The organism is Kribbella pittospori (genome assembly GCF_004331465.1).
Lineage (GTDB): Bacteria > Actinomycetota > Actinomycetes > Propionibacteriales > Kribbellaceae > Kribbella > Kribbella pittospori.
On the sequence record NZ_SJKB01000001.1, the window covers coordinates 682,825 to 740,114 of the forward strand.

Sequence of the window (57,290 nt, forward strand, 5' to 3'; positions counted from 1 at the left end):
CTTCATTTATGTCCTTCGGACGGGCGGGTGCCTCACAACGGTGCGTGGCCTCAAAAACACACACCAGCAGCGGACATTAGCGGGGTGGGAGCTCGTCCGGAAGGCGAGCTCCCACCCGCGTTATGACTTTGTGTTGCAAACCCGAAAAACTTGTCCGAAGCCTTACTCAGCCGGCCTTGGTCAGCGGGCCGCGAAGTGCGACTGCACCTGGACCGGAGTGAGTGCGTACGGGTACACCGCGCCCTCGTCGATGCTCATCCCGACCTGGCTCGCGCCACCGCCCGGCCAGTTGGTGTTGTTGTCGTACCCGAGCCGCCACCAGCCGTAGTACAGCGACGCGGTTCCGGCACTCGCGCTTCCCGCGAGTGCACCGTCGACGAACAGCTTCATCGCGCCGTTGTCGAAGGTGCCGACGACGTGGTGCCACAGGCCGTCGTTCTTGCCCGAGGTGCTGGTCAGCGTCTTCTGGGCGCCGTCGTTCACCCCGAACACGATCGAGCCGTTGGTGCGCATGTACAGCTGCCGGTCGCCACCGGTCGCACTGGTGCCGGCCTTGGAGTTGCCGAAGCCGATGATGCGTCCGCCGCGGTTGGTGCCGCTCTGCTTCACCCAGGCCTCGACGGTGAACTGCTGCGGCATGCTGTAGCCCTTTTCGGACGTCATCCGGCCGCTGGTCAGGGTTGCCGTCATCGCGGTGTTCCCCGCGATCGCGCCCGGCTGGCCCAGGACCGCGCCACCGAAGGTGCCGTTGTTGCTCTGCCCGGACGAGTCGACCGACGTCGTCGTACCGGCCGGCTCACCGAGCCGCCAGTAGGCCTGCGGCCCGTCGGCGTTGATGATCTGGTCGTACGCCGTTGCCGGTGCACTGGCGACCGTGACCGGGTCGGAGTAGTTGCCGCGCAACGTCGTACTGCCGTCGGTCACCTCGACGCGGTAGTTCGGCGTCTCGCCCGCCACCACGTTGGTGTCGACGTAGTGCAGCCACGGTCGATCCCACGGAGTCGACGTCGCCGTCCACGTCGCGATGGTGGTGTTGCTGAAGCCCTTCAGCAGCCGGTACGTCAGCGTGCTGTCGTCGTTGTCGACCACGGTCGGGAAGTGGATCTGCACCTCACCCGGCTTCACGCTGTACGGCAGCAGCTTGGCCGGCTTGGCCGGCGCCGCACCCGGCGTCGCGTTGGTGAAGCGGGTCAGGCCCTGCTGGCCGACGCCGTTCGTGCTGAAGAAGTCACCACCGACCCAGAGGTCGTCGCCACCGGTCGCGAACGCGAGCGGTCCGACCTCGGTAGGCGGTCCGGCGTCGGTGTTCGGGTACCACGGGCCGAGCGTGCCGTCGGAGACTTTCTCCACCAGCAGGTACCGGTAGTCGAACCCCTGCGGGAAGCCGCCGGCGCCCTGGTTGGCGCAGTCGTGCGCGTGCGAACCCTTGTAGAGCCAGCCGTTGACGACCTTGACCGCCTCGGTCGCGCCGAGGCACGAGTTCTTCCACTTCAGCGCGTTGGTCGAGACGTCGACCGCCCAGGTGCCGTCGAAGCAGCCGCCACCGTCACCGCCGTTGCCGAAGTACACGGTGTCGCCGCTGGCGTCGATCGCCTTGACCCGGGTGGTGCAGGAGCCGTTCGGCGGCGGGACCGCGGACGCACCCGGGAACGGCAGTACGGCGCCGGTCGTCGGGTCGAGGCTGGTCACGGTGTTCTGGTTGGTGCCGTTGACGGCGCTGAACTGGCCGCCGGCGTACACCTTGGAGCCGTCGTCCGCCGCATCGACGGCGTACACGTCGCCGTTCACGGACGGGGCGAACGGGAGCAGAGTGCCGGTGTCGGCGCTGACCGCCGCGAGCCGGTTCCGGGTCAGGTTGTTCACCAGGCCGAAGGATCCGCCGAAGTAGACGGTGTCGCCGTGCACGGCGATCGTCTTGACCCGGAAGGAGACCGACGGCTTCCAGGTCGTCACCAGCGCGCCGGTGGCGGTGTCGAACGCGGCGATCCGGTTCCGGGTGACGCCGTTGACGGTGGTGAAGTCACCACCGACGAAGATCCGCGAGCCGTCGGCGGACGCCGCGACCGCGTAGACCTGGCCGTTGAGGACCGGGTTGAACGCGGTGACCAGAGCACCGGTGTTCTCGTCGAAAGCGGCCAGGTACGCCTGGGCGACCTCACCGGTCCCGGCCGCGGCGCCCGGTGGCCGCACGCTCGTGAATCGGCCGCCGGCGTACGCCTTGCCCGCCGCGACCGTGATGCCCTGCACGCTTCCGTTGGTCTGCCAGGTCGGGCTCGCCACTGCTGACAGCGAAGCCTCGATGCTCTGGGCGGGCGGCGCGAAAACGACCACCAGTGCCCCGGCGACGAGAGCGCCCACGAGCCCCAGACGCGTGAGCAACCATCTCTTGTTCATCCTGCGGTGTCCCCCTCGGACAGAAGGCGCGCGGAACGGCGCCGTACCAAATTCCCGGCAGCCCCCGGGAATCCCCCGGGGGTCAGAGTAGGGCATGACCGGATGCTTCGGTACGCCCGATCCCAGCTGCCTATATCCTGGGGCGCTGGCACCGAGCCTGTGGGCGATGGAAGTGGGGTAGGGGATGGAACCGGGCACCGTGGTCTGGCGGGAGACCGCTCAGTCACTGCTACGGCAGAAGTGGCTCATCATGGGCTGCATCGTCCTCGGCCTGCTCGGGGCATCCGTCTTCGCGTTGTCGCAGACGACGCGGTGGACCGCCTCGAGCCAGCTGGTGCTCGGGCCGGCGGTCCCGCCGGCCCTGGTCGGGAAGCTGCCCACCACGGACAAGACCGGCCCGCTCGGGATGGATCTGCCCGCCGAGACGCAGGCCCGGGTGATGGCAAGCCCGACGCTGCTGCACAGCGTGGCGAAGTCGCTCGGGATGGACACCACCGACGACGCGATCCAGGAGCTGGCGTCGGTGACCCGGGTCAAGGCGGTCACCGACAACGCCTACCTGGTCACCACCGACGGCCCGACCGCCGCGAAGGCGGTCGAGCGGGCCAACGCGATCTCCAGCATCTACCTGAAGCAGCGCAACGACGAGGCCAAGGCGCTGCTGACCACGCTCGCCGGGCAGGCCCAGGACCGGTCCAAGACCGCGACCCAGCAGTCGAAGAGCCTGGTCAGCCAGATCGACGAGGCGGTCCAGCGGGGCGACTCGCAGACCGCCGCCGCGCTGCGCGACCAGCGGGTCGGGCTGGCGACCGAGGCCCGGCAGGCTGCCGACGACGCGGCCGCGATGGTGAAGGCGCTGACCACGGTCGGTGCCGGTAGCGAGCTGGTCACCCCGGCCACCACGGACACCGCGACCTCCTCGCCGATGGTTGCCCGCGACATCCTGGTCGGCGGCATCCTCGGTCTGGTGCTCGGCTTCGGTCTGGCGCTGCTCCGGTCGCACCTGACGCCGTACATCGTGACTCGCGACCAGGCGGCCCGGGCGGCGAGCTCGCCGGTCATCGCCGCGTCGGAGGGCAACCGGCGCCGGTTCTGGCATCGGACGGCTCCCGAGTTGCCGCAGTACGAGATCACTGCGTTGGGTGCCGAGGCGAGCGGTGCGCTTGCTCGCCGCGAGTTGAACCCGCGCGCGTTTGCCGGTGGTGGTCCGGGCGCGATGCTTGTGGTCTCCGCATCCCCGACTCCGAACTCGGCCGGTATCGCGCTGGCGATGGCCGAAGCGAACGCGCGCGACGGCCGGGAGACGCTACTGGTCCTGGCAGACATCGAAGGTACGCCGGTTCTCTCGCACGTGACCGGCCACGAGGGGCTGACCGATCTGGTGATGGAGCCTGCGGCGACGCGGGCGATCCGGGCGCGGAAGCTGTTCCGCCCGGGCACGGTCGCCGATCTGTACGTGCTTCCGCCTGGCCTCAACCACGAGGAGACCGCCGCGGCCGTTGGTCCGTCGCTGGTGCCGGGCATCGTGGCGGACCTGCCGCCTGGGTACTCCGTTGTCATTCACGGACCGGCGTCTGTTGGCCGGCACGGGATCACGCCGCTGGCTGCGGCCGTGGACGCGTCGGTGCTGGTGGTGCAGGTCGGGCACGACAAGGAGATGGACGTTGCCCGGCTGACCGGTGCATTGCAGTTCGCGGGTGCGCCGGTGCTGGGCGTCGTACTGATCGGTGCCTCGCCGCACGACGAGACGCTGGGCATTCCGTTGAACTACAAGCCGCTCGACACCGCCGCACCGCTGCGCTGAACGTGGTGTCATGATTCGATCCGCGACCGCCTACCGTTCCGGTGGGGCCCGTCTGGCGCCACCGGTGCCGGGCACGGTCGACGGCGAGATCCAGAAGCCGGCGTGGTTCTGGCTGGTGTTGTGGTGTCTGTTCGTGCTCGGTGTGCAGCCGTGGTCGTCGCGAGTCGCGGCGCCGCAGGGGACCACCGGGTCGACGAACAGTGTGATGAAGGGTTTGTTGCTCGGGGCGATCTTCCTGATCGCGATGGCTGCGACCAAGCCCGGGTTCCGGACTCGGGTGAATCCGGCGAGCAGTATGTACCTGCTGTACGTGATGTTTGCCGTCGCCACGGCGTTCTTGCTGGCGGAGCCGCTCGGGCCGCTGACGCGGTTGGCGCGGTTCATGATCGGGCTGATCCTGGTGTTCCTGCTCTGGCGGCCGCTGGTGCAGGTGCCGGAGCGGTTGGTGCGGGCGCATCTATGGGCGCATGTGTTGCTGGCGGCAACAGTCGTGGCGAGTCTCGCGTACGCGCCCAGTCAGGCGTGGCGGCCGCTGAGCTCGCTCGGCACCGGGTATCGCCTGCAGGGTGTCATCATCCCGATGCTGCCGCCGCGGGTCGGTGAGGTCGGCGCGATCCTGTTCGGGCTGGCGCTGCTCGGACTGTTGTGCCGGAAGCTGTCGATGATCCCGTCGGTTGGCCTGATGGGGCTCGGCGTCGTACTGGTGGCGGCGAGCCGGACCCGTACGTCGGCGGCGGCGATCGCGCTCGGACTGGTGATCGCGTTGATCATCACCCGGAAGACGTGGGCCGGGCGGATCGCGAGTCTGGCCGTGCCGGGGTTGATCGGGATCGCGTTCCTGACCATCGGCTCGCTGCATACGTGGGTGTTGCGTGGGCAGGGGACGCAGCAAATCAGTTCGCTCAGTGGGCGTACGACGAGTTGGCAGGCGGTGCTGGACGAGAAGGTGTCGATCCAGACCGCGATCATCGGTCACGGCCTCGGCAACAAGCGGGTGCTGCTGCGGCGCGGTGAAGGCGACATCGACGTGATGGCGATCGACAACAGCTGGCTCGGCCTCTACTGGGAGACCGGTCTGCTCGCGGTCACGATCGTCGCAATCGCTCTCATCCTGGCCTGGGTCTCGGTTCTCCGGGCGCCCACGCCGTACATCCGGGCCTGCGGAGCCCTCCTCCTCGGCTACGTCACCGCCGCCTCCCTCAACGAAAGCGGCCTGTCAGACCTCAGCTCCATGACAGTCCACCTGCTGGTAGCCGCCGCCATCTGCGACGCCGACCGAATCCGCCAAAGATCCCGAACCCAAGCCAGAGCTCTAACCCGCTAACACCACGGCCCACTGGCGGGTTGTTTCACCGCTAGCGTGCTAACAACCCGCCAGCCGGCACACAACCCGCTACCCGCACTAGCTGCTGACTGAGTCCTGGTCGAAGCCGGCCTCTTGCCATTGGGGCCAGGTGAGGGTCTTTCCTTGGTGGGCGAAGGGGGTGGGGCCGGTGAACTGGTAGCTGTTGTGGTGGAAGGTGACCGAGCCGGCGCGGGTGGGGGAGCCTTTGTTCTCGACGACGCCGGTGCTGGAGGTCGCGTCCTGCATGACCACGAGGTTGCCTTCGATGGTGACGTCGCGGAGGACGTACGTACCGCGCGGCCCGTCACCCCGGGTGCGGGACTGGATCGAGATCCCGTTGCGGTTGTCCTTGACCAGGTTGCCGCGGACCTGCACCCCGGCGGACGTGTTCACGTTGATCCCACCGCCGTCCCACAGGCTCCCACCGGACCCGCGCCCGGTCCCGTACCCGTTGCCCTCGACAACGTTCTGCTCGATCACGGCCTGGTAGCTGATCTCGTACCGGATCCCGTCCGCCGCGTTCCCACGGATCCGGTTCCCGCTGATCGTCCGGTCGTACTCCGCGATGTCGCTCCACATCCCGATGCCCCGGTTGTCGACGATGTCGTTGCCCGACACCTGGCCCGACGACCGGGTCGACTTGATCCCACCGGACTCCCAGTCGGCGATCCAGAACCCGTCGGTGTTGTTCCGGGTCACCAGGTTCGCGGTGATCCGGACGCCCTCGGACTTGTACTGCCCGATCCCGAGCTGCCCGTTGTCCGCGACCGTGTTCCGGCTCAGCTCGGCCCGGTCGCCCTCGATCACCATGATCCCGACCGCGTGATTCCAGCGAACCTCGTTCGAGACCACCTTCCACCCGGGCCCGACCTGCAGCGCACCGCCCTGCGGCAGGCTCGCGAAGTGCTCGATCGTCAACCCGGTCACGGTGACGTCGTCCGCCGACTTCTCGATCGCAGTCGGCGTCCGCGACAGCTCGACCGCGCGGCCGTCCGGATCGTCACCGACGTACACAGCGTTCGAGGCGTAGTCCCCGAAGAACGTCCCCGGCTTCAACTCCCCGAGACTCATCACCCGCGTCAGATGCTTCCCGTCGACGAACACCTGCTCGCCCCGCTGGCACGGCTTCGTCTTGTTGTCCTCACACTGCCCCTTCAGCGGGTACGCCGCCGGCAGCACCCCACGCACCACCCACCGATCGCCGTCCCGCTGCCACCCACTCAGCGCGACAGACCCAGTCAGTACGACGCCCTTCCCACCGGCCAGCGTGTCACCGGCCCGCGGCCGGATCGCCCGGCTGATCCGATGCACACCCTTCGCGAAGCAGAACGCCGTACCTTCCGGCGCCGCGTCGATCACCTGCTGCGGATCCGCCCCCACCGCGATCGCGGTCCCCACACAAGCCTTCGCCGTACCAGGTCCCGTCGGCCCAAGCGCAACGGCCGCAGCCGCCGGCGGGGCAGTAGGCACCGTCACCGCAGGCGTCACCACAGAGGGCTTGGCCGAGTCCCCATCACCCGCAGAACACCCGGCCAGCAGCAGCACCAGTACGGCGCCACCCGCCACAACACCACGACGCCTCATCAGGTCCCTCTCACCTCACCGCCGGCGGACAGATCTGGTGGAGACTACAGGCGGACCTGTACCACTCACCAAGCAGGCAGGCTGCAGTCAGATCCCGCTCAGCCCCGCGGCCGCCGACCCCTCGACAACTGGTTGGTGAGTGGCACAGGTCCGGCCCTTCAGGTGAGGTAGGTATCCCGCGCGAGGTTGTAGGCGAGGTCCTTGGCGACCTGGAAGGCGTCGTCCTCGTCGAGGCGGTGCTGTACGACGAGGTTCGCCAGATAACCGGCGTCGATCCGCCGGGCCAGGTCGTGCCGGGCCGGGATCGACAGGAACGCCCGGGTGTCGTCGACGAACCCGGACATGTTGTAGAACCCGGCCGTCTCCGTCACCAACTCGCGGAACCGCCGCATCCCGTCCGGGCTGTCCAGGAACCACCACGGCGCCCCGAGCCGCACCGCCGGGTACACGCCGGCCAGCGGCGCAAGCTCCCGTGAGTACACAGTCTCGTCAACGGTGAACAACACCAACCGGAAGCCCGGCGCGTGTCCGAACCGCTCGAGCAATGGCCGCAGCGACCGGGTGAATTCGGTCGCCACCGGAATGTCGTGCCCCTGGTCCGGCCCGTAGGCCGCGTGGATCGCTGGATCGTGGTCACGCAGTACGCCCGGGTGCAACTGCATCACCAGCCCGTCCTCGGCCGACATGACCGCCGACTGGTACAGCATGTGGCCGGCGAACGCACTCGCGTCCTCCGCCGACACATCACCCTTCAACGCACTCGTGTAGATCCGCGCCGCCTCGGCATCGGTCAGCGGGATCGCTGCCGCGCTGTAGTGCCCGTGGTCGGTCGCCCGCGCACCCGCCTCGACGAACGCCTGCCGCCGCTGCCGGATCGCCGCCAGGAACCCGTCGTACGTCGCAGTGTCGACGTCGGCCAACTCCCCGAGCCGGGCAGCGAGGAAGCTCCAGCCGGGCCGGTCGACGTGGACGAGGGCGTCGGGCCGGAAGGTCGGGACGACCCGGCCGGGCAGGTCCGCGGCGAGCTTCGCGTGCTGGGCGAGGTCGTCGGTCGCGGCGTCGGTGGTCGAGATCAGTTCGATCCCGAACCGGTCGAGCAGGGCCCGCGGCCGGAACTCGGGCTCGGCGATCCGGGCGGAGATCTGGTCATACAGCTCGTCCGCGGTCTCGGCCGACGGGTGCGTGGTCACGCCGAGGACCTCGGCGAACTCGTGCTCCAGCCAGTACCGGCTCGGCGTACCGAGGAAGAGGTGCCAGTTCGCGCAGAACTCCCGCCAGACGTCGCGCGGGTCGGCGGGCGCGGTGCCGTCGCGGCGGGGGAGGCCGAGGCGGTCGGGGGAGATGCCCTGGGAGATCAGCATCCGGGTGACGTAGTGGTCCGGGACGACCAGCAGCTCGGCCGGGTTGCCGAACGGCGCGTCGGTCGCGAACAGCCCGATGTCGACGTGCCCATGCAGGCACAGCAGCGGCAGGTCCTTCGTCGACGCGTGGATCCGCCGGGCGATGTCGCGTGCCTCGCCGGCGGGCAGGGCGCGGTCCGGATGAGGCTGCAGGGCCTTCGGCATGGGTCCTCCGGGATGTGGGCTGAAACGGGTACTGCAAAGGATTGCAGTGCGCACGAGCCCACACAAGTCCTTGTCCACAAGGCGAATCCCACTGGCCTTCGATCGACCGTGAACGAACTCTTGACACAAGTGTGAAACCGATTGCAGACTGCGACGGCGGGGGCCGACCTGAGGAGGTGACCATGCCTGCGACGATCCGTGACGTGGCGCGGCTGGCAGGCGTGTCGCCGTCCACTGTGTCCCGGGCGCTGTCGATGCCGGAGATGGTCAACGCCGCGACCCGGGCCCGAGTCGCAGCCGCGGTCGAGCAGCTCGGCTACCAGCCCAACCGTGCCGCCCGCGGTCTGATCACCGGCCGCACCGGCAACATCGGCCTGGTCGTGCCCGATCTGGCGAACCCGTTCTTCGCCAGTGTCACCAAGGGTGTGCAGGCGCGCGCCCGCCGGTCCGACACCGCTGTGTTCGTCGCGGACACCGACGAGGACGTGACCGCGGAGGTCGGCCTGGTCCGGGCGCTGTCCAAGCAGGTCGACGGGCTGATCCTGTGTTCGCCACGGTCCGGTGACGCCGACCTGTGCGCGATCGCCCAGGACACGAACGTCGTCCTGGTCAACCGCACGGCCGCGGGCATCCCCGGCATCACCTACGACAACGAGGAAGGGATGCGGCAGGCCGTCGCCCACCTCGTTGCCCTCGGCCACCGCCGGCTCGCCTGGGTCGGTGGACCGGTCACGTCGTGGTCGACCCAGCACCGCGGCATCGGCCTCGAGAACGCCGTCGCCGACCACGGTGTCGAGCTGAGCCGGGTCGGTCACTTCGGGCCGACGTACGAAGGTGGCATGGCGGCGGCGGACCAGGTCGTTGCCTCCGGCGCCACCGCAGTCATCACCTACAACGACCTGGTCGCGATCGGGCTGCTGGCCCGGTTGCACGCACGGGGGATCTCGGTTCCGGGCGACCTGAGTGTTGTCGGCGTCGACGACATCGCGATGTCCCGGATGGCCCGACCGGCGCTGACCACGGTCCGGCTGCCCAAACAGGAGGCCGGCCGGATCGCGGTCGAGCTCCTGCTGGCCCTGCTCGACGACCCGGACAGCACCGTCGACACCCGCGGCACCCTGCACGGCGAGCTGATCGTCCGTGACTCCACGGGTCCCGCGGCAAGCCCCTGATCTGCCGCCCGAGCCGATCAATCCCGGCACCATGCCAGGCCCGCCTTTGATCCAGAGGAGATAGACCCGATGCCCCTGCAGCGCAGAACCGGCCGTCGCGTCCGCCGCACAACCGTCGTCGGCCTGCTCGCCGTACTGGCCGCGTGCGGAGCCCCGACAAGCCCCAACCAGTCGTCCGGCGACAGTTCCGGCGACGCGCCGGACAAGCCGTCGAAGGCGGTGACGCTGAACATTCTCGACGTGGCCGGGAACCTGCAGCTGACCCAGCCGATGATCGACGACTTCGTCAAGCAGCACTCCGACGTGATCTCCAAGGTCACCTACTCCAAGGGCCCGGCGCCCGAGCTGTCCGGCAAGATCAAGGCCCAGCAGGACGCAGGCCGGGTCGACATCGACCTGGTGCTGACCGGCACCGACGGCCTGGCGGCCGGCGCGGAGCAGGGCCTGTGGATGGACCTGTTGCCGAAGTACGCCGATCGGCTGCCCGGCATGAAGGACTACCTCGAGCCGGCCGCGAAGATGCAGGGGCTGGCCGGCAACGTCGGCGTCACCGTCACCTACTACCCGTCCGGCCCGCTGCTGGAGTACCTGCCGGCCAAGGTCCCGACGCCGCCGAAGTCCGCCGAGGAGCTGCTGGCCTTCGCGAAGGCCAACAAGGGCAAGGTCATGTACGCGCGCCCGGCCAACTCCGGCCCCGGCCGGACCTTCCTGATGGGCCTGCCGTACATCCTCGGTGACAAGGACCCGAAGGACCCGGTCAACGGCTGGGACAAGACCTGGGCGTACCTCAAGGAGCTCAACCAGTACGTCGACTTCTACCCGTCCGGTACGGCGGACACGATGAAGGCGCTGGCCAACGGCTCGGCCAGCATCATCGCCAGTACGACGGGCTGGGACATCAACCCGCGCGTCCTCGGCGCCGTGCCGAAGGAGGCCGCGATCACACCCCTGAAGGGCTTCCACTGGGTCACCGACGCGCACTATGCCGTCGTCCCGAAGGGAGTCTCGACCGACAAGCAGGCCGCGATCCTGCAGCTGCTGCAGTTCATGCTGACGCCGGAGCAGCAGGCGAAGGCGTACGACAAGGGCTACTTCTACCCGGGTCCGGCGATCAAGGGTGTCGACCTGTCGAAGGCACCGCAGGAGAGTCAGGACGCGATCACCGAGTTCGGCCGGCCGGAGTACGACAAGTTGATTGCCGACAATCCGAACGAGGTGCCGCTGGACGCGAAGGCCCTGGTCGCTGCGTTCGACAAGTGGGACCGGGAGGTCGGCGGCAGCAAGGTGAAGAAGTCGTGAGTGGATTCGGCCAACTCCGGCTCGAGGGCGTCGGCCGCCGGTTCGGGACGGCGGACGCGCTGGCCGGGCTGGACCTGACGATCGAGCGGGGCGAGTTCATCGCCCTGCTCGGCCCGTCCGGTTGTGGCAAGTCGACCGCGCTGAACTGTCTGGCCGGGTTGCTGCCACTGACTGCCGGCAGCATCTGGCAGGACGACCAGCGGATCGACACGCTGCCTCCGGAGAAGCGCGGGTTCGGCATGGTCTTCCAGAACTACGCGCTCTTCCCGCACCTGACCGTCCGCGACAACATCGCGTTCGGCCTGCGGATGCGCCGGCTGCCGAAGGACGAGGTACGGCGCCGGACCACCGCGGCGATCGAGATGGTCCGGCTCGAGGAACACGCGAGCAAGCTGCCTGGGCAACTGTCCGGGGGTCAGCAGCAGCGCGTCGCGATCGCCCGGGCGACTGTGCTCGAGCCATCGCTGGTGCTGATGGATGAACCGCTCAGCAATCTGGACGCGAAGCTCCGGCTGGAGATGCGGACCGAGATCCGTCGACTGCACCAGTCGCTCGGCCTGACCACGGTCTATGTCACGCACGACCAGGAGGAGGCGCTCAGCATGGCCGACCGCCTGGTCGTGATGCGGGAGGGCCGGGTGCAACAGATCGGCACGCCCGAGGAGGTCCACACGACGCCGACCACCTGGCACGTCGCCGACTTCATGGGCTACCGCAACCTGCTGCCGCTCGCGGCGCAAAGTGTGGCCGGTGAGGTCGTGACGGTCCCGATCGGCGGTACGACGATCGACGGCGTGGCGCAAGGTACGGTCGCCGCCGGCGAGGACGTGGTCGTCGCGGTGCGGCCCGAGGACGTGAAGCTCGGTAACGAAGGTCTGAAGGGTCTCGTCGAGGTGGTCGAGTACCAGGGCCGCGAGCTCGCGGTGGAGGTCGTGCTGGAGGACGGCACGCGTCTGCACGCCCGGACCGAACGCAAGGTCCAGGCCGGTGAGTCGGTGTCGGTCGCGATCGACCCGAGCCGGCTGCTGGTGTACGCGTCCGACCGTCCTGCGGCGGAGCTGGTGACTGCGGGGCTCGCGGTATGAGCCAGACCGCGAGCTGGCAGCATCGCCTCGCCGAGCGCGGCGTGGACCGGCGGCTCTGGTTGTTGCTGCCGGCCACCGTCTTCGTGCTGCTGCTCTTCATCTACCCGTTCCTGTACGGGCTGAGCCTGTCGTTCCAGCCGCTCAAGGGCGGCGGGGCGCTGGCCAACTATCAGAAGTTCTTCAACGACGCCTATCAGCGCGACACGATCGCGACGACGCTGAAGATCGCGCTGCCCGCGGCACTGCTGAACGTGCTCGCCGCGGTGCCGATCGCGTTCCGGATGCGTGGCCGGTTCCGCGGCAAACGACTGCTCACGACCGTGCTCGTCGTGCCGATCACACTCGGCACGGTGCTGACGGCGCAGGGCCTGCTGAACTACCTCGGCCCGACCGGCTGGTTCAACCGGATCCTGATGGCCGTCCATCTGATCGACGATCCGATCCGGCTGACCAACAACTACTGGGGTGTGTTCTTCTCGCTCATCATCACCGGGTTCCCGTTCGCGTTCCTGCTGGTGCTGTCGTACCTGAGCGGGATCGACCCCACCCTCGAGCGGGCCGCTGCGACACTCGGCGCATCCCGGGCGCAGCGGTTCCGCCGGATCACACTGCCGCTGCTGGCTCCCGGGCTGGCGACGACGTTCCTGCTCACGTTCGTGCTTGCGTTCTCGGTCTTCCCGTCGGCGGTGCTGGTCGGTAACCCGGCCGGATCGACCCGGGTGATCTCGCTGGCGGCGTACCAGGCGGCGTACGAGCAGTACGACTACGCCTACGCCTCGGCGATCGCGATGATCATGGGCGTGGTCGAGCTGGTCGTGGTGGCGATCGTGCTGCTGTGGCGGTCGCGGCTCTACACCGGATCGACAGGAGGCAAGGGATGAGCACGCGAGCCCTCAAGGCGACGCCGACCGCCTGGCTCATCTGGGCCGTGGTGGTGTTCTTCTTCGTCAACCTGGCCGGTGTGGTCGGGTCGGTGCTGGTCAGCTCGTTCGGCCGGCGCTGGTTCGACACCTGGGTCCCGGACGGTTTCACCACCCAGTGGTACGGCGACGCGTGGCACGAGTTCGGGTTGTTGCAGGTCATCTCCGTGACCCTGATCGCGTCGGGGCTGGTCGTCGTACTGTCGGTCCTGGTCGGGGCGCCCGCGGCGTACGTGCTGGCCCGGCAGAATTTCCCGGGCAAGCGGCTGGTGTACCTGACCTTCCTGTTGCCGATCCTGATGCCACCGATCACGTACGGCATCCCGCTCGCGACCGTGCTGTACAAGTTCGGTTTCGCGGGTCACCTGTCCGGCGTGGTGCTGGCCAACCTCGTGCCGTCGGTGCCGTTCGTGATCCTGACCATGACGCCGTTCATCGAGCAGGTGGATCCGAAGATCGAGAGCGCGGCCCGGATGCTCGGCGCGAACACCCGCGCGGTGTTCCTGCGGATCCTCGCGCCGCTGCTCGTGCCGGGCCTGCTGGCCTCGGCGATCCTGGTGCTGGTCCGTACCGTGGGGATGTTCGAGCTGACGTTCCTCACTGCCGGTCCGGACTCGCAGACATTGGTGGTCGCGCTGTACTACTCGATGTCCGCTGCCGGGATCCGCGCCCAGCAGTCGGTCGACGCGATGGCGGTCATGTACACGGCGATGATGCTGGTGCTGCTCGTGGTCGCGCTGCGTTTCGTCAACCCCACGCAGCTGGTCGCTCGCGTGAAGGAAGAACCCGAATGAAAGCTGAGGTGCACGCTTGAGCAGGCTGAGTCTCACCAACCTCCCCGTCGCCCCCGCGGTCGATCCAAGGGCACTGTCGATCGGCATCGTCCATCTCGGACTGGGAGCGTTCCATCGCGCCCACCAGGCCGTGGTCACCGAGCGGGCCGCCGTCGCCAGTGCCGACACGCGGTGGGGGATCACCGGGGTGAGCCAGCGCTCGGGCAAGGTCCGCGACCAGCTGGCACCGCAGGACGGTCTGTACTCCGTGCTGGAGCGTGGACTGGGCGATCCGTCGGTGCAGGTGATCGGCAGCATCCGTGAGGTCCTGACCGCCCCGGAGGATCCGGACGCTGTGGTGACACGGATCGCGGATCCCGCGGTGTCCGTGGTCACGCTGACGGTGACCGAGAAGGGGTACCGCGCGGCCGGTCACGGCCTCGACCTGGGTGATCCCGAGATCCAGGCCGACCTGACCGGCCGTCCGCCGCGCACGGTGGTCGGGCAGCTCGCGGCCGGGATGGCGCGCCGGGACGAGCCGTTGACGATCGTGTCGTGCGACAACCTGGTCGCCAACGGTCCTTTCCTGCGGAAGCTGGTGACGGACTACTTCGAAGCCCTGGGCAAGGTCCCGGAGGTGTTCGAGGCGACCCGGTTCCCGGCCAGCATGGTCGACCGGATCGTGCCGGCGACCACCGACGCGGACCGTGACGAGGCGGCCCGGCTGCTCGGCGTACGGGACGAGGCAGTCGTGGTCGCGGAGCCGTTCCTGCAGTGGGTGATCGAGGACGACTTCGCGGGGGACCGGCCGGCGTGGGAGCGCGGTGGTGCTGTCCTCACCGGCGACGTGGCGCCGTGGGAGCAGGCCAAGTTGCGGATGCTCAACGCCACGCACTCGATGCTTGCCTACCTCGGTGCTCTGCGCGGCTACGAGACCATCGCTGAGGCGGTGCGGGACGACGAGTTGTCCGCGCTGGCACGTCAGCTCATGGCGGAGGACGTCGTACCGACGCTGAAGGCACCGGATGGATTGGACCTGACCGAGTACGGCGCGTCCGTGCTCGAGCGGTTCGCCAATCCGGCGTTGAAGCATCGGACCACGCAGGTCGCGATGGACGGGTCGGTGAAGCTACCGGTCCGGATGCTGGGGACGGTCCGCGATCGTCTGGCTGCCGGTGCCGAGCCTCGGGTGGTCTCGCTGGCCGTCGCTGCGTGGATGGTCTACGTGCTGAAGACGCCGATTGTCGACGATCCACAATCCGATCGGTTGAAGGCTGCGCTGGCGGGAATCTCCGAGCCGGCCGCTGTGGTCGATGCGTTGCTCGGTGTCGATTCGGTGTTCACTCCCGACCTGCGCGACTCGACGGTCTTCCGCGAACTGCTGGTCGAGCACGTCAGTTCGCTGACCGCCGGGTCGAGCACGTCGGTTGGCTGACCCCAGGTCGGGCACCTCAGTTTGTTGACCGCCGGGTCGTGAAGGTGCTCGTGGTGTCCTGACCGGTCTTGCGCCACTCCTGGGCGCTGTACCACTCGCCGGTCTTCTGGAACCGGTCGGCGGTCAGGCTGTCCAGGACGTAGGTGTTCTTGTCCAGCGTCACCTCGCCCAGCGGGATGGCCGCGCCGGCGTTCTGCACCATGCCGGTCGCGGTCGTCCCGCCGCGCATCGTCACCTGGTTGCCGGAGACGACGATGTCGCGGAGCACGTTCAGCCCCCAGGGACCGGAGCCGCGGGTGCGGGACTGGATCGAGATGCCGTTCACGTTGTCGGCGACCACGTTGTCGCGGACCTGGACATTCGACGACGTGTTGACGTTGATCCCGCCGCCGTCCCACAGCGACGTACCGGAACCGCGGCCGGTGCCGAGTCCGTTGCCGCTGATCGCGTTCTTCTCGATCACGCCGTTGCGGCCGATCTCGTACCGGATCCCGTCCGCCGCATTGTCGACAATCTGATTGGCGTTGAAGGTCCGGCCGTCGTCGTACGCGTCGCTCCACAGCCCGACGCCGCGGTTCAGCTTGATCAGGTTGCCGGTGACCCAGCCGCCGCTGGACCAGGTGGTCTTGATCCCGCCCGACTCCCAGTCCGCGATCCAGAAGCCGTCGGTGTTGTTGTAGCTCACCTCGTTGGCCGAGATGGTGCCCTTGAGCGTGCTGTACTGCCCGATGCCGAGCTGGCCGTTGGAGTGGATGAAGTTCTTCTCCAGGACCGCGCCGTCGGCGTTCACCAGCATCACCCCGACCGCGTGGTTCCAGCGGATGTCGTTGGCGATCACCCTCCAGCCCAGTCCGAGCACGACCGCGCCACCCTGCGGCGGCGTCGCGAAGTGCTCGATTGTCAGCCCGCGCACGATCACGCCACCGGCTGTCGACTGGATCGCGGTCTCGGTCTTCGACATCTCGACCGACCGGCCGCTCGGGTTGTCGCCGAGGTAGACGGCGTTGGCCGCGTAGTCGGCGTAGAAGGTGCCGGGAGCAACCTTGTCTCGGGAGGCCACGCGGGTCAGGTGTTTGCTGTTGAGGAAGACCTGCTCACGCAGGTAGCAGATGTTCGCGACGTTGTCCTCGCACTGCCCGGTCTGCGAGTACGCCGGCGGCAGGACTCCGGTGGTCACCCAGTCGCCGTTCGACGCGGTCCACTTGGTCAGTGGCACCGACCCGGTCAGTACGGCGCCCTGATCGCTGGCCAGCACCTGGTCGGCCTTCGGGTGGATGGTCTGCGTGATCCGGTGCCAGCCGGCCGTGAAGCAGAACGTCGTACCGGTCGGTGCTTCGTCGACGATCTTCGCGGCATCCTGCCCGGGCTTGATCGTGACGCCGCTGCACTTCGGTGCTTGCGATGGGCCGGAGGGGAACGCCGCATCTGCGGAGGGCGGCGTCGTCGGCAAACCCGGTGGGGGAGGCGTCGGTTGCACTCCGGGCAGGTGCAGCGGATCATCAGACGGCGCCGCAGGCAACAGGCTGTCCGAGGATGCCGCGGGCAACAGGCTGTCCGAGGGGGCCGCGGGCAACAGAGTCTGCGGCGCCAGGCTGAACTCGCCTTGCACCAAGACGTTGTCGCCGGGCTCGCTGTGCGCGGGCAGGGCTGTCGTGGCGGCGAAGGTGCCGACTGCAACGATCGCCACAACTGCGGTAGCTGTCTTCATTGCGGAGCCTCCGGGGGCACAGGTGGATCCTGAGCGCACCCTCCATGGCGCGGCTTCGAGACAGCAGACTACTACGTCAGGTAGTTATTGCAACACATTCCGCAGCACATTCTGTTGCACCCAGCCACAATCATGTTGCAATAGGCAATCGCCCGACTCCTTGCAAAGGGCAAGCGTTCGGGCGGCGTCACCGATCGGGTTCGTTCCCCTCGACCCGCACGTCCTCCCGCTTGAGCGCCTCCCGCATACCGTCCCGGACCGCCACCCGCACCACGTGGTAGAGGGCGTACAGGAACACGATCGTCAGGAAGACGCCGCCGAAGAACTCCATCCAACCCTCCACGCCTTGCACCGACCGGCCGTTGATCGACCCTAGATCACGTCCGGGGGCAGAAGGCCCGCGGACGGCTCAGTGGCTCAGTTGGCGAGGAAGCTGCCTACCAGGTCGAGGCCGGCGTTTTGCCAGCCGTCGGCGGTGAGTTTGCTGCCGAACATCGAGAAGCGCTTGGCGCCCAGGGCGTCGAGGACGTACTTGTTGCCGCTGAACACGACCTCGCCGGCCGGCACCTCGGCGCCGGTGTTCTTCACGATGCCGGTCGCCTGGGTGCCGCTGGTCATCTCGATGGTGTTGCCGCTGATGTTGATGTCGCGCAGCAGGTACGTGCCCCACGGGCCGGTGCCGCGGGTCCGGGACTGGATCGCGATCCCGTTGACGTTGCCCTTGACCACGTTGCCGCGGACGGTGACGCCGGACGAGGTGTTGATGTTGATCCCGCCGCCGTCCCACAGCGACGTACCCGAGCCGCGCCCGGTGCCGAAGCCGTTGTTGGTGATCGTGTTCTTCTCGATCGTCCCGTTCCGGCTGATCTCGTAGCGGATCCCGTCGGCGGCGTTGCCGATGATCTGGTTGGAGCTGATCACCCGGCCGTCGTCGGCGACGTCGGCCCACATACCCACGCCCCGGTTGGCCTTGATCAGGTTGCCGCTGACGGTGCCGGACGAGCGGGTCGACTTGATCCCGCCGGACTCCCAGTCGGCGACCCAGAAGCCGTCGGTGTTGTTCGAGCTGATCACGTTCTGCGTCACCGTGGCATCGGCCGAGCTGTACTGCCCGAGGCCGAGCTGGCCGTTGTTGCGGATCAGGTTCTTCTCGACCTCGGTCTTGTTCGCCTTCACCAGCATCACGCCGACGGCATGGTTCCAGCGCACGTCGTTCGCGGTGACCTTCCAGCCCGGGCCGGAGACCAGGGCACCGGCCTGCGGCGCGCTGGCGAAGTGCTCGATGGTGAGCCCGCGGACCTCGACACCGGTCGACCCGGACTCGATCGCGGTCGACGTCTTCGACATCTCGACCGAGTGGCCGGCCGGGTCATCGCCGAGGAAGATCGCGTTCGCGCCGTAGTCGGCGTAGAACGTGCCGGGCGCGACCTGGGAGGTGTTGCCGACCCGGGTCAGGTGCGCGCCGTCGAGGAAGAGCTGCTCACGCAGGTGGCAGATGTTCGAGACGTTGTCCTCACACTGCCCACTTGCGCCGTACGCCGCCGGCAGTGCGCCACGCACCACCCACGCCGAGCCGGACTTGGTCCAGCCGGTCAGCGGGACGGATCCGGTCAGTACGGCGCGAGCCGCGCTGGCCAGTGTCATGTTCGCCTTCGGCCGGATCGTGTCGGAGATCCGGTGCAGGCCGGCCGCGAAGCAGAACGTCGTCCCGGCGGGCTTGGCGTTGACGATCGACTGGGCGTCGTCACCCGGCTTGATCACCACGCCGCTGCAGGGACCGGCGAAGGCCGGGCCGGCGTCACCCTCGTCCGCCGTGGGGACCGTCGGGCCGGTGGGGGAGGTCGGCTCGGTGGTCGGCGGCTTGCTGGGCTGCGTGGTGGGCTGCTTCGACGGCAGCTTGGTGGTGGCCGTCGGCGACGACGTCGCCGGATGAGTGGCCGTCGGCTTGGGTGCGCGGTGTGAGGGGAGCACACCGGAAGCGGCTGTGTCACGCGTCGGACGTGACTTGGCGGCGGTTGTCGCGTTGTTCTCGTTGGCGATCACCGGGAGCGCGATCGTAACGACTGCCAGCGCAGCAGCGATAAGCGCTGCGAACCACAACTTCCTCAATGCACCCTCCGGGGTTGCGGTCCCTGAAACCAGGTGTAGCCACCGCGAGACTTAAGGTAGTGCCATGCGGGTCGCCATGTTGCACAACCGTTACCGGACCGGTCAACCCAGTGGCGAGAACACCGTTGTCGCGCAAACGGTTGATTTGTTGCGTAACTCAGGACATGAGGTCGACCTGTACGTGCGGAACAGCGACGATATCGCCGCGATGAGCCGAAAAGATCGCGCACTGTTACCGTTTCGCTCCGTATGGTCATTTTCGGCCGAACGCGATTTAACACTTCTATTGCAGGAAAATCGGCCCGATGTCGTGCACGTGCACAACACGTTCCCGCTGTTCAGTCCCTCGGTGCTGCGAGCGGCGTACCGGCTGGGATTGCCGGTGGTGGCGACGCTGCACAACTTCCGGCTGATGTGCGCGAACGCGGTCCTGCAGCGTGACGGCAAGCCGTGCGAGTCCTGTGTCGGCAAGCTTCCGTGGGCCGGCGTGGTGCACAGTTGTTACCGCGAGTCGCGCGTGCAGACGTTGCCGCTGGCCACGAGCATCGGCGTCCACAACACCTTGCACACCTGGCAGCGGTACGTGACCACTCTGGTCGCGCCGTCGGAGTTCGTCCGCGACCGGTATGTCGCCGGTGGCTTCGATCCCGAACTGTTCGTGGTGAAACCGCACGCAGTCCCGCACTCCGGGCAGGTTCGCAGCGGCGCCGGGGATGCGGTCGTCTTCCTCGGCCGCCTCGAGGACGACAAGGGGTTCGCGGATCTGTTGCAGGCCTGGGATTCCTCGCTCGGGAAGCTGATCGTCGTCGGCGACGGCACGCTCCGCGCGGAGGCAGAGCAGCGCGCCCGGGAAGACCTGTCGATTCAGGTGCTTGGTCAACTTCCCTGGGCCGACAGCATGGAAGTACTGCGGTCCGCGCGCGCCGCCGTCGTACCGGCGCGTTCGTATGAGAGCTTCGGACTCGTGGTTGTGGAGGCGTTCGCGCACGGGGTGCCGGTCGTCGCGTCCCGGCTCGGGGCGCTGGCCGAACTGGTGGACGACGGGGAGACCGGCGCGCTGACCGAGCCCGGCGACCCGGAAGGGCTGCGCAAGGCCCTGGGGTTGGTGACCGATCCCCGGACTTCGGTAGCCTTCGGCGAACGAGCCCGACAGGTCTATCTCAACCGCTTCACCCCGGAGCGCGACCTCGCGGCCACTGAGAGGATCTACACCGATGCGATCGCGCGGCACGCCGACGGCGGGCGGACGCGACGGGGACGCTGGGCGGACCGTGACTGACCGGTATAGTGCCGCTGACGCGGGGGGACGCGTCGTGTCGGGCCGTCGGGGCTCATCGAGAGAAGGCTCCTGTGTGGAGCCGCTGGGGGATCAGAGTTTGTCGCGGATCGGATTTCTGGCCGGAGTCTTCGACCTGTTCCACGTCGGGCACCTCGACGTGCTCGGACGGGCCGGGCAGGGCTGTGACCGGCTGGTCGTGGGTGTACTGACCGACGAGTGGGCGATGGACGCGTGGGGTGCGCGGCCGTTCGTGCCGCTGCCGGAGCGCATCCAGATCATCGAGCACCTGCGCTGTGTCGACGAGGTCGTTGTGGTGGACGGCGTACGGCCCGACTGGCTGACCGGTGTAGTAGGAGTACAGACCGTGTTCGCTGCGAGTGGTACCGACGGCGTGCTCGGCGTGGACGAACTCGACGGGATACCGGGCGAGTTGGTCAGCGTCCTGCCGGCCGGTCGCGGTTCCCGCAGCCCGATCCTGCGCGCCGCCATCGACCAGCGGCAGTCGCGCAGTTCCGTTGCATGACCGCCCTGGGTGATGTCGTCGGTCAGCTCTCGCGGGCGCAGAAGCCGTCCGCCGGGACACCGGCGTACTCGCGCTTCGTGAACCGGCGGATCGGCCGGGTCTTCGCGGCCGCGGCGTTCCTCGGCCGCCGTACGCCGAACCAGGTGAGCCTCGCGTCCGGCTTCTGCTCGCTGATCGGCATCGTGCTGGTGGCGACCGTCCGGCCGTCGCTCGGCCTCGCGCTGATCGTGACCGCGCTGCTGGTGCTCGGCTACGGCCTCGACTCCGCCGACGGCCAGCTTGCCCGGCTGCGCGGTGGTGGATCGCCCTTGGGCGAGTGGCTGGATCACATGATCGACGCGGTCAAGATCGTCCTCCTGCACAGCGCCGTACTGATCTCGTTCTACCGCTTCGATGCCTTCAGCAACGAGTCGCTGCTGCTGATCCCGCTCGGCTATGTCTGCATGTCCTCGGTGCTGTTCTTCGGACTGATCCTGATCGACCAGCTGCGCCGGCGTCACGGCGCGACCCAGCAGCCCAACCAGCGCGGCGATTCGGTGGTCAAGTCGTTGCTCATCGCACCGACCGACTACGGCGTGCTGTGCCTGGTGTTCCTGGCCTTCGGCACCCCGTCGCTGTTCATCGTGCTGTACGGCGCTCTGCTCGCGGCCAACCTGGTGTTCCTGGCGGCCGCGATCGCCAAGTGGTACCGGGAAATGGCCACCCTGCAGCCGGGGGTGGGCTGATGGGGATCGTCGGCTACGCGCCCGGTGTGTACGACATGTTCCACATCGGCCACCTGAACATCCTGCGCCGGGCCCGGGAGCACTGCGACCACCTGATCGCCGGGGTGGTCGAGGACGACGTGGTCGCGCGGATCAAGGGCCGGCCGCCGGTGGTTCCGCACGACGAGCGGATGGAGGTCGTCCGGGCGATCGGCCTGGTCGACGAGGTGGTCAGCGACTGGTCCAGCGACAAGTTCGAGATGTGGAAGCAACTGCGGTACGACGTCCTGTTCAAGGGCGACGACTGGAAGGGCACCGAGAAGGGGACCCGGCTGGAGCGGCTGCTCGGTGAGGTCGGTGCCTCGGTGCACTACTTCCCGTACACCGCGTCCACCTCGAGCACGGATCTGCGCAGGTTGCTGGAGGGGATGGGCTGATGCCGACCCGGCCGAAGGTCCTGCTCAGCGCGTACGCGTGCCGGCCCAAGGGCGGGTCGGAGCCGGGTGCGGGCTGGGCCTGGGCGAAGGCCGCGGCGCGGGACCACGACGTCTGGCTTCTCACCCGGGGCAAGTTCGCCCACGAGATCGCCGAGGAGCTCGCGATCCGGCCGGTGCCTTCGCTGACCGTCGTACCGCTGGAGCTGCCGAAGTGGGTCCTGCGGCTGCGGCGCCGTCCGGCCGACGTGTACTGGTACTACCCGCTGTGGCAGGGCCTGGCCCGGCGTACGGCGCGGCGGTTGCATGCGGAGCACTCGTTCGACGTCATCCATCACCTGACCTTCGCGGTCGACTGGATGCAGGCGGGCGTCGTCGAGGAGTCGTCCGCAAAGGTGATCTGGGGCCCTGTCGGCGGATCCACCACCGCGCCGCTGTCAATGGCGCACTGGCTCGGGCCGCGTGGCCTGGTGGCCGAGCTGGTACGGCGTACCTACACCGGCATCCGCCGTCGCCTGACCGGCCGGAAGCTGGCGCAGAAGGCCGACCTGATGGTTGCCCAGAACAAGGACGTCGCCGAGACGTTCCGCCCATACGCCCAGGAGATCGTCGTCCAGCCGAACGTCGCGATCCGGCGGTTCACCGCGTCCGGGCCCTACGAGCCGTTCGGTGCGCCCGGGGTGAAGACCGCACTGTTCGTCGGCCGGCTGATCCCGTGGAAGGGCGTGCTGCTCGGGATCAGCGCGCTGGCGCGTCCCGAGGCGGCGAACTGGGAACTGCGGATCATCGGCGACGGTCCGGACTGGGGACGTGCCGAGCACCTGGCCGAGCAGCTGGGTGTCCGCGACCGGGTCGAGTTCATGGGTCAGCTACCGCGCGAGGACGTACTGGCAGCAATGTTCCGCGCCGACGCACTCCTCGCCCCGGCCCTGCGTGAGGCCGCGGGCTGGGCCGTCACCGAAGCCCTGGCATCCGGTTGTCCGGTTGTCTGCCTGGATCGCGGCGGCCCGTCCGTCATCGTCGGACCAGAAGATGGTGCTGTCGTCTCGTGGCGTGGCGACGTGGTCGGCGAGCTCGCCAAAGGCCTCGCATCCCTGAAAGGCCGCATCACTCCGGTCGACCGCTGGGGGCCGGACCGCCTCCCCGATCTTCTGGCGAAGTGGTACACGCCGGCCCGCGTTTCGTCCTAGTCCTGGGCGGTCCTACCCGGCAGAGCGAGCATCCGGTCGAGCGCCAGCTTGGCGTACTTCTCGGTGTCGGCATCGACCGTGATCGGGTTGACCACGTGGCCGGCGACGAGGTTCTCCAGCGCCCAGACGAAGTGCGGCAGGTCGATCCGGTTCATCGTGGCGCAGTAGCAGACCGTCTTGTCCAGGAACACGATGTTCTTGTCGGTGTGCTGCTTCGCCAGCCGCTGCACCAGGTTGAGCTCGGTGCCCACCGCCCACGACGTACCGGGCTCGGCCGTCTCGAGGGTCTGGATGATGTACTCCGTCGAGCCGACCAGGTCGGCCTTCAACACGACGTCGTGCCGGCACTCGGGGTGGACGATCACGTTCACCCCTGGGACGCGCGCCCGTACGTCGTCGACCGACGCGGCGGTGAACCGGCCGTGCACCGAGCAGTGCCCGCGCCACAGGATCATCTTCGCCGCAGCCAACTGCTCACGGGTCAGCCCGCCGCCTGGCTTGTGCGGGTCATACACCACACACTCGTCCAGCGAGATGCCCATCTTCAGTACGGCGGTGTTCCGCCCGAGGTGCTGGTCGGGCAGGAAGAGCACCTTCTCGCCCTGCTCGAACGCCCACTCGAGGGCGGTGTCCGCGTTGCTCGACGTACAGACAGCACCGCCGTTGCGGCCGCAGAACGCCTTGATGTCGGCGCTCGAGTTCATGTACGTCACCGGCACGGTCACGTCCGCGACCCCGGCGTCCGCGAGTGCGTCCCAGGCCGCCTCGACCTGCTGGATCCGGGCCATGTCGGCCATCGAGCAGCCGGCCGCGAGGTCCGGCAGGATCACGGTCTGCTGGTCATTGGTGAGGATGTCGGCGGACTCGGCCATGAAGTGCACACCGCAGAACACGATGTACGGCGCGTCCGGCCGGGCCGCCGCGTCGCGGGCGAGCTTGAACGAGTCACCGGTGACGTCCGCGAACTGGATCACCTCGTCGCGCTGGTAGTGGTGCCCGAGCACGAACACCTGGTCGCCGAGCGTCGCCTTGGCCTTCAGCGCGCGCTCGACCAGGTCCGGGTCGGAGGCGGGAGGCAGAGCGCCGGGGCATTCGACGCCGCGCTCGGAGTGGGGGTCGGTGCTCTGGCCCAGGAACAGCAGGGGGAGGGACTTCGGGCCGTCCGCGATCGTCGTCACGTCGAACATCGTGCCATGCCGTATGCCCCTCGCCGCGTGGTGCACGTCACTGCCCAGACTGTGAAATCGGTACTCTCCGGTTGTGAAGATCGCAGGCCTCGTCCTCGCCGCCGGCGCCGGCCGCCGGATGGGCACACCGAAAGCGCTGGTCCGCGACCCCGACGGCCTGGCGTGGGTGGTCCGGACCGCCCGTCTGCTGGCCGAGGCCGACTGTTCTCCGGTCCTGGTCGTCATCGGCGCCGCCGCCGACCAGGTCCGAGCGGTCCTGGTTGACGAGCCCGTCCAGGTGGTCGAGGCAACGAACTGGGACGAGGGGATGGGAGCCTCGCTCCGAGAGGGTTTGAAGGCCGCACCGCAGGACGTCGACGGAGTGGTCGTCGTACCGGTGGATGTCCCGGGCCTGACGACCGTCGCCGTACGTCGGGTCGCGGGGAACAGGTCGGCGTTGATCCGAGCGGTGTACGACGGCCAACCGGGTCACCCGGTGTTCCTGGGCCGGGACCACTGGGACGGGATCATCGCAACTGCGCAGGGCGATAGCGGTGCCCGGGAGTATCTGCGGAAACATCAAGCAGAAAAGGCCGAATGTGCGGATGTCGCCGAGGGCGATGACGTCGACACGGTGGACCAACTGCCGGACGGACATTCCGCCGACTGAGCCTTGGCAACGGCGTTGCGGCTGCGAGATGCTGAAAAGATGAACTTGTTCGGTTCCGCGGCAGAGCTCGCCGAGCGGCTGCGCGGAACCGGATATCTGGCCGGCGACGGCCTGGCCACGGTCGGGTACCTGGCCCTCGCCCTGCACCGCCCGTTGCTGCTCGAAGGTGAGCCCGGCACCGGCAAGACCTCGCTGGCCGCCGCGATCGCCGAAGCCCTCGACCTGCAGCTGATCCGGCTGCAGTGCTACGAAGGCATCGACGCGACCCAGGCGCTCTACGACTGGGACTTCCCCCGCCAGATCCTGCACCTGCGCACGGTCGAGGCGACCAGCTCGGACCCGGCCGTCGAAGAGGTCGAGAAGTCGCTGTTCGACGAGCGCTTCCTGCTCGCCCGCCCGGTGCTGCGCGCGCTGCGGGAGAGCCCGGCGGTGCTGCTGGTCGACGAGATCGACCGCGCCGACGACGAGTTCGAGGCGTTCCTGCTCGAAGTCTTGTCGACGTACGAAGTCACGATCCCCGAACTGGGCACGATCACCGCCGAGACGCCGCCGATCGTCGTACTCACCTCGAACCGCACCCGCGAGGTTCACGACGCGCTGAAGCGCCGTTGCCTGTACCACTGGATCGACCACCCGGGCCTGGCCCGCGAGGTCGAGATCGTTCGCACCCGGCTGCCGGAGGTCTCGCACCGGCTGGCCGAGCAGGTGGCGCGCTCGGTGCAGCGGATGCGTGAGCTCGATCTGCTCAAGCCCCCCGGGGTGGCGGAGACGCTCGACTGGGCTCGCGCGCTCGATGCCCTCGGCACCGAGATCCTCGACGTGGAGACCGCGGCGGCGACGTTGGGTGCCGTGCTCAAGTACCGCGAGGACACCGACCGGGTGCGCGAATCACTGGATCGATTACTGGCGAGCTGAGGACAGATGACCGCACCAGATCTCGCGTTGGCCGGCTTCGCGTCGGCGCTCCGGCACGCGGGACTGGCAGTCACTTCCGATCGGGTGCACCTCTTCCTCCAGGCGGTCGCCACGCTCGACGCGGGCGTCACCGCGGACGTCTACTGGGCCGGCCGCGCCGCCCTGTGTTCGGGACCCGACGACACCGCCCGGTACGACGAGGTGTTCGCCGCGTGGTTCTCCGGAGAACGGTCGAACGGCGCGGCCCGGCGTACGACGACGCAGCCCTCGGTGCAGGCCGCCCTCGAGGTGGACGACAGTGCGGGAGGCGAGGACGGCGACCAGTCGTCGAACGCCTCCGCGAGTACGACGGAAGTCCTCCGGCACCGCGACGTCGCCGAACTGTCCGCGAGTGATCGGGCCCAGCTGAACCGCCTGTTCGGTTCCCTGCGCCCACGGATCCCGGTACGCCGTACTGTCCGGCGACGTCCATCGCATCGCGGCGACATCGATCCACGTCGGACGCTCCGGGCCCAGTTGCGGCAGGTCGGCGAGCCCGCCCGCGTCCACTACCGCCGCCGCGGCACGCGACCACGCCGGGTCGTCGTACTCGTCGATGTCTCCGGTTCGATGCGCCCGTACGCCGACAGTCTGTTGCGGCTCGCCCACACGATGGTCCAGCGAGCTCCGCGGTCGGTGGAGGTGTTCACGATCGGGACCCGGTTGACCCGGGTGACTCCGGCGTTGCGTCGAGGCGATGCGGAGTCCGCGCTGCGCTCGGCGGGAAACGTCGTACCGGACTGGTCGGGCGGCACCCGGCTCGGTGAAGTGCTCAAGGTGTTTCTCGACCGGTGGGGCCAGCGGGGGATGGCGCGCCGGTCGATCGTGGTGGTGTGCAGCGACGGTTGGGAACGCGGCGACACCACCTTGCTCGGTGCACAGGTGCAGCGGCTGGCCGCACTGGCGCATCGGGTGGTCTGGCTGAATCCGCATCGCGGCAAGCCCGGATACCTGCCGGTGCAGACCGGGATCGTTGCGGTGCTGCCCCATCTGGACGAACTCGTCGCGGGGCACAGCCTGGCCAGTTTTGCTGATCTCCTGGAGGTGGTTGCCGATGCGTGATGTGCTCGAGCGATTGATGGAGTGGTGGCGCGCGGGCGAATCGGTTGCCGTGGGCACTGTTGTCGCGACGTTCTCGTCGGCGCCGCGGTCGCCGGGTGCGGTGATGCTGGTCGGGCCCGAGGGCGAGGCGGTCGGCAGCGTGTCGGGTGGGTGCGTCGAGGGCGCCGTGTACCAGCTGGGCGAGGAGATCCTCGAGTCCGGCGAGTCGATGCTGCAGCGGTACGGCGTGAGCGACGAGTCGGCGTTCGCCGTCGGGCTCACGTGTGGCGGGATCATCGACATCTTCGTCGAGCGGGTCGATCGCTCGTCGTACCCGGAGCTGGGGGAGGTGGCGGCCGACGTCGAGGCCGGTCGGCCGGTCGCGGTGGCGACTGTGATCGCGCATCCCGATCCGGCCAGGGTCGGCCGGCGGATGGTGGTGCGCCCGGTCGGTCAGCCGACGGCGGGGACGCTCGGATCGTCGCGGGCCGACGACGCGGTCGCCGCCGACGCGCGCGGGCTGCTGGCGACCGGGCGGACGGAAACGCTGGAGTACGGGCCGGACGGGCAGCGGCGCGGCGAGGGGATGCGGGTGTTCGTGTCGTCGCACGCGCCGGTACCGCGGCTGTTGGTGTTCGGCGCGATCGACTTCGCTGCGGCGGTGGCGAAGCTCGGATCGTTCCTGGGGTATCGGGTGACGGTGTGCGATGCGCGGGCGGTGTTCGCGACGGCGTCGCGGTTCCCGTCGGCCGACGAGGTGATTGTCGACTGGCCGCATCGCTACCTGAAGGCCGAGGCGGAGGCCGGTCGGATCGACGGACGGACCGTCATCTGTGTGCTGACCCACGACCCGAAGTTCGACGTACCGCTGCTGGAGGTGGCGTTGCGGTTGCCGGAGCTGGCCTACATCGGGGCGATGGGCTCGCGGCGGACCCACGACGACCGGGTGAAGCGGCTGCAGGAGGCCGGGCTGACCGACGCGGAGCTGGCCAGGCTGGCGAGTCCGATCGGTCTCGACCTCGGCGGGCGGACACCGGAGGAGACCGCGGTCAGCATCGCCGCCGAGATCATCGCCCTGCGCTGGGGCGGTGCCGGCGACCGGCTGTCGGGGGTGGCAGGGCCGATTCATCACTGAACATCTCTTGTGGTGGACATCACAGGAGAGCAGGATCCAAACGGACGACTGTGCTCACTTCTGGAGGCGGGGCGATGACCCGGATCACGGTGAAGGTCGACGGAAGCAGTTTCACTGACGAAGTGGAGCCGCGCACGCTGCTCGTGCACTACCTGCGCGAGCAACTGGGGAAGACAGGGACCGTGGTCGGCTGTGACACCAGCAACTGCGGCGCCTGCACGGTTCACCTGGACGGCCGGAGCGTGAAGTCCTGCTCGCTGTTCGCGGTCCAGGCCGACGGTCACGAGGTGACGACGATCGAGGGCCTCGCCTCCAACGGGCAGTTGCATCCGATGCAGCAGGCCTTCCACGAGAACCATGCGTTGCAGTGCGGCTACTGCACGCCAGGCATGATCATGCAATCCCTCGATCTGATCGCTGACAATCCCGACCCGTCCGAGGACGACGTCCGGCTCGGGCTCGAAGGCAACCTCTGCCGGTGCACCGGCTACCAGAACATCGTCAAGGCCGTCCGCGCCGCTGCCGCTGCGGGAGGTCCGCAATGACCACCACCGAGGCACGCCCGACCGCGGAGGTCGGCAACCCGCGCCGGCGTAAGGAGGACGCCCGTCTCGTCACCGGCCGGACCCGCTGGACCGACAACATCGTGCTCCCGGGCATGTTGCACCTGGCAATGGTGCGCAGCCCGTTCGCCCATGCGCGGATCACCTCGATCGACACCGAGGCAGCTCGGGCCGCCACCGGGGTGGTCGCCGTACTGACCGGGGCCGACCTCGCCGACGAGCAGGGTGCGTTGCCGAACGCCTGGGCGATCGTCCCGGAGCAGAAGGCACCGGTGCACCCGTCGATGGCGGTCGACCACGTCGCGTTCGCCGGCGAGATCGTTGCCATGGTCGTGGCCCGGAACGCGGCCGAGGCGAACGACGCCGCCGACCTGATCGACGTGGACTATGAAGAACTACCGCCGGTCCTCGACCTGCGCCAGGCTGCTACCGACTCATCACTCGCGCACCCGGACCTGGGCACCAACGTGTCGGCGGTGTGGTCCTTCGACTCGGCCTCGGCCGGCACCGGTGGCGACGTCGAGGCCGCGATCGCGGCCGCCCGCGACGGCGGCATCCTGATCGAGAAGGAGATCCGCCAGCAGCGGCTGATCCCGGCGTTCATGGAACCGCGGTCGATTGTCGTCGATCCGACTCCCGAACAAATGACCGTGTGGTCGTCGACCCAGGTGCCGCACTTCGTCAAGATCTTCATCGCGCTCGTGCTCGGCATCCCGGAGAGCAAGATCCGGGTGATCGCGCCGGATGTCGGCGGCGGGTTCGGCGGCAAGCTCCAGTTCACGCCCGAGGAAGTGCTCACCGTCATCGCGGCCCGCCGGACCGGGAAGCCCTGTAAATACAGCGAATCCCGGTCCGAGTCGCTGATGGCCGCGCACCACGGCCGGGACCAGTGGCAGAAGCTGACGCTGGCCGCGACCAACGACGGTGACGTGACCGGCCTGAAGGTCGAACTGATCGCCGACATGGGCGCCTACCTCGGCCTGGTCACGTCGGCGATCCCGTTGCTCGGCGCCTTCATGTACAACGGGATCTACAAGTTCCCGTCGTACCACCTGAAATGCACGAACGTGTTCACGAACAAGACCTGGACCGACGCCTACCGCGGCGCCGGCCGGCCGGAGGCGACGTTCGCGGTCGAGCGGCTGATGGACGAGTTGGCCGCCAAGGTCGGGGCCGACCCGCTGGCGATCCGGGAGCGGAACTGGATCAAGCACGAGGAGTTCCCGTTCGCGACGGTGGCCGGGCTGAAGTACGACTCCGGCAACTACGAGGCCGCGACCGCGAAGGCCCGCGAGCTCTTCCGGTACGACGAGTTGCGCGCCGAACAACTGAAGCGGCGCGAGTCCGGTGACCCGGTCCAGCTCGGCATCGGCGTCTCGACGTACACCGAGATGTGCGGGCTGGCGCCGTCGCGGTGGCTCGGCTCGATGGGGTACGTCGGTGGTGGCTGGGAGCACGCGTCGATCCGGATGCTGCCGACCGGCAAGGTCGAGGTGATCACCGGCACGAGTCCGCACGGGCAGGGACACGAGACCGCGTGGAGCCAGATCGTCGCCGACCGGCTCGGCGTCGGCTTCGAGGACATCGAAGTACTGCACGGTGACACGCAGGTCGCGCCGCGCGGTCTGGACACGTACGGCTCGCGGTCGCTGGCGGTCGGTGGGATGGCGGTGCTCGCCGCGGCCGACCGGGTGATCGAGAAGGCCAAGCCGATCGCGGCGCAGTTGCTGGAGGCAAATGTCGACGACCTCGAGTTCTCCGGCGGCCGGTACGGCGTGCGCGGGACCGAGACCGGGATGACGATGGCCGAGCTCGCGTTCGCGGTCTTCCAGGGGCACAAGTTGGACGGCTCGATGGAAGGCTGCCTGGATGCGGACGCGACGCTGGATCCGGAGGACTTCTCCTTCCCGCACGGTACGCATCTGTGTGCGGTCGAGGTCGACACCGAGACCGGCGCCACCACGATCCGGTCGTACGTGAGCGTCGACGACGTGGGGGTTGTCGTCAATCCGATGATCGTCGAGGGCCAGGTGCATGGCGGCCTGGCGCAGGGCATCGCGCAGGCGCTGTTCGAGGAGGCCGTGCACGACGAGAGCGGCACGCTGGTGAGCGGCTCGTTCGTCGAGTACCTGGTCCCGTCGTCGGCCGACCTGCCGTCGTTCACCACGGCTCGGACCGAGACACCGTCGACGACGAACCAGCTCGGCGTGAAGGGAGTCGGCGAGGCAGGCACGATCGCCTCGACGCCGGCTGTCGTCAATGCGATTGTCGACGCCGTCCGTCATCTGGGCGTGTCGGACGTGCCGATGCCCTGTACGCCGTACCGGGTCTGGAAGGCCTTGCAGGAAGGGGCGCAGTCATGATCCCGGCAGCTTTCGAGTACTTCACGCCGTCGACGGTCGACGAGGCGGTCGCGCTGCTGCGGGACCAGCCCGACGCGAAGGTGCTGGCCGGTGGCCAGAGCCTGATGCCGGTTCTGCGGTTGCGCCTCGCGGCGCCCGAGACGATTGTCGACATCGGACGGATCGCTGAGCTGCAGGGCGTCCGCGACGACGGCGATGCACTGGTGATCGGTGCGATGACCCCGCACAGCACGGTGCAGGGCGATCCACTGGTCGGCGAGCACGCCCGGCTGGTGTCGTTGGCGACGGCAACGATCGCGGATCCGCAGGTGCGGCATCGCGGGACGTTCGGCGGTTCGCTGGCGCATGCCGATCCGGCTGGTGACCTGCCCGCCGTCGCGGTTGCTCTCGATGCGTCGTTCGTGATCGCCGGCCCGGACGGCCGTCGTACTGTCGCCGCTGCCGACTTCTTCGAGGGCGTGTTCAGTACGACGCTCGCCGACGACGAACTGCTGGTCGAGGTGCGGGTGCCGAAGTACACCGGCTGGGGCGCGCACTACGAGAAGTTCAACCGGGTCGCGCAGCAATGGTCGATCGTGGCCGTCGCGGCGGCGGTCCGGCTGGACGGGGACTCGATCGCGGAGGCGCGGGTCGGGCTCACGAACATGGGTTCGACCCCGATCCGGGCGACCGCGGTTGAGGCCGCGCTGGTCGGGCGGCCCGCGACGCCGGAGGCCGTGCGCGAGGCCGCGGCCCACGCGGCCGAGGGGACGTCTCCGGTGTCCGACCTCAACGGTGATGCCGACTATCGGCGGCATCTCGCGTCGGTGCTGACACGGCGTGCGGTGCTCGCGGCGGCGGGGACCGGATGAAGCTCGAGCACAAGTTCGTCGTACCGGCTCCCGTCGACGAGGCGTGGGTCGCGTTCAACGACCTCGGAAGGGTGGTGCCGTGTTTCCCCGGCGCCACCCTGACGTCGGCCGAGGGTGACGAGTTCACCGGCTCCTGCAAGGTCAAGCTGGGGCCGGTGTCCCTCCAGTACTCCGGCAACGGGACCTTCGTCGAACGCGACGAGTCCGACCATCACGCCGTGATCGAAGCCAAGGGCAAGGATCGCCGCGGCAACGGCACTGCAAGCGTCCGAGTAGTAGCCCGCCTGACCGCGGCCGACGCCACGTCCACCCAGGTCACCGTGGACACCGACCTGACCATCACCGGCCGCCCCGCCCAATTCGGCCGAGGCCTGATCCAAGAGGTCTCCGACCGCCTCCTGGACCAATTCACCACCTGCCTAACCACAACCCTCCAAACCACCACCACATCCACCGCGCCTGCGTCCGCAGCAACTCCCGCCCCATCCACCACCCCCGCGACTCCAGCGGCGTCCGCTCCCTCCACGACCCCCGCGACTCCAGCTACGTCCGCCCCGTCCACCACCCCCGCGACCTCGCCGGCGTCCGCTCCCTCCACCGAACCCACTGCCCAGGCCCAGCCCGCCGGCTCAGCCCAACCCACGGACCCAGCCCAACCCGCAGACGCGGCTCGCGCCGCCGGCCCCGACCAGCCCGGCGATCAACCCGCCAGCATGGGGCAGCCAGGTGCCCCGGCAGCACCCGCTACCGGCGCCGGTGCATCCTCCGCGACGGCGCCTGGTGGCGGCCCGGCATCTGCAGCCGGCACGGCATCGGCGTCCGACGCGACGGAGGCGTCGGCGTCAGGCGCCACCTCCGCGTCGGCGTCCGGCGCTGGTTCCGAGCCGGTGGAGCTCAACCTGGTGACGACCATGCTGCCGGTCCTCGCCCGTCGGGTCCGGCCCTACCTGATCGGGGCCGTGGTCGCGCTGGTCCTCCGGCGGTTGCTCCGTCGGTGAGTGGTCACGACTGGTCCGGTGTGGGTGGGCCGCCGGGGGGCCATTCGACTAGCTCGATGCGGTAGCCGTCGGGGTCTGTTACCCACGACGTCTTCGGACCGTCCGAACCTCCGGGTGATTCGGGAGCGCCGGGCTCCAGCCCACCAGCGGTCAGCCGGTCGACGGTTGCGCCGAGCGACTCGACCTCGATTGCCAGGTGGGCGAACCCACCAACGACGACCGGCCCGTCGGCGGGGCGGTGCACGAGTTCGAGTGATACGGCCGACTCGTCGGGCAGCTTCAGCCAGACCAGGCTCGACCCGTCGTCGAACGGCATCGTGGCGAGCTCGGCGTACCCCACAGTCCGGTAGAAGGCGAGCGAACGCTCGAGGTCACTCACGCGCAACGCGAAGAGGATCGTCTTCATGTTGACAATCCAACCGGCGGCACCCACGCACGTCAACGAACGCCGTGGGAGAGGATGTCGGCATGCGAGTGCTGATTGCGCCGGACAAGTTCGCGGGCACGTTGACGGCCGTCGAGGCGGCCGCGGCGATCGAGGAAGGGTGGCGGCGGCGGGATCCACAGGCCGAGGTGCTGGTCGCGCCGATGGCCGACGGCGGTCCCGGGTTCATCGACGTACTGTCCGCGGTCGTCGACGGGACGCTCCTGTCGGTGACCGTCCGCGGCCCGCTGGGCGACGACACCCCAGCGACCGTTCTGCTCGCGGGCGAAACGGCGTACGTCGAGACCGCGCAGGCGTGCGGCCTGCACCTGGTGGAGCCGAAGCAGCGCCGCCCCGAGGACGCGACGACGTACGGCGTGGGTCAGCTGATCGCGGCCGCGGTCGAGGCCGGTGCGAAGCGGATCATCCTCGGACTCGGCGGCTCCGGGACGAACGACGCCGGCGCCGGACTGCTGGCGGCCCTCGGTGCCACCGCGACCGGAGGCTCCCTGGACGCCGGTGCCACCGGGCTCGCGGAGCTGACGGCCGTGGACCTGGAGCCGGCGAGGGAGCGGATGGCCGGGATCGAGTTCGTCGCGGCGAGTGACGTCGAGAACCCGATGCTCGGACTGCGAGGCGCGACCAACATCTTCGGCACCCAGAAGGGCATCACCGACGAACGCAAACCGGCGGTCGACGGCTGGCTGACACGGTTCGCCGAGCTGGCCGGCCGGAAGACCGCCGACCAGAAGGGCGCAGGTGCCGCCGGTGGTCTCGGCTACGCGCTGCTTCTCCTCGGCGCCGAGCGGATCTCCGGCATCGACCTGGTCGCCGACCTGACCGGCCTGAAGGAGAAGGCATCGAGGGTCGACCTCGTGCTGAGCGGTGAAGGCGCGTTCGACTTCCAGTCCCGCGACGGCAAGGTGATCGCCGGCGTCGCTAAGGTCGCGAACGACGCCATGCGCCCGTGCGTCGTTCTGGCCGGCAAGGTCCAGATCGGTTCCCGCGAGATGCGCACGATGGGAGTCGAGTCGGCGTACTCGCTGGTCGACGCGGTGGGGGAGGAGCGCGCCTTCGCCGACCCGCACGGTTCGTTGGCGGCGGTTGCAGAGCGTGTCGCCCGGACCTGGGCGCGCTGATCACCCTGCGACCGGGGTTGTTGATCCTGGAAATTGGTGTGCGACCATGGGAATGGTTCCGGATCGGCGCTTGTTGGTCCGAAATGACAGCGGACTTTCCGCGCACGGTTGCCTGCCCACACGGCAGCCGGGCGCTCACGAGATGACTGGAGTCAGGAATGACTGAAGCGCAGACCGAGCAGACCGTCGCCACGGGTGTTCTCCTCACCGACGGGGCCGCCGCCAAGGTGAAGGCGCTGCTCGAGCAGGAAGGCCGCGACGACCTCGCGCTGCGGGTCGCCGTGCAGCCGGGCGGCTGCTCCGGGCTGCGGTACCAGCTGTTCTTCGACGAGCGTCAGCTCGACGGTGACGTGGTGGCCGACTTCGGCGGCGTGAGCGTGGTGACGGACCGGATGAGCGCGCCGTACCTGAAGGGCGCCTCGATCGACTTCGTCGACACGATCGAGAAGCAGGGATTCACGATCGACAACCCGAACGCCACTGGCTCCTGCGCCTGCGGCGATTCGTTCAACTGAGCCTCCTGCGAAGCCCCCGGCACCTGTTGGTGCCGGGGGCTTCGTCGTGTCCGGACGCGGTCCGGCGACACGCCGCCTGACCTGCACAGACCAGGGGTACGCCGAGCGGGTGAACCAATCGTTTGACTACGGTGGAGGGGCTGAGCACCCGGCGTAGCACCCCGATCACTCCGGGGTTCCAAACCGTGGGAGGTCGATCGATCCGCCGTGTGGGACTACATCACCGAGCGTCATTCGCAGTTGCTCTACCAGAGCTATCAGCACCTGAGCCTGGTCATCCAATGTGTGGTGCTCGCCACGGTGATCGCGGTCGCGCTCGCCGTCGTCGTCCACCGCAACCCTCGCATCGCCGCCCTGGCCGGAGGGATCAGTGCGGTCGGCCTGACCATCCCGTCGTTCGCGTTGCTCGGCCTGCTGATCCCGCTCGCCGGCATCGGCACCGCCACGTCGGTGATAGCGGTCACGTTCTACGCCTCGCTGCCGATCCTGCGTAACGCGGTTGTCGGCCTGGCCGGTGTCGACGCCACCCTGATCGAGTCCGCCCGCGGCATGGGCATGGGCGCCACCCGCACTCTGCTGCGGATCGAACTGCCGCTGGCGTGGCCGGTCATTCTCGCCGGTGTGCGCGTCTCGGCGCAGATGTCGATGGGCATCGCGGCGATCGCGGCGTACGTGCTCGGGCCCGGCCTGGGCAGTTTCATCTTCACCGGACTCACCCAGATCGGCGGCGCGAACGCGCTCAACTCCGCTCTGGTCGGCACCCTCGGCGTGGTGCTGCTCGCTCTGATCCTGGACGCTGTGCTGCTGTTCGTCGGCCGCCTGACCACCTCGAGGGGAATCCGTGTCTGAAACCACCGTGACCGAGAGCAGCGACAGCACCGAAGTCAGCGGTGTCGACATCGAACTGACCGACGTCGTCAAGCGGTACCCCGGGCAGCGCAAGCCTGCCGTCGAGGGACTGTCCCTGCACATCCCGGCGGGCGAGATCGTGATGTTCGTCGGACCGTCGGGGTGTGGCAAGACCACGTCACTCAAGATGATCAACCGGCTGATCGAGCCGACGTCCGGCAGCATCCGGATCGGCGGCGAGGACGTCAGCCGGCAGAACGACGACGATCTGCGCCGACGGATCGGGTACGTGATCCAGGGTGGCAGCCTGTTCCCGCACATGACGGTCACGCAGAACATCGCGCTCGTCCCGGGCCTGCTCGGCTGGGACCGGAAGCGCACTGCCGAGCGCGTGGATGAGCTGCTTGAGCTGGTCGGCCTCGATCCGGAGCGCTACCGCGGCCGGTACCCGCGCGAGTTGTCCGGCGGTCAGCAGCAGCGGGTCGGAGTGGCCCGCGGGCTGGCCGCGGATCCGCCGGTGATCCTGATGGATGAACCGTTCGGCGCGGTCGATCCGATCACCCGGCAGCGCCTGCAGGACGAGCTGCTCAGCATCCAGGAGGAACTGCGCAAGACGATCGTCTGCGTCACCCACGACTTCGACGAGGCGGTCAAGCTGGGGGACCGGATCCTGATCCTGACCGAGGGCGCGAACATCGCGCAGTACGACAAGCCGGAAGCGATCCTGGCGAACCCGGCCGACCGGTTCGTCGCGGACTTCGTCGGCGCGGGCGCGGCGTTGAAGCAACTGACTTTGAGTCGGGTCAGCGAGATCGAGCTGAGCCTGCCGACCGTCGCCGAGGTCGGTGATTCCGCTCCCGACGTACTGCGTGCTGCGCAGTCCGCCGGCGACGACTCGGTCGTCGTACTGGATGGACGACGCCGGCCGGTGGACTGGATGTGGACCAGGGACCTGTCGGATGTCGACAAGGTGCCGGCGCCGCCTGAGGACAGTGATCTCGTCACCATCGATCGCCGTGCGACCCTCAACGACGCGCTCGACACCATGCTGGTCTCGAGCCACGGCTGCGCTGTCGTCACCGGGCGACGGGACGAGTACCTCGGCGTTGTCGACTTTCAGGCGGTGCTGGCCCGGATCCAGGACGGCACGAATCCGGAGGCGGAAGAGGTAGCGACGTGACCGCGCTCGACCCGGGTCCTGACACTGGCGTGATGCCGGAGAATCTCGCCGACGCGAAGGCGACCGCCGCGGGTCTGGCCGCCGAGCGCCGACGCCGGCCGTCGTGGGGACTCCTGATCGGGCAGCCGTTGTTCGTGGCGATCGTCCTGGCGGGCTGGGCGATCTGGCGGTCGCAGGCTGAGCTCGACTCGATCGAGCAACGTCAGCTCGACTGGAAGCTGCTCGGTCGGTTGACCGTCGAACACCTCGAGCTCACCGCAGTGGCCACAGTGATCGTGCTGGCGATCGCCGTACCGCTGGGCATCGCGCTGACCCGGCCGAGGTTGCGCCGGGCGGCTCCGATCGTCGTGGCGGTGGCCAACGCCGGTCAGTCGGCTCCGGTGATCGGACTGATCGTGCTGCTGGCGATCTGGCTCGGCTTCGGCTTCTGGACCGCGATCCTGGCGCTCTGCCTGTACGCGATCCTGCCGGTACTGCGGAACACCATCGTCGGACTGCACGGCGTCGACCCGACCTTGGTGGAGGCCGGCCGGGGGATGGGTATGTCGAGCCCGGCGGTGCTCGGCCGGATCGAGCTACCGCTGGCGGTGCCGGTGATCATGGCCGGCATCCGGACTGCGCTCGTACTCGTCGTCGGCACTGCGACCCTGGCGACGTTCATCGACGCGGGCGGTCTGGGCACGCTGATCACGACCGGCATCCGGCTGCTCCGGTTCCCGGTGCTGATCAGTGGCGCGTTGCTCGTCGCCGCGCTGGCGTTGCTGATCGACTGGGCGGGCCGAGTGCTCGAAGAGGTCGCGCGACCGAGGGGACTCGGATGAGGCGGATCCTGGCGGTACTCAGTGCATCGTTGCTTGTTCTGTCCGGCTGCGGTCTCGGCACCAGCGGCGGATTCGTTCCGACCGGTTCGCTGAACGGCTCGTTGCGATCGGTGCAGAGCCTGGACGGACTCTCCATCGGGATCGGGTCGAAGAACTTCCAGGAGCAACTGATCCTCGGCAAGATCGCCGCGATCCTGATGCAGTCCGCGGGCGCCGAGGTGAAGGACCTGACGAACATGCCCGGCAGCGACACCTCCCGGCAGGCGATGCTGCAGGGCCAGATCCAGATGTCGTGGGAGTACACCGGCACCGCGTGGATCTCGTACCTCGGGCACGACACCGGCATCCCGGACAAGCAGAAGCAGTACGACGCGGTCCGCAAGGAGGACGAGGAGAAGTACGGCCTGATCTGGCTGAAGCCCGCGCCGATGAACAACAGCTACGGCTTCGCGGTGACCCGCAAGAACTCCGAGAAGCTGCACCTCACCAAGCTGTCGCAGCTCGATTCGCTGCCGGTGAAGGAGCGCACGTTCTGCGTCGAATCCGAGTTCGCGAACCGGAACGACGGGTTCGAGCCGATGCTGAAGCACTACGGCGTACCGCTCGGAACCGGCGTACTGCGGGACAACATCCGGACTCTCGACACGGGAGCCGTGTACGCCGCGACCAGCAAGGGCGACTGTCTGTTCGGGGAGATCTTCACGACCGACGGGCGGATCAAGTCGCTGGATCTGGTGGTGCTACAGGACGACAAGAAGTACTTCCCGGCGTACAACGTGGCTCCGGTGATCAGCAAGAAGGTGCTCGACAAGTACCCGCAGCTGCGGGACTTGTTCGAGCCGGTGTCGGACAAGCTGACGGACGAGGTGCTGATCGAGCTCAACGCTCAGGTCGATGTAGACGGGCGGGAGCCGGCCGATGTCGCGATGGACTGGCTGGTGAAGGAAGGGTTCGTCAACCGCGACTGACGGGCTGCTCCTGGGCGGAGCAACCCGTCGTCGTTCAGTGCGCTGGTGTGCCTTCGCGGGCGCGCTTCGGCAGTAACCAGGTGACGGCGAGGCTGACCACGAACATCCCGATCGCGACCAGTACCGCGGTCTTGGTCGCGCCGAGGAACGCGTGCGCCGGCAACAGCTGGAAGAAGATCGTGCCGATCACTGCGACCCCGATCGCACCGCCGAACTGCTGCATCGCGGTCAGTACGCCGGATGCCGAACCCGCTGCCTGGTCGTCGATCGACGCCAGGATGATGTCGAACAGCGGGGCGAACACCAGTCCGGCACCGATACCGGTCGCGAGGGTTGCCGGGACCAGGTTCCAGATCGTGGTGGCGTCGCCGTACGTGTGCAGGGTGAACCACACGCCGCCCATCGCCAGGGTCATCACCGCGACCCCGAGCTGCAGCGCCTTGCGGCCGAACTTCGGTGCGAGCAGGCCGCCGGACAGCGGCGCGCCGATCGCGATGCCGAGCGAGAACGGCACCATCGCGAGGCCGGCCTTGAGCGGGCTGTAGTGCAGACCGAGCTGGGTGAACAGGTTGAAGACCAGGGTGAAGCCGGACATCGCCAGGAAGAACGTGGTGATGACGGCGAGGCCGGCGACGTACCCGCGGCTGCGGAACAGCGACGGGTCGATGACCGGGTTGCCGGAGCGGCGCTCACGCCAGCCAAAGAGTGCGAACACGCCGATGGACGCGACCATCATCGCGATCGACCAGGCCGGCCAGCCGAGCTCGCGACCCTGGACCAGCGGGTAGATCAGCAGCCCGGACGCGAGGCTGACCAGTACGACGCCTGCGGTGTCGAGCCGGGACGCGCCAGGCGTCTTCACCTCGGGCATGAACCGGAGTGCGCCGACCAGGGCGGCGATTCCGATCGGGACGTTGATGAAGAAGATCATCCGCCAGCCGGCGTCGAACCAGTTCGCGTCGATCAGTACGCCGGCGAGGATCGGGCCGGCGACTGCAGACAATCCCATCACCGGACCGAACATCGCGAACGCCTTGCCGATCTCTTCCGCCGGGAAGACCGCCTTCAGGATCGCGAACCCCTGCGGGATCATCACGGCGCCCAGCAGTCCCTGTGCGACCCGGCTGCCGATCAACAGCTCCGGTGAGGTGGCGAATCCGCAGACCGCGGACGCCAGGGTGAAGCCGACCGCGCCGATCAGGAACAGCCGGCGGCGTCCGACGAGATCGCCGAGGCGGCCGAAGCTGATCAGGCCGATCGCGAAGGCGAGCGTGTAGCCGGCGAGCATCCACTGCATCGCGGACTCGGACCCACCGAGCTCCGCTCGGATCGACGGCGCCGCAATGTTGACAATCGTCGCGTCGACAAGATCCATGATCTCCGCGATCAGCACGGTCGCGAGCACGATCCAGCGCCACCTGTACGGCGTACCGCTCGTCTTGTCGGAGGTGGTCGCCGGGCCGGCGGTGCCCGGCGCGGTGGTGGTCTGGGGTTCTGGTGGGGTGGTGGTTGAGGTGCTCATCGGTGGCTCCTGAAGGACGTGGCGCGAACGGTGTTCGTTAACGAACACTGTTCTAATCGCGAACACTGTTCCTGTCAAGTACGGTGTTCGCTACAGTGGTCCCATGACCCAGTCGCCCTGGCAGCCGATCAGCCCCGCGAAGCCCGCCCGCACCCCGAAGGAACCGCTCACCCGGGACCGGATCGTCGACGCGGCCATGCGCCTACTGGTCGACCAGGGGTACGACGCGGTCTCGATGCGCAAGGTCGCCCAGGTCCTTGGCACCGGACCCGCCTCGCTCTACGCCCACGTCGCGAACAAGAAGGAACTCGACCAACTCCTGGTCGACCGCGCCGCCGAGGACATGCGACTCCCGGAGCACCCGGATCCGGACCGCTGGCAGGAACAACTCAAGGACGCGATGCGCGAGATGCTCCGCGTGATGCGTGCCAACCCCGGCGTCGCCCGAGCCGCAATCGGTCAAGTCCCGCTGGGGGAGCGGGCCCTCATCAGCACCGAGCGATTCCTCGCGATCCTCAAGGCCGGTAACCTCCCCGACCAGGCCGCCGCCTGGGCCGTCGACCTCATCCCGCTCTACGTCACCGCCGTCGCCTTCGAAGAAACCGTCCAAGGCGCGTGGGCCTGGACCCCCGAAGACGTAGAAGGCTTCGTCACCGGCCTACGCACGTACTTCCAATCCCTCCCCGCCGACCGCTTCCCCCTCACCATCGCCCTGGCCACGTCCCTAACCTCCGGAGCCTCAGGCGACGAACGCTTCGAATTCGGCATCACCGTCATCACAGCAGGCCTAGCCGCCCTCGCCCAGAAGGCGTGACCCCCTCCAGCGACACCTGCTGCGGTCCGCCGGCCCAGCTACCGCACGCCACGCCGGACATTGCCTCGCACCCAACCGCCAGCAGTTCGGGGCACTCCCGCCGGTCCACCCCAGACTCGCTCCACCGGACATCCCGCCAGTCCACCCGAGGGTCGTTCCACCGGACGCGTCGGCCTGTCCGCGCGACGCTCGCCCCACCGGACGCCTCAGCCTCTCCACCCCAGGCCCCGCGTCGGTCCACAGGCGCGGCTTGGGTCCGGCCGCGCTCCATGCCAGTCCGCCGGGTGTGACCGCCAGCCTGCTCCGGGATCCACCGGTCTACTCCGAGCGCGTCCGTTGGGCCGCCGGCACCTCTGCCCGCCCCGGAGCCTGACCGGTCCGGCAGGTGTTACCGACTGGCAACTAGTGGTCGACTGCGTGTGACTCCTTGCTGTTCACTAATGCACATGGTTAATGTTCGGATTGTCAACAAAACTACGACCTGGCCGTCAGTGTGTGCCGAAGGCGTGAGGTGGGCACCCGGGTGAGGCCGTGTGACGACAGGAGGACACCATGGACGCCGAGACCCAACCGCCAGTCGGGCCCCAGCCGCTCAGGAACACACCCGTCGAGAGCCGGCCACCTGTCAGCAGTCCGGGCGGGGGCCGATCGCCAGGCGGAGGTGGTCCGTCAGGTGGAGGTCGTGCGTCGGTCGACGGCGCCTCAGGCGGTGGTGGCGCATCGGGTGGCGGCGGTGGCGGTCGAGGCGGTGCCTCGGGTGGTGGAGGTGCGTCCGGTGGTGGTGGGCGGTCGGGGGACTCGCGGACTTCGGTTGATTCTGAGCCGCCGCCCGGCGTGCTGAAGCGGGCGATCGCCGCATCGGCGATCGGGAACGCGACCGAGTGGTTCGACTACGGCATCTACGCGTACGGCGTGACCTACATTTCGGCCGCGATCTTCCCGGGCGACACCGAGAGCGCGACGCTGCTCGCATTGCTGACATTCGCCGTCTCGTTCCTGGTCCGGCCCCTGGGCGGTCTGGTCTGGGGTCCGTTGGGTGACCGACTCGGCCGCAAGCACGTGCTGGCGATCACGATCCTGATGATGTCCGGCGCGACGCTGTTGGCCGGTCTGGTCCCGTCGTACGACTCGATCGGACTGTGGGCGCCGACGCTGCTGGTCGTGCTCCGGATGATCCAGGGCTTCTCCACCGGTGGCGAGTATGGCGGTGCCGCGACGTTCATGGCGGAGTATGCCCCGAGCCGCAGGCGTGGATTCCTGGGCAGCTTCCTGGAGTTCGGAACGTTGGCCGGATTCTCCGCCGGTGCATTGCTGATGCTGTTCTTCTCGCTGGTACTCGGGGACGAGAAGATGCACGCGTGGGGCTGGCGCCTGCCGTTCCTGGTGGCAGCGCCGCTCGGTCTGGTCGGTGTCTACCTGCGGTCGCGTCTCGAAGACACGCCTGTCTTCCGCGAACTCGAGGCGAAGGGCCAGAAGGAAGAGCAGACCACCCACCAGTTCCGGGACCTGCTGGCCGGTTACTGGCGGCCGATCCTCCGGCTCGGTGGCATGGTCGTCGCCCTGAACGTCGTCAACTACACGCTGCTGACGTACATGCCGACGTACCTCGAGAGCGAGATCAAGCTCAGCGCGGACGAATCACTGATCGTGCCGATCATCGGAATGTTGACAATGATGATCTTCCTGCCGTTCGCCGGTCGACTATCGGATCGGGTCGGCCGCAAGCCGCTTTGGTGGGTCTCGCTGACCGGGTTGTTCGTCTTCGGGGCACCGATGTTCCTGCTGATGGGGACGAACATGCTCGGCGCGATCGTCGGCTTCGCAGTACTCGGGCTGCTGTACGTCCCGCAGCTCGCGACGATCTCGGCGACCTTCCCGGCGATGTTCCCGACCCACGTCCGGTACGCCGGTTTCGCGATCGCCTACAACGTGTCGACCTCGCTGTTCGGAGGTACGGCGCCCGCCGTGAACGACTGGCTCACCGCCAAGACCGGCAACGCCCTGACGCCGGCGTACTACATGATGGCCGCCTGCATCATCGGCGCCATCGCCCTCGTCAAGGTCCCCGAAACCACCCGCTGCCCGCTCAACGGGACCTCGATCCCAGGCACCGAAGGGGCGCCACCCCCGGTCGCCCTGGAACCCGAGCCGGCCAGAGCCTGACTACTCAATCGGCTCCTGCAGTTCGGTGACCCAGCCGTCCGGATCGTCCGGGCAGTCGAGGTAGAGCTCCCGCGCAGGCTCGCTGGACCGATGACCGTTGTCGTCGATCCAGCCGGCCAGCGCCTGCCACGCGGGCAGTACTTGGTCGATCGGTCCGCGGTGCACCAGCGTCGCAGCGCGTACCGCGGGCAGGTCGATCACGTCCAGGCCGTTGAGGTTGCCTTCGGCATCGATCGCCGCTGGAACAGTGGCGCGGACGACGACTTCGTCCTCGGTCTCGTGGGAGCGTTCGTACAGGCAGGTCAAGTGGCCGGATGGCCGGACGGCAGCGTGGGGGAGTCGGCGGCCGAGTTCGGCACAGAGCGGATGGACCACCGGGCTGATGTCCGCGGGCGTGAAGCTCGCAGCGGTGGTGGTCAGTCCGACCAGCCGGACGGCCGCCAGATCCTTGATCACCACATCGGCAGTGGGGAGGTCGGCTGCGATGCCGCGCAGGCGTGACTCGACCTGCGCGAGCCGGGCGTAACTCTCGGCAACAGTGGATTCCAGCTCCGCACGTCGGATTGTCAACAATGCTTGCAGCTCGGCCGGGCTGATCTCGTCGGCGACCATCGTCCGTACCTGCTCGAGCGAGAACCCGAGATCCTTCAGCGCGACGATCCGGTTGAGGTCGGCGAGTTGTCCGGCGGTGTAGCTGCGATAGCCGGTCGCGGGATCGACGTACGCCGGTCGCAGTAGTCCGATGGCGTCGTAGTGCCGCACCATACGGATCGATACCCGCCCGTGCCGTGCAAACTCTCCGATTGCGAACAATGCATGCCTCCTTCGGCGGTGACGTCGAGCGGTACGCCGCCGGGCAGCGGCGGCAGGTCCCGGTCGTCAAGCAGCCAGCAGTTCCGCGAACGTGATCGCGGTGTCATCCTCGTGCCACGGACCGATCACCTGCGCGCCGACCGGCAGCCCGTCCGGCGTCTGCCCGATCGGCATGCTGAGTGCGGGGTGCCCGGTCAGTGAAGCGTGCGCGATCCAGAACACCTGGGCGTCGTACCGCTGCTCGCCGTATGACGTCGTGATGGTGCGCTCCTCGAACGGCCGGTCGTCGTGGGGGAACGCCGCGGTGAAGCTGGCGGGGCACACGAACACATCGACATCCTCGAAGTACCGCTGCCACTTCATCCGTGCGCTCATTCTCCGCCGCTCCTGCTCGATCACCTCGGTGAGACTCAACGACGACGGCTCACCGCCGTGCAGCGCGAAGAACAGTTCGACCTGGGATCTGAACGCCTCGGCCTGGTCCCACGGATCGACACCGTCGGGCCAGCCCTCGACGATCTTCGCACCGCTCCGGCCAATCCGATCGACGGTTGCCGACAACGCGTCGCCTACCTCACTCGACACCGGCGCGGCGGGATGGTTGGTCACTACGCCGACCCGGAAGTCCGCGAGCCGGTTGTGGCGCGACCGGCGCAGTTCCCAGGAGTACGGCGCGGCCGGGCCGCCAGTCACCCGCAGCGCGGTCCGCAGATCGGCGGCCGATCGCGCGAGTGGTCCGATTGTCGACAAGTTCGGGAACTCGTTCGGCACTTCCGGTGGCCCCGGCACCTGGAAGCCGTGCAGCGGGACCAGCCCGGCGGTCGGCTTCAGTCCATAGACACCGCAGTACGCCGCCGGCAGGCGGATCGACCCGACCAGATCGGAGCCGTACTCCAGATAGCTGAGCCCCGCCGCGAGTGCGGCCGCGCCGCCTCCGCTCGAGCCGCCCGGGGTGCGGGTGAGGTCCGCCGGGTTGTTCGTCCGCCCGTAGATCTCGTTCGCGGTCTGTCCGAAATCCGCGAGCATCGTGTGGACATTGCTCTTGCCGACAATGATCGCGCCGGCCCGACTGAGTCGCTCCACCACCACCGCGTCCCGATCCGCCACGTACTCCGCGAACGCCGGATTGCCCCAGGTCGTATGCAGGCCGGCGACGTTGAAACACTCCTTGATCGTCATCGGTACGCCCTGCAGCGGCCCGACCTCACGATCGTCCGCAACCGCCGCATCAGCTTCGTCCGCATTCCGCAGAGCGAACTCCGCCCTCGTCTCGACCACTGCGTTCACGCTGCGATCGCCCGCGATCCGCGCCAGCAGTTGCTCCGTGACCTCGCGCGACGTCACCTCACCGGCCCGAATCCGGCGCGCGATCTCCGTTGCTGTTGTCATCATGCGGATTGTCTACGGTCTGACACAGTGTCAGGGTCAACGTCAGGATCGACCGACCGGGCGCCCGTTGTGGAACACCGTCCGGATGCGGGACTCCAACGACGTACAGTCCAGGTCCGTGCCGTCGACCAGCACCAGGTCCGCGCGCTTACCTGCGCAGATCTCACCGCGGTCGTCCGAGAGCCCAAGCAGCCGGGCGGCGTCGATTGTTGCCGCGCGCAACGCTCCGGCATCGCCCAGGCCGGCCGCCGCCAGGTGCTCAAGCTCCCGCAGTACTTCGGTGTGCGGGCGTACTGGATTGTCCGTCCCCATAGCGATCGGCACCCCCGCATCGAGCGCGAGCCTGACCGACTTGCGGTGCGCCTCAGGAGCGCCGTCGGGGACATGCTCAGGATCAGGTTGTGTTGTCGACAAGGTCGGCACGTAGAACGTTCCGGATGCAGCCATCGCCTCAACAGCAGCCTCGTCGAGGTACGTCCCGTGCTCGATACTCGCCGCCCCGGCCCGCGCCGCCACCTCGGCTGCCCGCGCGCCATGCGCATGCACCATGACCCGGCGATCACCCTGCCGGCGCGCTTCGTCCACCAGCGCTGTCATCTCGTCGACAGTCAACTGGACGTCATGCACCCCGATCCCGAACGCCATCGATCCGGTCGCGGTGAGCTTGATCCAATTCGCTCCGGCCCGCACCATCCGCCGTACGACGGCCCGAGCTCCGTCCGCGCCGTCGAACACCGGGTCCGGCATCGACGGATCCCCGAAGTAGTCGACCGGCCCGAGGTCCGGTGTCCACAGATCGCCGATGCCGCCCGTCGTACACACCTGGCGAAGGCTGATCAGCACCTCGGGTCCGTCGATCCAGCCGCGCTCAACTGCGAGCCGTACGCCGGCATCGGCGCCCCACGCGTCGCGAATCGTGGTGACGCCAAGGCTCAGCAACGTCCGGAGTACGGGTACGGCGGACAGCGGCCGACTCGACTGTGGCAGTCCGTCCGAGTCGCTCAGCATCTGCGTGAGACACACGTGCGTGTGGCAGTCGATCAGCCCTGGCAGCAGTAACCCACCGGAACAGTCGACGTCCTCGTCGCCATCCAGCCCTGGTCCAATGTCAACAATCCGATCGTCGGCCAGTACGACGTCCGCCGTCCGCACCTCGCCAGACGCGACATCGAGCACGGATCCGGAATGCAGCAGCAGGCGACCAGTCACTTCCGCATCGTCGCAACCCCAAGGACCACTGGGAACGGCTCACAGCCGCCGGCATCGCGCTCAGGACACAGCGGTGCCATGGGCGTCCGACGCCGAAAATCGGTCGCAAGTTTGATGACGGTCGTAGTAACTTGCCTGCTCGATCGAAATCGTTGCCGACAATCCGTGGAGCCGGAAGAGAGACGGCCGCATGAACGCCGAGACCGTTGCCACGCACCAGCGCACGCCCGGGCCAGGACGTGGGCCGGTTGGTGGTCTGCTGCGGACGAGGAATTTCGGCTTGTTCTGGGTCGGCGAGTCAACCAGCGGATTCGGCTCGGCGATCACGACTGTGGCCCTGCCCTCGTGGCGGTGACCACGTTGCACGCCGGCACCAGCATGGTGGCGCTGCTGACGGCCGCGAACTGGGTGCCGTTTCTGGTCATCGGACTTCCGGCTGGGGCGTGGGTCGACCGGTGGTCGCGTCGACGCGTCTTGCTGGCCGCCGATCTCGTGTCTGCGGTGGTGCTGGCCGGAGTCCCGATCGCGGCGTGGACCGGAGTACTCACCATGGGCATGCTGCTGGCGGCCGCGCTGCTCGCCGGTATCGCCAAGGTGTTCTTCGACCTGGCGTACAACGCCTTTCTGCCCCATCTGCTCGCCCCCGAGGATCTGCTAGAGGGCAACTCCAAACTGCAGACCAGCGCGTCGGCGGCCGAGCTCGCCGGTCCGGGCCTCGGAGGCCTATTGGCGCAAGTGGCCGGCGCGGTCTGCGGGGTCCTCATCGACGCGCTGACGTTCCTGGTCTCGGCGGTCTGCTTGGCCCTACTGCGAGTTGGGCCCGAGGCTCGGCGAGACCGGGTCGGTGATCTGGGCGTGTTCCGTCAGATCGCCGAGGGTTTCGGGTTCATCCGGCGCGAGAGTTTCCTGGTGGCCATGACCGCGATGGCGGCGATGGGCAACTTCGCCATGATGGGCGTAACCGCGCTGCGGATTGTCTACCTGGTGCGGACAGAGGGCGCCAGTCCGGGCACCGTGGGACTGGTGATCGGTGCGAGCAGCGTCGGCGGCATCCTCGGCGCCGTGTTCGCGTCGCGGATCGTGCGGCGCTTCGGCAACGCGCGCGCCTACCTGGTAGCGAATCTCGCGATCGCGCCGTTCATCCTGCTCCTTCCGGCGGCCGGTTCCGGTTGGCGTCTGTCGCTGTTCGCGGCCGGATCCCTCGTGGTGCTGACCGGCTCCACAGTCTCGAACGTCATCACCGCCACGTTCCGGGGTAGCTACGTGCCCGTTCAGCTGCTCGGCCGGGTCACAGCGAGCTCGCGGTTCCTCGTTTTCGGCACAGGTCCGCTCGGTGCGGTGACCGCCGGAGCGTTGGCGACCGCCTTTGGAATCCGAGCCGCCATGTGGGCGCTGGCTGTCCTGTTCGCCTGCACCCGCGCGCTCCCGTTGGCCACGCCGATCCGCACGTTGCGCGACTTTCCCGCCTACCGCGCCTGACGCCGGCTCGTCGGTCAACGACCTCCCGCTCGCCTGCTCCAGGTGGGATCAGGTGGTGATGGCGGAGACTGCGTCGGACCAGATGCTGGCGGCTTCGTCGATCGCGTCTGGGGTGACGACGAGGGCGGGGATGAAGCGGACCACCTGGCTCCAGGCGCCGCAGGTCAGCAGGAGCAGGCCACGGCGGGCGGCCTCCTGCTGTACGGCGGCTGCCGTGACAGGGTCGGGTTTGCCGTTTGCGTCACGGAACTCGTTGCCGACCATCAGTCCAAGCCCACGGACGTCGGTGATCTGCTCGTGCTTATCCGCCACCATTTGCAGAGCCTGCTTGAGCTGAGCGCCGCGCTCGGCCGAGTTCTGCACCAAGCCCTCGTCCTGGATCACGTCGAGTGTCGCCACCGCCGCCGCGCACGCCACCGCGTTCGCGCCGTACGTCCCGCCCTGCGAGCCGGGCCACGCCTTCTCCATCAACGCCGACGAGGCGGCGATGCCCGACAGCGGGAAGCCCGACGCAAGCCCCTTCGCTGTGACCAGGATGTCGGGCTGCGAACCGAAGTGGTCGCCGCCCCAGAACTTCCCGGTGCGTCCGAAGCCGGTCTGTACTTCGTCGACAACCAGCAGGATCCCGTGCTCGTCGGCGCGTTCTCGCAGGCCGGCGAAGAACCGTTCGTTCGCTGGGACGTAGCCGCCCTCGCCGAGCACCGGTTCGACGAAGAACGCAGCGGTGTCGGCGGGCGTACTCAAGGTCTGGAGGACATAGTCGAGCTGGCTCAGCGCGAAGTCCGTCGCCTGCTCGACCGGCCAGCCGAAGTGGCCCGGGTCCGGGAACGGCGAGACGTGTACGCCGGCCATCAGGGGACTGAAGCCGGAACGGAACTTCGTCCCGGACGTCGTCATCGATGCCGCTGCGACGGTCCGACCGTGGAAGCCGCCGTGGAACACGATCACGTTCGGCCGTCCGGTCGCCTGTCGGCTCAGGCGTAGTGCGGCTTCGATCGCCTCGCTGCCGGAGTTCGCGAAGAACATCCGGTCGAGGTGCTGGGGGAGGACCTCGCCGAGGCGGTCGACCAGCGTCAGCAGCGGCCGGTGCATCACGGTCGTGTACTGCGCGTGGATGATCTTGCCGACCTGCTCCTGGGCAGCCGCGACCACACGGGGATGGCAGTGCCCGGTCGAGGTCACGCCGATGCCGGCCGTGAAGTCGAGATACCGGCGGTCGTCCTCGTCGAACAGCAGCACGCCCTCACCGCGGGCGGCGACGACTCCGGTCGCCTGTTTCAGGATCTGCGAGAGCTCGGCCACGGACTTCCCCTCCACTTGTCGACTGGTAGATTGTCGACAATCAGCGTATCTCAGCTGTCGAGGCCGGTGAAGGGGTGCAAATGACCGAGCAAAACCCAACCAACCCAACAAACGCCGACCGGTATCCGACCCGGGCAGCAGGTGCCGAGCGGCACCAGCCCGGGGCAGTGCATGCCGGTCAGGACGGCACCGCGGTGGTTGGTATCGCCCGGCGCGAGGCCGGAGTGGTGGGGGCCGCACGGCGCGGGGCTGGGGCGGTAAGTGCCGGGCGGGGCGAGTCCGGGGCGGTAGGGGTCGCGCGACGTGAGTCCGGGGTGGTGGGTGCCGCGGCTGGCGGTGCAGCACGGCGTGAGCCCAGGGCGGTGGGTGTCGCGAGGCGCGGGCCTGGGGCGGTTGGCGTCGCGCTGGGTGGGGCCGGGGCGGCAGGTGGCGCGCAGCACGAGACCAGGGCGGTGGTTGCTGGGCGAGGCGCGGCCGGGGTGGTGGGGGCCGGGCTCGGCGAGAGCAGGGCGGAGGCGGAACGGTGGCTGCCGGGCGGGATGAGGCCCTGGAACTCGGTGCTGGGCAGGACGAGATCCGCGCGGTGGTTGCTGGGCTGGGCGCGGGCGAAGCGTTGGTTGTTGAGCGGGATGGGGGTGGCGTGATGGGTGCCGGGCGGGATGTTTCTCGGGACGAGGTCAGAGTTGTCGAGGCGGTTGAGAAGCGACTGTTCATCGACGGCAAGTGGGAGGACGCCGAGGGCGGTACGACGTTCGACGTGGTCGACCCGTCGACGGGCGACGTGCTCTGCGCGGTGGCCGATGCGACACCGGCCGACGGACGGGCCGCCCTCGAGGCGGCCGTCGCAGCGCAGCCGGCGTTCGCCAAGACATCACCCCGTGAACGAGCCGACATGCTGACAGCGGCGTACGAGCTGCTGATGGAGCGTGTTGACGATCTGGCGTTGCTGATGACGCTCGAGATGGGCAAGCCGCTCGCGGAGGCGCGCGGCGAGATCGCGTACGCCGCCGAGTTCTTCAGGCACTTCGCGGGCGAGGCGCTTCGCATCGATGGCGGGTACCAAACCGCGCCGGCCGGCAACGCGCGCTTCCTGATCACGAAGCAACCGGTCGGCCCCTGCCTACTGATCACCCCGTGGAACTTCCCGATGGCGATGGGCACCCGCAAGCTCGGCCCGGCGATCGCGGCCGGCTGCACGAGTGTGATCAAACCCGCGCACCAGACGCCGCTGTCGATGCTCGCGCTGATGGGGATCCTCGCGGAGGCCGGCGTACCGGCGGGCGCAGTCAACTGCGTCACCGCGATGGACGCGGGCGGCGTGATGGAGCCGCTGATCCGCTCCGGTCTGGCTCGCAAACTGTCGTTCACCGGCTCCACGCGCGTCGGGCGAATCCTGCTGGAGCAGGGCGCCGAGAAGGTTCTGCGGACGTCTCTCGAGCTCGGCGGCAACGCGCCGTTCCTCGTGTTCGAGGACGCGGACCTGGACGAGGCCGTCGACGGCGCGATCGCAGCCAAGATGCGCAACATGGGAGAGGCCTGTACGGCAGCCAACCGGATCTTCGTACACGCCTCCTTGATCGACGAGTTCGGGCGCCGTCTCGCGGCGAAGATGTCCGCGCTGACGGTCGGTCGCGGTACCGAAACCGACGTCAAGGTCGGCCCGCTGATCGACGAGGCCGGTCTCACCAAGGTCCAGTCGCTGGTCGCCGACGCCGTCGACCGCGGTGCCACCGTCCTCACCGGCGGAGAGGTTGCCCCGGGCAACGGCTACTTCTATCCGCCGACCGTCCTCACCGGCGTACCCCGCGATGCTGCGATGGCGGACCAAGAGATCTTCGGCCCGGTCGCACCGCTGACGCCGTTCACGACAGAAGACGAGGCGCTGGCGGCCGCGAACGACACGGAGTACGGCCTGGTCGCGTACGTCTTCACCAACGACCTCCGCCGCGCGCTCCGCATCGCCGAGTCCCTCGAGACCGGCATGGTCGGCCTCAATCAGGGCGTGGTGTCCAACCCCGCCGCCCCGTTCGGTGGCGTCAAACAATCCGGTCTCGGTCGGGAGGGCGGCTCCATCGGCATCGAGGAGTTCCTCGAGACGAAGTACATCGGCATCGCGATGCCCTGATCGCGAACGAGCGAACCTACCGCGACGTGAGGCGAGCGATGGCGTCGTCCATGTGGGCGACCAGCAGATCGTCGGCATGCAGACCGTCGCCGTTGAGGATGGCTTCGGCCAGGCGCTGGTGCTCGCCGACGCGAACCTCCGACGTCGTGTAGGTCTCCTCGAGGGCGTGGATGCACATGCGGGTCTCGGTGATGTACGTCCGGTGCATCCGGGACAGCCGAGGGCTGCCGGCCAGTTCGACCAGGCGTTCGTGGAAGGCGATGTCGATCTCGCCGACGGCTGCCGGGTCGCCCTCCGCGGCGGCCATGTCGTGGACGATGGTGAGCAGTTGCTCACCGGCGGCCTTGTGGTCGCCCAGCATGATCTTGCGGGCGGCGGCGCGCTCGATCGCCTCGCGGGCCAGGTACATGTCCTGGACGTCGTCCGCGGTCATGTCGACCACGAACAACCCGCGGTTGCGGATCGCGACCAGCAGCCCTTCCTGCGTCAGCCGCTGCATGCCCTCCCGCAGAGGTCCGCGACTGACGCCGAGCTTGCGCGCGAGGTCCGCCTCGCCGAGCTGCGTGCCCGGCTTGAGCTCCCCGTGGCCGATGGCCTTGCGCAGCTTGTCGGCGATGATGCTCGGCGTCGACTCCTGGGCCAGCGGCTCGATGTAACTGGTCACACTTCCGTCCCCCTTGAGGCAAACAAACTTCCCAGACCTGGCAGAGAAGGTACCTGGCCGAGCAAGTCGAGTCCCTTCCAGACCGTCACCTGGTTCGCCGTCAGGACCGGCTTGCCGACCGCGGTCTCCAGATCGTCGACAATCTCCAGCGTGTGCATGGCAGTGTCCGGCACCAGGATCGCCTCGGCGTCCGGGTGGTCAGCGGCCTTCACCATCGCGATCACCTGGTCCGGCGCGAGGGTCCCGACCTCGGCCGCGGTGATGATTCCGTGGCTGCCCATCGACACCACCTCGACCCCGCCGCCGGTCAGAAACCGGACGAAGTGCTGTGCCACGTCCTCCGGGTACGATGCCGCCACCGCGACCCGCCGTACGCCGAGAGCCCGGCACGCGTCCACGAACGCGATCGAGGTGGACGATGCAGGCACGCCGATCGCCTGGGCGACGCCGGACGCTTGGTTGCGGGCGCCCTCGGGGCCGAAGACGAAACTGCCCGACGTACACGCCCACATCACGGCGTCGGGCTCCTCGGCCGCGAGCTCGGAGGCGCCTTCGGCGAGCCGCTCGGCGCGGCCGAGATCGAGCAGGGCGTCGACCCGATGCGCGTCCTCGCCCACCGATGTGATCACGATCGGCAGCCGGACCGCACCGTCGAGCCGCGCCTCGAGCGCCGGGTAGTCGTCCTCCGCGCTGTGCCCGGGATAGAGCAGCCCCACCGTGACCATTCGACCTCCTGGCTGACCCGCGTCGCAATAGGTAGATTGTCGACAATGCTAACGCGTGAAAGCTCCGGCACCGGAAATGTCGCGTACGATGTCCCGCGGTTGGTGGCCGGGTTGCGTCGGGAACTGCGCGGTGTGGTCGCGGATGACCGGCGGACCCGGGCGTTGTACGCCGCCGACGGCTCGAACTACCGCGCTGTCCCGGACCTGGTCGTCGTACCCGCGGATGCCGAGGACCTGGCGACGGCGGTGGCGCTCACTGCGGCGGCCGGCGCTCCGGTGGTGGTGCGTGGCGGCGGTACGTCGATGGCGGGCAACGCGATCGGCGGGGTGGTGATCGATGCGTCTCGTCACGTCAATCGCATTCTGGAGATCGATCCGGAGACGCGGACCGCGGTGGTTGAGCCGGGCGTCGTACTGACGGATCTGCTGGCTGCGGCCAAGCCGTACGGGCTGGCCTTCGGGGCGGATCCGTCGTCGGGGAGCCGGGCGACGTTGGGCGGGATGATTGCCAACAATGCGTGTGGTGCGCATTCGGTGGCGTGGGGGACGACTGCTGACAATCTGCGCTCGCTGGATGTCGTGCTTGCTGACGGGACGCGGATGACGGTGGATTCCACTGCGGACCGCGAGGAATGTGCGGCGCGGCCGGGGCGGGAGGGTGAGCTGCATCGGGCGCTGCAGGGGTTTGTCGATCGGAATGAGCTGCTGATCCGGCGGCGGTTCGGGCAGTTCACTCGGCAGATCTCGGGGTACGCGTTGCATCGGCTGCTGCCGGAGTACGGGTACAACGTGGCCGGATTGTTGACCGGGAGTGAAGGTGGGCTCGCGGCGACGTTGCGGGCGACTGTGGCGTTGACCGAGTTGCCGAAGGCAAAGGTTCTGTGTGTGCTCGGGTTCGCTGACTCGATCAGTTCGGCCGACTGCGTGCCGATCGTGCTGCGGCACGGCCCGCTCACGATGGAGTCCATCAACAGCGACCTGGTCGAACGCCTACCGCGAGAGGTCCGCGATGCCGCCGTACGCGCCGGTCTACCGGAGGGCAACGCCTGGCTCCTGATCGAAATGGGCGGCGAAGACGAACACGCCGCCACCACCGCCGCCCAAACCATGCTCGAAGACCTCCGCCACTCCGCATCAACAACCACAACCCCACCCAGCACCGGCCCCAGCCTGGGCGCCGACGCCAACGGGAGCGGTGGGGGGAGCGGGAGCGGCAGCAGCGACGGAGGAGGCAGCGGCAGTCCCGACGCCAGCAGCGGCAACCCCAGTCCCACCACCGGCGGCGTCGGCACCGCTGGTGGGAGCGGGAGGGGCGGCGCCACCTCGAGCGCCAGCAGCAGCGGCAACTCCAGTCCCACCACCGGCGGCGTCGGCACCGCTGGTGGGAGCGGGAGGGGCAGCGCCACCTCTAGTGCCAGCAGCAGCGTCAACGCCAACGCAAGCGCCAGCATCGGCGGAAGCGGCAGCGAGGACGAGAGCGAGAGGGCCAGCGGCAGCTTCAGCGCCCGCGCCGGAGACGGGAGCGTTGGCGAGAGCGGGAGAGTCGACGTGGCGGGCTCGTCTTTGGCGGGCGGAGGGCGTGGTCGGTGGCCGACGGCTTCGTTGGTTACTGAGCCTGGGGCGCAGGCTGTGTTGTGGCGGTGCCGGACTGATGCTGCGGGGCTGGCGACGCGGCGGGCTGATGGGGCTGAGGCCTGGGGTGGTTGGGAGGACGCCGCCGTACCGCCGGAGAGGTTGGGGGACTACCTCCGCGGCCTTGACGAGCTGATGGGACGGCACGGATTGTCCGGAGCGTCGTACGGGCATTTCGGTGAGGGCTGCATGCACATGCGGATCGACTTCGACCTGCTCAGTGCGCGCGGCCTCGCGACGTACCGGGAGTTCGTGGAACAGGCTACGGACCTCGTGGTCGAGCTCGGCGGTTCGGTGTCCGGCGAGCATGGTGACGGGCGGGCGCGAGGTGAGCTGCTCAGCCGAATGTACGGCGCCGACGGTGTGCGACTGTTCGCGGAACTCAAGGAGATCTGGGACCCGACGCGAGTGATGAACCCCGGGATGATTGTCGACCCGCCGCCGCTGGACCTGGCGTTCCGGCATGACGGTCCGGCGAAGGACCGCAGATTGTTGACAATCTTCGCGTACCCGGATGACGACAACGACTTCGCCCAGGCGCAGCGCCGTTGCGTCGGGATCGGCAAGTGTCGGCAGAGTTCGGGCGGAGTGATGTGCCCGAGCTATCAGGTCACCAAGGATGAACTGCACTCGACTCGCGGCCGCGCGCATCTGCTGTGGGAGATGCTGCAGGGCGATGTGATCACGGACGGATGGCGGTCGACGGAGGTACGCGACGGTCTCGACCTTTGCCTGTCCTGCAAGGGATGTCTGTCCGATTGTCCGGTGAACGTTGACATGGCGACATACAAGGCCGAGTTCACCCAGCATCACTATGCGCGCCGTCCGTGGGCGCGACCGATGTCGCACTGGTCGATGGGCTGGCTCCCACTCTGGGCACGACTCGCCTCGCCGGTGCCTGCGCTGGCCAACAAGGTCGCCGGCCTCCGTCTGGTGAAAAAGCTGGGTGGGATCGCGGCCGAGCGCGCTGTGCCTCCGTTCGCTTCGGAGACCTTCACGAGCTGGTTCGCCAAGCGCGCCGGGGGATTGTCGACCGGTGGACAACAGGTTGTGCTGTGGCCGGACACATTCACGAACTACCTCGCGCCGGAGATCGGGCGTGCCGCGGTTGAGGTGCTGGAGGCGGCTGGGTTCGAGGTGGTGCTGCCGGACAAGCCGGTGTGTTGTGGGCTGACCTGGATCTCGACCGGCCAACTGAAGAAGGCCCGACGCGTGCTGACCCGATCACTCAAGACCCTCGAGCCGCACCTCGCCGCCGGTACACCGATCGTCGGTCTCGAACCGAGCTGTACGGCGGCACTCCGCCACGACGCACCGGATCTGATTGCCGACAATCCTCTTGCCGACCAGGCAGCGAAGGCGACCCGCACGTTCGCCGAGCTACTCGTCGAGTCCGGCTGGGAACCGCCGCAGGTCGGGGGAGAAGCGTTGGTGCAGACGCACTGCCACCAGCACGCCGCGCTCGGCTTCGACGCCGACCGTCGCCTGATGGCCGCGGCCGGGATCGACGCCACCATCCCCGACTCGGGTTGCTGTGGGTTGGCCGGCAACTTCGGCTTCGAACGCGACCACTACGCCGTCTCGAAGGCGATCGGCGAGCGCGTCCTCCTCCCCGCCGTACGCTCCTTGCCCGAGGCAACCGCCGTGCTAGCCGACGGCTTCAGCTGCCGTACGCAAATAACCCACGGCACCCCCCGCCACCCCCACCACCTCGCCCAACTCCTAGCCGCCGCCCTACCCCAGCCAACCAACAGCTGAGCGGTTATGCCTTTCGTGTGGGTTTGCGTGGCGGCTTGAGGTTTAGGGCTGCTAGGGCGCCGTCTACGGCTGCTTGGCGGAGTTCGGCTTGGGGGACATTGGCGAATTGGATGGTGCAGTCCTGGATGCCGCCGAAGGCGATTACGGCTCGGGCGGCCTGTTCCAGGGTGGGGTTGGGGCCGTGGAGCAGCTTGCCCAGTCGTCCGCGCCACTCCAGGACGAGGTCGATCAGGCCTAGGTCGGCGAGTGTGGTCAGTTCGCTGAGCATGAGGACGATCTCTCGGCGGTTGCGGTAGTGGAAGTCGAAGTACCCCTCCAGCAGGGCGCGGGGCTCGACCTCGCCGAGCGCCTCCTGAGCCACCAGGAATGCCTCTTCCTCGTCGATGATCGGCTGCACGATGCTGCGGACCAGTTCCTCGCGGGAGGCGAAGTGGTAGTACAGCGCCGGCTTCGTGATGGCGAGCCGGTCGGCGATCTCCTGCAGGCTGGTCCGCTGCACGCCCTTCTGGGCGAAGAGCTCGCGGGCGACCTCCTGGATCCGCTGCTTGGTGTCCGTGGGACGAGGCATTCCGCCAGACTATCTGACTTAACGATAGGTAAGTAACCATGCTAAGCTTACCGACCGTTAAGTAAGGGAGGCATCTCATGCGGATTCTGATCTCCGGCGCCAGCGTCGCCGGTCCGGTACTCGCGTACTGGCTTACTAGGAACGGCTTCTCCGTCACCGTCGTCGAA

Annotated in this window: 50 protein-coding genes (2 of these 50 only partly in view); 33 read left to right on the top strand and 17 right to left on the bottom strand. The window is 68.4% G+C overall.

Going from position 1 to position 57,290, the window contains the following annotated elements; genetic code table 11:
* Together E0H73_RS03140 and E0H73_RS03145 are read right to left on the bottom strand one after the other, a co-directional pair.
* Positions 1-6: the 5' portion of a WD40 repeat domain-containing protein gene (locus E0H73_RS03140; protein ID WP_131350886.1), read on the bottom strand. Its footprint begins 1,518 nt before the window's first position; only the first 6 of its 1,524 coding nucleotides appear in the window; its start codon is at positions 4-6; its stop codon lies off the left edge, out of view.
* Between the two features lie 174 nt (positions 7-180).
* Positions 181-2,394 carry a LamG-like jellyroll fold domain-containing protein gene (locus tag E0H73_RS03145; protein ID WP_131350889.1) on the bottom strand — a complete coding sequence of 738 codons (2,214 nt, stop codon included), beginning with the start codon at positions 2,392-2,394 and terminating at the stop codon, positions 181-183.
* 184 nt (positions 2,395-2,578) lie between these two features.
* Here E0H73_RS03145 and E0H73_RS03150 point away from each other — a divergent pair, with 184 nt between their 5' ends.
* Together E0H73_RS03150 and E0H73_RS03155 are read left to right on the top strand one after the other, a co-directional pair.
* A complete protein-coding gene (locus tag E0H73_RS03150) occupies positions 2,579-4,198 on the top strand; it encodes a Wzz/FepE/Etk N-terminal domain-containing protein (RefSeq protein ID WP_131350892.1) in 1,620 nt (539 codons plus the stop codon).
* 10 nt (positions 4,199-4,208) lie between these two features.
* Positions 4,209-5,522, top strand: a complete 1,314-nt coding sequence (locus E0H73_RS03155; protein WP_131350895.1) for an O-antigen ligase family protein — start codon at positions 4,209-4,211, stop codon at positions 5,520-5,522.
* Positions 5,523-5,600: 78 nt separating this feature from the next.
* On the opposite strand, the gene E0H73_RS03160 is transcribed toward E0H73_RS03155, so the two are convergent.
* Positions 5,601-7,127 carry a right-handed parallel beta-helix repeat-containing protein gene (locus E0H73_RS03160; protein ID WP_131350898.1) on the bottom strand — a complete coding sequence of 509 codons (1,527 nt, stop codon included), beginning with the start codon at positions 7,125-7,127 and terminating at the stop codon, positions 5,601-5,603.
* A 158-nt stretch (positions 7,128-7,285) separates the two neighbouring features.
* Entirely contained in the window at positions 7,286-8,692 is a 1,407-nt protein-coding gene (gene uxaC / locus E0H73_RS03165) for a glucuronate isomerase (protein ID WP_131350901.1), read from the bottom strand.
* Positions 8,693-8,874: 182 nt separating this feature from the next.
* Here uxaC and E0H73_RS03170 point away from each other — a divergent pair, with 182 nt between their 5' ends.
* The 6 genes from E0H73_RS03170 (at position 8,875) to E0H73_RS03195 (ending at position 15,376) form a co-directional block, all read left to right on the top strand.
* On the top strand, positions 8,875-9,864 hold the full coding sequence (locus E0H73_RS03170) for a LacI family DNA-binding transcriptional regulator (protein ID WP_131350904.1): 990 nt from the start codon (positions 8,875-8,877) through the stop codon (positions 9,862-9,864).
* Positions 9,865-9,933: 69 nt separating this feature from the next.
* Complete coding sequence (locus E0H73_RS03175; RefSeq protein ID WP_131350907.1) at positions 9,934-11,163, top strand: ABC transporter substrate-binding protein; 1,230 nt, start codon at positions 9,934-9,936, stop codon at positions 11,161-11,163.
* On the top strand, positions 11,160-12,248 hold the full coding sequence (locus tag E0H73_RS03180) for an ABC transporter ATP-binding protein (RefSeq protein ID WP_131350910.1): 1,089 nt from the start codon (positions 11,160-11,162) through the stop codon (positions 12,246-12,248). Before E0H73_RS03175 ends, E0H73_RS03180 begins: the two co-directional genes overlap by 4 nt.
* Positions 12,245-13,129, top strand: a complete 885-nt coding sequence (locus E0H73_RS03185; protein ID WP_131350912.1) for an ABC transporter permease — start codon at positions 12,245-12,247, stop codon at positions 13,127-13,129. The genes E0H73_RS03180 and E0H73_RS03185 overlap by 4 nt, the downstream gene beginning before the upstream one ends.
* On the top strand, positions 13,126-13,962 hold the full coding sequence (locus E0H73_RS03190; protein WP_131350915.1) for an ABC transporter permease: 837 nt from the start codon (positions 13,126-13,128) through the stop codon (positions 13,960-13,962). The genes E0H73_RS03185 and E0H73_RS03190 overlap by 4 nt, the downstream gene beginning before the upstream one ends.
* A gap of 16 nt (positions 13,963-13,978) precedes the next feature.
* Positions 13,979-15,376, top strand: a complete 1,398-nt coding sequence (locus E0H73_RS03195) for a mannitol dehydrogenase family protein (RefSeq protein ID WP_131350918.1) — start codon at positions 13,979-13,981, stop codon at positions 15,374-15,376.
* A gap of 16 nt (positions 15,377-15,392) precedes the next feature.
* Here E0H73_RS03195 and E0H73_RS03200 read toward each other — a convergent pair whose 3' ends face one another.
* The 3 genes from E0H73_RS03200 to E0H73_RS03205 all read right to left on the bottom strand — a co-directional run bounded on the left by E0H73_RS03200 (position 15,393) and on the right by E0H73_RS03205 (position 19,127).
* Complete coding sequence (locus tag E0H73_RS03200; RefSeq protein ID WP_131350921.1) at positions 15,393-17,084, bottom strand: right-handed parallel beta-helix repeat-containing protein; 1,692 nt, start codon at positions 17,082-17,084, stop codon at positions 15,393-15,395.
* 187 nt (positions 17,085-17,271) lie between these two features.
* A complete protein-coding gene (locus tag E0H73_RS45735) occupies positions 17,272-17,415 on the bottom strand; it encodes a DUF6019 family protein (protein ID WP_165555471.1) in 144 nt (47 codons plus the stop codon).
* A gap of 86 nt (positions 17,416-17,501) precedes the next feature.
* Entirely contained in the window at positions 17,502-19,127 is a 1,626-nt protein-coding gene (locus tag E0H73_RS03205) for a right-handed parallel beta-helix repeat-containing protein (protein ID WP_238163776.1), read from the bottom strand.
* Positions 19,128-19,257: 130 nt separating this feature from the next.
* On the opposite strand from E0H73_RS03205, the gene E0H73_RS03210 reads away from it, so the two are divergent.
* From E0H73_RS03210 to E0H73_RS03230, 5 genes are all read left to right on the top strand, one after another.
* On the top strand, positions 19,258-20,472 hold the full coding sequence (locus E0H73_RS03210) for a glycosyltransferase family 4 protein (protein ID WP_131350924.1): 1,215 nt from the start codon (positions 19,258-19,260) through the stop codon (positions 20,470-20,472).
* Between the two features lie 73 nt (positions 20,473-20,545).
* Positions 20,546-20,995, top strand: coding sequence for an adenylyltransferase/cytidyltransferase family protein (locus E0H73_RS03215; protein WP_238163777.1), 450 nt, complete (start codon positions 20,546-20,548; stop codon positions 20,993-20,995).
* Positions 20,992-21,720, top strand: coding sequence for a CDP-alcohol phosphatidyltransferase family protein (locus tag E0H73_RS03220; RefSeq protein ID WP_131350930.1), 729 nt, complete (start codon positions 20,992-20,994; stop codon positions 21,718-21,720). The genes E0H73_RS03215 and E0H73_RS03220 overlap by 4 nt, the downstream gene beginning before the upstream one ends.
* The gene (locus tag E0H73_RS03225) at positions 21,720-22,136 is read left to right on the top strand and encodes an FAD synthase family protein (RefSeq protein WP_131350933.1); all 417 of its coding nucleotides are present in this window, start codon (positions 21,720-21,722) and stop codon (positions 22,134-22,136) included. Before E0H73_RS03220 ends, E0H73_RS03225 begins: the two co-directional genes overlap by 1 nt.
* Positions 22,136-23,323, top strand: coding sequence for a glycosyltransferase family 4 protein (locus E0H73_RS03230; RefSeq protein ID WP_131350936.1), 1,188 nt, complete (start codon positions 22,136-22,138; stop codon positions 23,321-23,323). The genes E0H73_RS03225 and E0H73_RS03230 overlap by 1 nt, the downstream gene beginning before the upstream one ends.
* Here the strand turns inward: E0H73_RS03230 and nadA are convergent.
* Positions 23,320-24,501: a quinolinate synthase NadA gene (gene nadA, locus E0H73_RS03235; protein ID WP_131350939.1), complete on the bottom strand. Its 1,182-nt coding sequence runs from the start codon at positions 24,499-24,501 to the stop codon at positions 23,320-23,322. The two genes, E0H73_RS03230 and nadA, sit on opposite strands and share 4 nt — an antisense overlap.
* An 82-nt stretch (positions 24,502-24,583) precedes the next feature.
* On the opposite strand from nadA, the gene E0H73_RS03240 reads away from it, so the two are divergent.
* The 8 genes from E0H73_RS03240 (at position 24,584) to E0H73_RS46495 (ending at position 33,064) form a co-directional block, all read left to right on the top strand.
* Positions 24,584-25,159: a nucleotidyltransferase family protein gene (locus tag E0H73_RS03240; protein WP_165555473.1), complete on the top strand. Its 576-nt coding sequence runs from the start codon at positions 24,584-24,586 to the stop codon at positions 25,157-25,159.
* 39 nt (positions 25,160-25,198) lie between these two features.
* Positions 25,199-26,074 (top strand): AAA family ATPase, encoded by an 876-nt coding sequence (locus E0H73_RS03245; protein ID WP_131350942.1) that lies wholly within the window; start codon positions 25,199-25,201, stop codon positions 26,072-26,074.
* A gap of 6 nt (positions 26,075-26,080) precedes the next feature.
* Positions 26,081-27,175 carry a vWA domain-containing protein gene (locus tag E0H73_RS03250; RefSeq protein ID WP_131350945.1) on the top strand — a complete coding sequence of 365 codons (1,095 nt, stop codon included), beginning with the start codon at positions 26,081-26,083 and terminating at the stop codon, positions 27,173-27,175.
* Positions 27,168-28,289: an XdhC family protein gene (locus tag E0H73_RS03255; protein ID WP_131350948.1), complete on the top strand. Its 1,122-nt coding sequence runs from the start codon at positions 27,168-27,170 to the stop codon at positions 28,287-28,289. The genes E0H73_RS03250 and E0H73_RS03255 overlap by 8 nt, the downstream gene beginning before the upstream one ends.
* A 74-nt stretch (positions 28,290-28,363) precedes the next feature.
* Positions 28,364-28,834 carry a (2Fe-2S)-binding protein gene (locus E0H73_RS03260; RefSeq protein WP_131350951.1) on the top strand — a complete coding sequence of 157 codons (471 nt, stop codon included), beginning with the start codon at positions 28,364-28,366 and terminating at the stop codon, positions 28,832-28,834.
* Positions 28,831-31,215: a xanthine dehydrogenase family protein molybdopterin-binding subunit gene (locus E0H73_RS03265; protein ID WP_131350954.1), complete on the top strand. Its 2,385-nt coding sequence runs from the start codon at positions 28,831-28,833 to the stop codon at positions 31,213-31,215. The genes E0H73_RS03260 and E0H73_RS03265 overlap by 4 nt, the downstream gene beginning before the upstream one ends.
* On the top strand, positions 31,212-32,066 hold the full coding sequence (locus E0H73_RS03270) for an FAD binding domain-containing protein (protein ID WP_131350957.1): 855 nt from the start codon (positions 31,212-31,214) through the stop codon (positions 32,064-32,066). Before E0H73_RS03265 ends, E0H73_RS03270 begins: the two co-directional genes overlap by 4 nt.
* A complete protein-coding gene (locus E0H73_RS46495) occupies positions 32,063-33,064 on the top strand; it encodes an SRPBCC family protein (protein ID WP_202867178.1) in 1,002 nt (333 codons plus the stop codon). The genes E0H73_RS03270 and E0H73_RS46495 overlap by 4 nt, the downstream gene beginning before the upstream one ends.
* Before the next feature lie 4 nt (positions 33,065-33,068).
* Here the strand turns inward: E0H73_RS46495 and E0H73_RS03285 are convergent, their stop codons facing one another.
* Positions 33,069-33,470 (bottom strand): VOC family protein, encoded by a 402-nt coding sequence (locus tag E0H73_RS03285; RefSeq protein WP_131350960.1) that lies wholly within the window; start codon positions 33,468-33,470, stop codon positions 33,069-33,071.
* Positions 33,471-33,532: 62 nt separating this feature from the next.
* Here E0H73_RS03285 and E0H73_RS03290 point away from each other — a divergent pair, with 62 nt between their 5' ends.
* From E0H73_RS03290 to E0H73_RS03315, 6 genes are all read left to right on the top strand, one after another.
* Complete coding sequence (locus tag E0H73_RS03290) at positions 33,533-34,627, top strand: glycerate kinase family protein (RefSeq protein WP_131350963.1); 1,095 nt, start codon at positions 33,533-33,535, stop codon at positions 34,625-34,627.
* 158 nt (positions 34,628-34,785) lie between these two features.
* Positions 34,786-35,142 carry a HesB/IscA family protein gene (locus E0H73_RS03295; protein ID WP_131350966.1) on the top strand — a complete coding sequence of 119 codons (357 nt, stop codon included), beginning with the start codon at positions 34,786-34,788 and terminating at the stop codon, positions 35,140-35,142.
* 207 nt (positions 35,143-35,349) lie between these two features.
* Positions 35,350-35,991: an ABC transporter permease gene (locus E0H73_RS03300; protein WP_131350969.1), complete on the top strand. Its 642-nt coding sequence runs from the start codon at positions 35,350-35,352 to the stop codon at positions 35,989-35,991.
* Positions 35,984-37,171, top strand: a complete 1,188-nt coding sequence (locus tag E0H73_RS03305; RefSeq protein WP_131350972.1) for an ABC transporter ATP-binding protein — start codon at positions 35,984-35,986, stop codon at positions 37,169-37,171. The genes E0H73_RS03300 and E0H73_RS03305 overlap by 8 nt, the downstream gene beginning before the upstream one ends.
* Positions 37,172-37,203: 32 nt before the next feature.
* Complete coding sequence (locus tag E0H73_RS03310; protein WP_131350975.1) at positions 37,204-37,992, top strand: ABC transporter permease; 789 nt, start codon at positions 37,204-37,206, stop codon at positions 37,990-37,992.
* On the top strand, positions 37,989-38,960 hold the full coding sequence (locus tag E0H73_RS03315) for a glycine betaine ABC transporter substrate-binding protein (protein WP_131350978.1): 972 nt from the start codon (positions 37,989-37,991) through the stop codon (positions 38,958-38,960). Before E0H73_RS03310 ends, E0H73_RS03315 begins: the two co-directional genes overlap by 4 nt.
* Before the next feature lie 34 nt (positions 38,961-38,994).
* Here E0H73_RS03315 and E0H73_RS03320 read toward each other — a convergent pair whose 3' ends face one another.
* The gene (locus tag E0H73_RS03320) at positions 38,995-40,482 is read right to left on the bottom strand and encodes a DHA2 family efflux MFS transporter permease subunit (RefSeq protein ID WP_131350982.1); all 1,488 of its coding nucleotides are present in this window, start codon (positions 40,480-40,482) and stop codon (positions 38,995-38,997) included.
* A gap of 103 nt (positions 40,483-40,585) precedes the next feature.
* Here E0H73_RS03320 and E0H73_RS03325 point away from each other — a divergent pair, with 103 nt between their 5' ends.
* Together E0H73_RS03325 and E0H73_RS03335 are read left to right on the top strand one after the other, a co-directional pair.
* A complete protein-coding gene (locus E0H73_RS03325; protein ID WP_131350985.1) occupies positions 40,586-41,296 on the top strand; it encodes a TetR/AcrR family transcriptional regulator in 711 nt (236 codons plus the stop codon).
* A gap of 834 nt (positions 41,297-42,130) precedes the next feature.
* Complete coding sequence (locus E0H73_RS03335) at positions 42,131-43,459, top strand: MFS transporter (protein WP_131350988.1); 1,329 nt, start codon at positions 42,131-42,133, stop codon at positions 43,457-43,459.
* Here the strand turns inward: E0H73_RS03335 and E0H73_RS03340 are convergent, their stop codons facing one another.
* The 3 genes from E0H73_RS03340 to E0H73_RS03350 form a co-directional block, all read right to left on the bottom strand.
* Complete coding sequence (locus E0H73_RS03340) at positions 43,460-44,272, bottom strand: MerR family transcriptional regulator (protein ID WP_131350991.1); 813 nt, start codon at positions 44,270-44,272, stop codon at positions 43,460-43,462.
* 66 nt (positions 44,273-44,338) lie between these two features.
* Positions 44,339-45,661: an amidase family protein gene (locus E0H73_RS03345; protein WP_202867179.1), complete on the bottom strand. Its 1,323-nt coding sequence runs from the start codon at positions 45,659-45,661 to the stop codon at positions 44,339-44,341.
* A 42-nt stretch (positions 45,662-45,703) separates the two neighbouring features.
* The gene (locus tag E0H73_RS03350; RefSeq protein WP_131350997.1) at positions 45,704-46,870 is read right to left on the bottom strand and encodes a metal-dependent hydrolase family protein; all 1,167 of its coding nucleotides are present in this window, start codon (positions 46,868-46,870) and stop codon (positions 45,704-45,706) included.
* A gap of 114 nt (positions 46,871-46,984) precedes the next feature.
* Here E0H73_RS03350 and E0H73_RS03355 point away from each other — a divergent pair, with 114 nt between their 5' ends.
* The gene (locus tag E0H73_RS03355) at positions 46,985-48,349 is read left to right on the top strand and encodes an MFS transporter (RefSeq protein ID WP_337590311.1); all 1,365 of its coding nucleotides are present in this window, start codon (positions 46,985-46,987) and stop codon (positions 48,347-48,349) included.
* Positions 48,350-48,397: 48 nt separating this feature from the next.
* Here the strand turns inward: E0H73_RS03355 and E0H73_RS03360 are convergent, their stop codons facing one another.
* The gene (locus E0H73_RS03360) at positions 48,398-49,666 is read right to left on the bottom strand and encodes an aspartate aminotransferase family protein (protein ID WP_238163779.1); all 1,269 of its coding nucleotides are present in this window, start codon (positions 49,664-49,666) and stop codon (positions 48,398-48,400) included.
* Positions 49,667-50,294: 628 nt separating this feature from the next.
* Between E0H73_RS03360 and E0H73_RS03365 the strand changes: the two genes are divergently transcribed.
* Entirely contained in the window at positions 50,295-51,776 is a 1,482-nt protein-coding gene (locus tag E0H73_RS03365; protein WP_131352505.1) for an NAD-dependent succinate-semialdehyde dehydrogenase, read from the top strand.
* A 16-nt stretch (positions 51,777-51,792) separates the two neighbouring features.
* On the opposite strand, the gene E0H73_RS03370 is transcribed toward E0H73_RS03365, so the two are convergent.
* Together E0H73_RS03370 and E0H73_RS03375 are read right to left on the bottom strand one after the other, a co-directional pair.
* Positions 51,793-52,440, bottom strand: coding sequence for a GntR family transcriptional regulator (locus E0H73_RS03370; protein ID WP_131351000.1), 648 nt, complete (start codon positions 52,438-52,440; stop codon positions 51,793-51,795).
* Positions 52,437-53,165, bottom strand: a complete 729-nt coding sequence (locus tag E0H73_RS03375) for a maleate cis-trans isomerase family protein (protein WP_202867181.1) — start codon at positions 53,163-53,165, stop codon at positions 52,437-52,439. The genes E0H73_RS03370 and E0H73_RS03375 overlap by 4 nt, the downstream gene beginning before the upstream one ends.
* A 45-nt stretch (positions 53,166-53,210) precedes the next feature.
* Between E0H73_RS03375 and E0H73_RS47885 the strand changes: the two genes are divergently transcribed.
* Positions 53,211-56,555, top strand: coding sequence for an FAD-binding and (Fe-S)-binding domain-containing protein (locus tag E0H73_RS47885; protein WP_272949108.1), 3,345 nt, complete (start codon positions 53,211-53,213; stop codon positions 56,553-56,555).
* Between the two features lie 4 nt (positions 56,556-56,559).
* Here the strand turns inward: E0H73_RS47885 and E0H73_RS03390 are convergent, their stop codons facing one another.
* On the bottom strand, positions 56,560-57,123 hold the full coding sequence (locus E0H73_RS03390) for a TetR/AcrR family transcriptional regulator (RefSeq protein ID WP_131351003.1): 564 nt from the start codon (positions 57,121-57,123) through the stop codon (positions 56,560-56,562).
* 77 nt (positions 57,124-57,200) lie between these two features.
* Between E0H73_RS03390 and E0H73_RS03395 the strand changes: the two genes are divergently transcribed.
* Positions 57,201-57,290, top strand: the start of a protein-coding gene (locus E0H73_RS03395) for an FAD-dependent monooxygenase (protein WP_131351006.1). It continues 1,170 nt past the right edge of the window; 90 of the gene's 1,260 nt are visible here — the first part of the coding sequence; its start codon is at positions 57,201-57,203; the stop codon falls past the right edge of the window.

What these genes read in the sequence shown, in the direction of transcription:
- E0H73_RS03145 (WP_131350889.1), bottom strand. Translation starts at nt 2,394, where the DNA reads ATGAACAAGAGATGGTTGCTCACGCGTCTGGGGCTCGTGGGCGCTCTC.
- E0H73_RS03150 (WP_131350892.1), top strand. Translation starts at nt 2,579, where the DNA reads ATGGAACCGGGCACCGTGGTCTGGCGGGAGACCGCTCAGTCACTGCTA.
- E0H73_RS03155 (WP_131350895.1), top strand. Translation starts at nt 4,209, where the DNA reads ATGATTCGATCCGCGACCGCCTACCGTTCCGGTGGGGCCCGTCTGGCG.
- E0H73_RS03160 (WP_131350898.1), bottom strand. Translation starts at nt 7,127, where the DNA reads ATGAGGCGTCGTGGTGTTGTGGCGGGTGGCGCCGTACTGGTGCTGCTG.
- uxaC (WP_131350901.1), bottom strand. Translation starts at nt 8,692, where the DNA reads ATGCCGAAGGCCCTGCAGCCTCATCCGGACCGCGCCCTGCCCGCCGGC.
- E0H73_RS03170 (WP_131350904.1), top strand. Translation starts at nt 8,875, where the DNA reads ATGCCTGCGACGATCCGTGACGTGGCGCGGCTGGCAGGCGTGTCGCCG.
- E0H73_RS03175 (WP_131350907.1), top strand. Translation starts at nt 9,934, where the DNA reads ATGCCCCTGCAGCGCAGAACCGGCCGTCGCGTCCGCCGCACAACCGTC.
- E0H73_RS03185 (WP_131350912.1), top strand. Translation starts at nt 12,245, where the DNA reads ATGAGCCAGACCGCGAGCTGGCAGCATCGCCTCGCCGAGCGCGGCGTG.
- E0H73_RS03190 (WP_131350915.1), top strand. Translation starts at nt 13,126, where the DNA reads ATGAGCACGCGAGCCCTCAAGGCGACGCCGACCGCCTGGCTCATCTGG.
- E0H73_RS03200 (WP_131350921.1), bottom strand. Translation starts at nt 17,084, where the DNA reads ATGAAGACAGCTACCGCAGTTGTGGCGATCGTTGCAGTCGGCACCTTC.
- E0H73_RS45735 (WP_165555471.1), bottom strand. Translation starts at nt 17,415, where the DNA reads ATGGAGTTCTTCGGCGGCGTCTTCCTGACGATCGTGTTCCTGTACGCC.
- E0H73_RS03210 (WP_131350924.1), top strand. Translation starts at nt 19,258, where the DNA reads ATGCGGGTCGCCATGTTGCACAACCGTTACCGGACCGGTCAACCCAGT.
- E0H73_RS03220 (WP_131350930.1), top strand. Translation starts at nt 20,992, where the DNA reads ATGACCGCCCTGGGTGATGTCGTCGGTCAGCTCTCGCGGGCGCAGAAG.
- E0H73_RS03225 (WP_131350933.1), top strand. Translation starts at nt 21,720, where the DNA reads ATGGGGATCGTCGGCTACGCGCCCGGTGTGTACGACATGTTCCACATC.
- E0H73_RS03230 (WP_131350936.1), top strand. Translation starts at nt 22,136, where the DNA reads ATGCCGACCCGGCCGAAGGTCCTGCTCAGCGCGTACGCGTGCCGGCCC.
- E0H73_RS03245 (WP_131350942.1), top strand. Translation starts at nt 25,199, where the DNA reads ATGAACTTGTTCGGTTCCGCGGCAGAGCTCGCCGAGCGGCTGCGCGGA.
- E0H73_RS03250 (WP_131350945.1), top strand. Translation starts at nt 26,081, where the DNA reads ATGACCGCACCAGATCTCGCGTTGGCCGGCTTCGCGTCGGCGCTCCGG.
- E0H73_RS03255 (WP_131350948.1), top strand. Translation starts at nt 27,168, where the DNA reads ATGCGTGATGTGCTCGAGCGATTGATGGAGTGGTGGCGCGCGGGCGAA.
- E0H73_RS03260 (WP_131350951.1), top strand. Translation starts at nt 28,364, where the DNA reads ATGACCCGGATCACGGTGAAGGTCGACGGAAGCAGTTTCACTGACGAA.
- E0H73_RS03265 (WP_131350954.1), top strand. Translation starts at nt 28,831, where the DNA reads ATGACCACCACCGAGGCACGCCCGACCGCGGAGGTCGGCAACCCGCGC.
- E0H73_RS03270 (WP_131350957.1), top strand. Translation starts at nt 31,212, where the DNA reads ATGATCCCGGCAGCTTTCGAGTACTTCACGCCGTCGACGGTCGACGAG.
- E0H73_RS46495 (WP_202867178.1), top strand. Translation starts at nt 32,063, where the DNA reads ATGAAGCTCGAGCACAAGTTCGTCGTACCGGCTCCCGTCGACGAGGCG.
- E0H73_RS03285 (WP_131350960.1), bottom strand. Translation starts at nt 33,470, where the DNA reads ATGAAGACGATCCTCTTCGCGTTGCGCGTGAGTGACCTCGAGCGTTCG.
- E0H73_RS03290 (WP_131350963.1), top strand. Translation starts at nt 33,533, where the DNA reads ATGCGAGTGCTGATTGCGCCGGACAAGTTCGCGGGCACGTTGACGGCC.
- E0H73_RS03295 (WP_131350966.1), top strand. Translation starts at nt 34,786, where the DNA reads ATGACTGAAGCGCAGACCGAGCAGACCGTCGCCACGGGTGTTCTCCTC.
- E0H73_RS03310 (WP_131350975.1), top strand. Translation starts at nt 37,204, where the DNA reads ATGCCGGAGAATCTCGCCGACGCGAAGGCGACCGCCGCGGGTCTGGCC.
- E0H73_RS03315 (WP_131350978.1), top strand. Translation starts at nt 37,989, where the DNA reads ATGAGGCGGATCCTGGCGGTACTCAGTGCATCGTTGCTTGTTCTGTCC.
- E0H73_RS03320 (WP_131350982.1), bottom strand. Translation starts at nt 40,482, where the DNA reads ATGAGCACCTCAACCACCACCCCACCAGAACCCCAGACCACCACCGCG.
- E0H73_RS03325 (WP_131350985.1), top strand. Translation starts at nt 40,586, where the DNA reads ATGACCCAGTCGCCCTGGCAGCCGATCAGCCCCGCGAAGCCCGCCCGC.
- E0H73_RS03345 (WP_202867179.1), bottom strand. Translation starts at nt 45,661, where the DNA reads ATGACAACAGCAACGGAGATCGCGCGCCGGATTCGGGCCGGTGAGGTG.
- E0H73_RS03355 (WP_337590311.1), top strand. Translation starts at nt 46,985, where the DNA reads ATGACGGTCGTAGTAACTTGCCTGCTCGATCGAAATCGTTGCCGACAA.
- E0H73_RS03365 (WP_131352505.1), top strand. Translation starts at nt 50,295, where the DNA reads ATGGGTGCCGGGCGGGATGTTTCTCGGGACGAGGTCAGAGTTGTCGAG.
- E0H73_RS03375 (WP_202867181.1), bottom strand. Translation starts at nt 53,165, where the DNA reads ATGGTCACGGTGGGGCTGCTCTATCCCGGGCACAGCGCGGAGGACGAC.
- E0H73_RS47885 (WP_272949108.1), top strand. Translation starts at nt 53,211, where the DNA reads ATGCTAACGCGTGAAAGCTCCGGCACCGGAAATGTCGCGTACGATGTC.
- E0H73_RS03390 (WP_131351003.1), bottom strand. Translation starts at nt 57,123, where the DNA reads ATGCCTCGTCCCACGGACACCAAGCAGCGGATCCAGGAGGTCGCCCGC.